Here is a 50575-nt window from a genome sequence, read left to right as displayed (position 1 = left end):
TATTTCCACATAACGAGACAATTTGTAATGAGTTCAACGTGCGCAAATGGCTAGAAGAAGAATTGAATCATATTGAGAGTTCAGAAATGCCAGATCATTTGAAGTTTGAGGAGGAACAAGCATGACAGTAGGCGAGTTGATAGAAGAACTTTCGAAGTATGACGACAATCAGGACGTAATTATTGTTGATTGTAATTTAGTTAAAATTGTAAATGTAGCAGGTATATATGAAACCCGTCTCGGTAGAGTCGTACTAAATACAGACAAGGGGGACGAAGATTTATGACACACAAATTTAAATGTGAAGCAGTTAGAGAAGATAGATTTATCGTTGAACTAGACGAACAGTATTTTGACGAAGCGTGGTTTGAGCATTTCAGAGAACATTTTTACAATCACAGCGATTTAGCAGAGATAGCAGAGTTTATCGCTAGCGTTATAACAAGATTAGGAACAGACACATATATTGACGGAATCGGTGTGCCGTTATTGAACGGAGAGACCCCGTACGGCGCGGACTCTAGGACTATCAACGCTCATGTGAATATCGTTGCAACACAAGAGATTGGCGACCAAGAATGCGGAGTTCTGGTTTGGGAGGTTTCACAATGACAGTAGGCGAACTAAAAGAATTATTGAATCGTTTTGAACAAGATTCCATCGTTAAAATTAATGACACTATGTTAGATGAACTAGTGAAAGTAGGTGGAGGATGTGAATTTGGAGTTGACGGAAGTCCGAAAGTAGTTATTTTAATAACTGACGAGGAGGATTACTTATGACCCAAAAATTTAACGTAGGAGATAGCGTGCAGTTTGTTTATAACAATGAACACTTTGTAGGAACGATTAAAGAATGCCCAATTAGAAAAGACTGGTACAAAGTTTTGAGGGATGACGGAGGGACTTTATCTATACTAGAACACAGTTTAGCCCCAGCACCAGCGTTAGTTAAAGTGCCTCAATTTGTCGCTGATTATATTGAAGATGCGAAAAAAGGAGTGTATAACACATTAGCTGCCGCATTTAATTGTCATACTAAAAATTGGGATGTTTCGTCATGGTTGCAAAATTTTGATGATTTAGATGGCTTGGATTATGACAAAGCTTATAAAAATCAAGAACTATTCGCAAGAGCTTGGTTAGACGGCTACACAGTCGAAAAGGAGCAGTTGTATTATGTTAAAATGCCTTTCTTAACTTGGAACGAAGATTCAGTGGACTTAGAAACGAATTGGGCGTATTTGCAACACGGTGCAAGAAGTGGCGAGACACGGATGGCTGCTACAAATAAAGAATTCCCTTCGAATGATTTTAAATCAAGATTAAGCGAAAAGACAATAAAAGCAATAGACGAACGGTACTGGGCGTTTGCCGTACCAGTTGAGGAGGAGAACAAAAAATGACTGAAAAAGAACAAAATCAATTAGCGTTTTACAATAGTTTTTACGGTTTAGTGTGGGAAAGTGGTTGGTTGAGTAGCGATACAGCATATGACTTATCAAAGCAAGCACAGCAAGAATCTGGATTTAATGCGTTCGGTGAAGAAGTCGAGCGCGAAATTGGAGCATGGCGTGTTAAATCTGGCGAAATGTACTGGACTGGATGGGGCGAAGACGGTACGCACCCAACTTTCGCTTTAGACACAGCGCCCGATTCGTTATCCGATGTGCCGACTTTCAATAGTAAACGGAAAGCGGAAGAAGTTGCTGAAATTTTTGGAGGCGAGGTTGAGAGAGTAGAGGAGGGCGAGCATGAGACCGATTGAGTTTAGAGTGCGTGACAAAATACGAAATAGATATGTTGAAAATGACGTGGCAGATTTAGCTTTAGATTTACGAAATGGAAATGTATTATTCGGAGATTTAGGGCATGATGACAGCATTGTGAACGTTACGGATGACGTTTTACTTGAACAGTACACAGGCTTAAAAGACAAAAACGGCAGCAAGATTTTTGAGGGGGATATTTTACGAATAACGGAAATGAGCGAGGGATACAAAAGCGCTGAACTGGAAGTTAAAGAATTTAAAGCGCCTGTTGTATTTGATGACTACGGATGGATTGTATACGACAAAGAAGATACTGGATACCCACTAGTTATTTTAGATAGAGCGTTCGATAGTATCGGCGCGGACACCGAAATCGAAATCCTCGGAAACATCTACGATAACCCCGAATTATTGAAAGAAGGTGCGGCGGAATGACAGGCGTAGAAAAAACTGGACGAACGTCAGCAAGCGATGCTGTGGTTCATGCGCGATAATTACAAAGACTATCGAGAAAGCAATGATTTCACAATGTCGCTGTATTGTATAATGGACAGCCTGATCGCATTAGACGGTTCACTATATCGCCCATACGGCGATTTTAACGAAAAAGAACGAGTACAAATCATACGAGCGTTCACAACATGGGCGCTTGAACAGGAGGAAAAGGAATGACACCACCGAAGCCTATTTGCGAGGAATGCGACGAAACATTCATTGAGTATGACGATATCATCATTTTTAACGACAGTGCTTATCACAAAGACTGTTTACACGAAGTAGCAGGAACAATTCTTTATTTCAGAAAAGGCGGCAGTGAAGAATTTGTAGGAGAAGATGAAAATGCTGATTTTGAAGGCGTGGCGTATGAAAAATTCGATGGGTTTGAGGAGGAAACGGAATGACTGAAAAAACAATGGTAGAAATTAATGGAATAAACTTTGAGGTCGACATGAGAACAGCAGTAAGAGTTGACGAGTTTAAAGTAGGGGACAACATCAAAATACTAGATAAGGGCAGTAAAAATTTAATGGAAGGTGTAATTGTTGATTTCCTTAATTTCAAAGACTTGCCTACGATTCAAGTTGCATACTACAAGCAAGATTACTTCGGGGCGGAAATTAAATTTTTGAACATAAATAGTGAAAGTGCAGACTATGATATATTGCCGTGTTCTCCGCACGAATTCGAGCTAGAGAAAAGCGCTGTAGTTGAAAAAATGACAGGTGAAATAAACTCTTACAAAGAAAAAGCAAATCAACTTCAAAAAAAATTAGATTGGTTTCTGAAATTTTATGGAAAGCATTTTGAGAAGAAGGAGGCGCAAGACTATGACGCAGAATGAGAAGGATAGAAAAATTGTTAATCAAGCGCTAGTCGTGTGTAAAATAGCCCTGGGAACAGGAGTAGATGAAGATGCTCCGATGATTCAAGCTATTAGAATTGCGGATAAACTCCTCACAGAGCGCGAGAATGCGGAAGAGGGTTATTTACACGATGCTAGCAAAGTTGGTTATCAAGATGCTTGTAGTACTCGTTTTATTAATAACAAAGAAAATTACAATGGAAACCCTGGCATTAAAGGCGTCTGGATTGCGATTAAGGATGGGGAGGAGGAGTAGTGGAATTAGCACTTTATGCAACGGTAGCGGCGGCCATAATGTTAGTCATGTTTTTGACGATACGAGATAAGAGGCCAAAACTAGATTTTAGAGTTGGCGATGTAGTTGTGTTCCCGGACGGAGACAGACATGTGCTTGGAACTGTCGAAGCTATTGCATCAGATGGAATGTTATTTATTATCGGTTTAGATGACCGTGAATATCACAAGAGGATAGCGAGCGGTTGTGGCTTAGTGCAAAGAGAGGCGGAGAAACTATGAAAATTGATTATAAAGAATTTGCTAATTTCATCAAAGGAAAAGGAATTGTAATTGTAGAATCAGAGTGCTACGACCATTCGAGCGGCTGGAAAGGTAAGAATATGTACGTACGTGATGATAACGGCTTTTTGAATGAAGACGGCAATTACTACGATAGTGCAAAATGGGGAACAATCGACTTATCCGGGAATGGTTATTGCTTTAACGCAGGTTTTATTGCAGGAAACTACGAAAAGATTAAAAAGTTTTATGCGATGAACAGCCTTAGCACGTTTGAAGATTTTTCAACTTTTATTCAGAGTGTGACGGTGGAGAAGGGGGCGGAGTAGATGGCGAAAGGTATTTCAGGCGAAGATTTCAACAAAGCGGATGATGCTAACAAGGCTAAACTAGTTCAAGTAGTTAGCGATTGGTCAATTATCAACGGATGGAACAAGGACTCGCTACACGAAATGATTAAGTGGTTAGTTCAGGAGAAAAAGGTGCTTGATATGCTTGGATATGAAAAGTTTGTATTGGGCGCGAAGAAAAAAGAATCAGACCGAAACTTTATGATTCAAGCACTTAGCAAATCAGAAAACAAGCCAATTACATTTTATGAGGACATGGAGGATGAAGAAATTGAAACAAGGTACGAGGCAATTGTCATCAACGAGGCGACCGACTACTCGAAATAAATACAACAATAAGAAAACCACCGTAGACGGATTTACATTCGATAGTCAGGCGGAAGCGACGTATTACGGTCACCTGAAACTACTTAAGAAGGCGGGCGAGGTTGAGAGCTTTAAACTCCAACCTCGGTATCTACTGCAAGAAGGATTCAGAAAAAACGGCAAGAGTCATCAAAAAAATAGAATACGTCGCTGATTTTGAAGTTCTATACGCAGACGGCCACACCGAAATTATCGACATCAAAGGCGTTAAAACCGAGGCGTTTAAGCTCAAACAAAAGCTTTTTGAACGGAAGTATATGGATTCGATTAAATGCCTTAAGCTTGAGGGCAGAGGATTTGTGGAGGTATGAGGATGGAAAATAACAATAGCAAAAGTGGCGGAATAGGATTTGTTGGATTGCTGACAATTTTATTTATCGCCTTAAAACTGACAGACGTTATTGATTGGTCTTGGGTTTGGGTGTTATCGCCAATTTGGATAATGCTCGTATTAGGAATAAGCTTATTTCTTTTCTTAACGATAATTTCGTTAACAATAACTATTGCGGCTATCATAATACCAATCATTGGGAGGCGTTCAAAATGGAAAAAGAATTAGGGAAGATTAGCAGTGCGTTGGATTTAGAATTTTGACAGAGGTTTTATAAAAAAGGAGGAAAAAGAATGAAAAAATTAATCTGGATTTGGTCTGGGGTTGTTTTCGGTTTGTTAGTACTACTATTGGTAATAGGTATCACGACAAATAACCGGGTTATCGGGTTAGAAGAGGAAATATCAAATTCTAAGTCGAATATCTCCAAAGAAGAACAGCGGCGCGTGGATTTATTTCACAATCTAGTCGACAGCATAGAGAGCTACAATAAATATGAACAATCAACTCTGGATAAGATAGTTCAAGCTAGATCACAAAGTTCTAAAGGTAATATTGAAGCGGCAGAAAAGACAATTAGTGTCATCGTAGAACAGTATCCGGACTTAAAATCACAAAAGAACTATCAAACGGCTATGCGTGAGTTCAGTATCACCGAGAATCGACTCGCAGAATACCGCGGAAATTACAATGCAATGGTGAAAACGTATAACCGATATATTCGGAGATTTCCCGCCAGCTTCATCCTGTCAATCATCGGGTACGATAAGCAGGATTATAAATATCTCGATTTCAAAGTAGACAACAGCCAAGCAACCGACTTGTTCGGAGGTAAATAGGATGGATATCGAGGTTACAAAGAGGGAGCTACTGATTGCTGTTGTGATTGTTATCCTGATGACGTGCCTCGGATTGTTCTTGTTCGGGCGCGTGACGGATAACCTACTATCCAAAGCGGAAAGGTATCAAACAGCGCTTAAGGTTCGAGGCAAAGAAGATTTCCTCTACGCCTTAGATACGCAACAGGGAAACATGGTTGTGCAGGCTAAGCTGAAAGTAAAAGAGCCCGTGAGTTTCCCCGAGTTAAAAGGTAGCTACGCTTACGTGGAAAAGAGCCGGGAAGAGTATACGATGCACACGGAGACCTACACAGACTCGAAAGGCAAGGTCCATACTCGGACGTACTGGTCTTGGGATTATGTAAGTGGCAAATCCGAGAAATCGGACGAGCTGATTTTGTATGGAAAAACATATAGTGCTGATAAATTTTCTCTAATAGAATCCGAAAGGCTACGAGCTAGCGATGTTTTGAAAGATAAGTATAAAAGTAGACTAACGGGTTATTACTATTACACTGGTAGCCACGTGCGCTATAGTTACCGCGCTGTGCCTATATCTTTCAAGGCTAGTTTTATCGCTAATGCGGGAGAAAAAGGACTCTCGTCCGTAAAAGGAGATTCAGAAATAAGTCTCGAAAACACAGATATAGAGGGACTAATTGAACATTTAGAAAAAGGTGCTATGTGGGTGAAAATAGGATTCTGGATTGGCTGGTTAGTACTTACAGGCATTGCGGTTTTTGGATATGTCAGTTTAGAAAATAGGTATTTAGAAGATTAGAGACAAATAAAAAAAACGAGGCTCGCGCCCCGCTAATTAATCGAACAAATTAATTATAACACAGGGGGCGCTATTATTGAGTTTATTTGACCTACCACGAGCGAATGATATTGATTATATCAATACCGTTCGCGCTTTAAAACAGTTTTTCAAGGATTATAAAATCTTGCGTGTGAAGGCCGGAGAGCGTAAATTTCCTACTCTAACTACAACATACACGATTACGCCTCCCGTATTTTCAAATCAGTTTAACAGTAAAGTCGAGGATGCAGCAATACACAATATTGATACAGTCCAGGTCGCGCAGGATGTCGTTAAAAAGTACGATGTGATCATCAATCAGCTAGAGCATTTTCAGCGCAAAATCATCATTGAGTGCTTCATACACGACTCGCGTGATATTGACGTCATGATTGATATGCCTTATGAAGAAGCGCAATACAAACGTGAAAAGCGTAAAGGTGTTATACAATTAGCTACGACGCTCGGCATTGAAGTGCTAAAACAAAAATGATACTTTCTTGATACTTTTAGAGCGAAAAACCATTGTATAATTGTAGTATGAGAGAAGTGGGATAAACCCAAAAAAAATTAGATAACTTCTTTTCCCGCTTCTCTCATTTTTATCAAGGAGTAGCCAAGCGGTAAGGCATGAGGTCGCGCTTCAATCGCTGGTTCGAATCCAGCCTCCTTGTAATAAGCTGACCCCCTGCAGGTCGCGTTTTATAACGTAACTGATTGTATGGTCGGCTTTACATACCGTCCTATTGATTTATGTTTCCAGAGCTATGCACGGCATAGTTTATCCTCGCCTACGGGTAGAATGAATGAAAAGAGGAGAACAAAAAACAAGTCGTTGACGAGCGGCACCGCAGAAGTTACCTGGTTTTATAACTGCGGATTTACATAACTGTCCTACGCTTACTGGACATTAAACACGCCGAGCAGGCACTACAACGCGTAGTGCTTTTTATTATGTGTGAGGAGTGGTGAAATGAAAGTATTTGTACTGTTTGAACCAGGGCATTACGTTGATGAACCAGGTATTGTATGGGGAGTATTCAGCACCAAAGAAGAAGCGCAAAAGTATGTAGACAATAAAAGTTACAGATATATGGTGATTGATGAATATACTATTGATAAGTATGGAACGAGCGAGGATTAAATAATATGAAACAATTCATACACGATATGATCCATATGACAGAAGGTGAAAAGCTCATAAATTATTGGTGGCTATGGTTAGGTATTGGGATTTTATGCGCGGTAGTAATCTATAAAAGGAGTGGGAAGCATGGAAAATAACCAAAAGTTCGAGGATAAGGCGCGTAAAGCGTTCGAGGAAATAGTTAAATTTATCAAGGAAATAGCTGTAGCAATCCTTGATTTTGTTGAAAGAATTAAGCGTGTATTAGCCAATCACCCTGAAGCTAAAAAACACATGCAAATAGCAAGCAACACGAACAACTCGCGGATTAAACGCAAAAATATCAAGAAATTGCGTTTGCTTTCTAAGGGAGGCAGGCTATTCAACTAATTAAAATCTATTCTAACAAAGGGAGGCGTGGTGATATGTAGTGACTAAAACGGAGAAGAAATATAGAGTATTTGCACTGGCTTATGTGTCAAACGGTTTTAACGCTACAGAAGCCGCGAAAACCGCAGGATATAGCGAAAAGACAGCAGAATCGCAAGCGTCTAGACTGTTAAAGAATGTTAAGGTGCTCGAATTTATAGATGAAGAAATGAAAACAGTGTCGCAACGAATGCAAGATGACGCGAAAAAGGTTTATAAACTCCTATGGAGTCGCATACTTGATTGCGGGGTTAAGCTAGCTGAAAGCAACGAGGCCAAAAAGGGATTAACTGCATTGAATGCGGAAATGGCCTCTTTGCGATTGAAAGACGTACCTCTTGCTGAACACGTCGACAACTTAGACGATGAATTAGAACGTATGATGTTCCAAACAACTAATGAGGCAGCGGCAAGGCGTGAAGAGATAGAGTATGAAATGACTGAATATAACAATAGTCGCAGAGCAATAAAAGCGAAAATGAAGTATGTAGAGGCTTTAATGAGCAACTTCTATTTGAACTATCTTAGTAACGTTGAATATGAGAAGTACGCAAGGCTTCAATCAGACCTCTTACAAGACCTATTTGATCGCAGTGGCTATAAAGATATATCTGTACTGAACAATAGGAGAATTGAAGCCCAAGTAAGCAAAGCCGAATCAGAAGCAGCTATCTTTGAAAATAGAGCTGGCAAGATTGCGATTAATGATGCTGAAAAAGCACAGGTTAACGATTTAATCGCGATTGGTAATAAGATTATCGGTATAGAAAGCGGTGCTGATGATGCTACTGAGTGAGAAGCAAACAGAAAATATTTATTCCTCATTACAGGGCATTGAGCTTGAAATGAATGAGGGTACAATCCGTTCTGGGAAAACATTCTCCGATGCGCAAAAAATGGCTATTATTTATGCAGCTAGCCCTGATATGAATCATTTAATATCGGCATACAATCAAGAACAAGCTTACAGAATGTTCATGGATTGCGAGGGCATGGGGTTAGTTAATATCTTTAAAAATGTCGGAGAATTAAGAAGCGATAGACACGGCGATCATCTTTGGCTTAACTTGCCAAATGGCGAAAAGAAGATTTATTACAAAGGTGGAGGTAAAGCCAACTCCGTAGGCGCTATCACAGGGGTGTCGTTCGGTACTGTAACCTTTTTGGAGTTTAATTTACTGCATAAGTCCTTTATTGAAGAATCATTCAGAAGAACATTAGCTGCTAAGTTCAGATACCATTTAGCAGAACAAAACCCGCCAGCTCCAAATCACGCTAACTTAGAAACGCTAGAGCCGTTTATAAAAACTGGCAAGTATCGATTTAGGCATTGGCGGCCGCATGATAACCCGATTTTAACGGGTTCTAGGTTAGCGGATTGGGAAGAACAATGTAAAGTGTCCGACTACCTCTACAAACGCGATTGGTTAGGTCAACGCGTTATGCCCGAGGGTGTTATTTACTCCATGTTTGACATAGAAAAGCACTCAACTAAGAATCTTAAAGGCGCTGTTATTGAGACGTTTTTTACTGCCGATGGAGGACAAGGAGACGCGACTACCTGCGCTTTCTGGGCAGTTACTTTTTATCAAGGGCAGTATTATCTATACCGTATGGCAAATTACTATCACAGCGGTACAGACACGGGCCTAGTGAAAGCAATGTCCATTTACGCTAAAGAGATAAAAGAATTCGTTGGCTGGTGTAGAACGAAGTGGGCGGAATTCCCGCACTATAATTACTTTTTTGTAGATCCAGCCTGTAAGTCATTACGAGAAGAATTACACTTACTAGGAATTGATACAGATAAGGCGGACAACAACACCAGAGATAAGATTTCAAGCAACGGATTAAAGATAGAAATCGGGATAGAGCGAATGCAAAATGCGCTTTCGAAAGGTGTGTTTTTTTTTGTATGAGCATGAGGCCCCTTACGATCATTACAATTTTGTGAAGGAAATCGGGATGTATGTGCGAAATGATAATGGCATTCCTGTTGATAAAAGCAATCACGCATTAGATGAAGCGCGCTACGGAGTCAACTACTTTACTAAAACATATTTGGGGGTGATTTGATTGCTAGAAAACATTAAAAAATTTGTTTAGGAAAGGTGGTGCTAAGTTAGGCATGGTTGAGTCTTTAGAGAATATAACGGATCACCCAAAAAATTAATATCCCGCAAAATGAGTTAGATAGGATATTCCAGAACAAAAAAGTTTTACGCAAACCCACAGACTTATGTCAGTTATAAAAACGTTGATGGGGATGACGTGGAGCGAGAATATCATGCGATTAATGTATCGAAAGTGGTATCGAAAAAGCTTTCCAAGCTCGTATTCAACGACGGCTGCAAAATATCAGTTGATAATAAAAAAGCGAATGATTTTTTACAAAAAACATTAGAAAAATCTAAGTTTAGAAAGAACTTTGGCGAAGAACTAGAAGGCGGCTATGCTATTAGCGGCTTGGTCCTTAGGCCATATTATGATGAGAATTCTAAAACCATAAAAATAGCGTATTGTTCCGCAGATAGTTTCTATCCGCTTGAGTCAAACACAAACGACGTTAGCGAAGCGGCAATCGCGACAAAGACCCAGCGGACAGAGAACAAGAAAACAATCACATACACACTATTAGAATTCCACGAATGGATAAACGGCTCATACGTCATTTCAAATGAATTGTACAGGTCCGAAACGGAAATGGAAATCGGTATTAAGGTTCCGTTATCAGCGCTGGATAAATACAAAAAACTACAAGAGTCTGTAACCCTCCAGGGATTTACCCGACCGCTTTTTATCTATATCAAACTCGCAGGAAAGAATAACATAAATTACGGAAGCCCCCTTGGCCTAGGCGTTATCGATAATGCCAAAAGGCAATTGCAAGATATTAATGACAAATACGATGAATTTATGTGGGAAATAGAAGAAGCGAAGACAAGAATTATTGCCTCGGACCATTTCTTTAAGACGAGATACAACTCAGAAGGTAAGTCAATCCAGAGATTCGACAAAAAAACGGGCGTCTATAACAAATTGAGTAGTGACGAACCATTTATTGATGAATTTGCGCCCGCTCTTAGAGCATCAGAGTTCATAGAATCCATTAATTTTATCTTACGAGTGATTGAACTAAATACCGGCTTTAGCTCTGGAACGTTCTCATTTGATGGTAAATCAGTCAAGACAGCAACTGAGGTTATTTCAGAAAACACGGAGACATACCAAACGCGGACCGATAATACATTGATTGTTGGTGAGGCCCTTACAGAATTAGTAATCACAATTTTTGAGCTTGCGGCAGCCTACGGGCTTTACAATAGCGAAATGGATTTTGGTATAAATGTAGACTTTGACGATGGCGTTTTCTCCAGCAAGGAAGCTAAGTTAGATTATCACGGCAAGGCCGTAACATTAGGAATGCTATCGAAAAGGACCGCGATAATGAGGCAATATGGCGTTACAGAAAAAGAGGCTATAGCAGAGCTTGAAAGAATAATCGAGGAACAATTAAAAGCTTCGCCAGATCAGCAACAAGCTTTAGCGGAAGTCAGTTTATTAGGTCGTGAGGAGTGATTTAGATGTCTATTACGCCGCATCAACTGGACCTTTATACAAGTCAAGTTGTCGACATGTATAGAGCGCTAGAAATAGATATTTTTAAACAAATCGCTCGACGCTTAAAAGCGAGCGGTAATGCAACACTCTTAGAATGGCAAATAGAAACGCTGGCACAACTAAATATGATAAACAACAACATTATCAAGGAGCTTTCTATTGTGTCTGGCCGATCATCGGAAGAGATAAAAAGGATAGTTTCAGATGCTGGTTATTCAGCGATAAAAGATGTTGACAGCCATTTAAAGAAAGTATTTGACCCTAAACCTCTCCCAAACGATTTAGATGTCATCTTAAGTGCCCATGTAGGGCAAGTGTTTTTGGAACTTGATAACTTAGTGAACCAAACCCTCATCACAACGAATTACGGTACTAGCTTAGTAGCTCAGATGTACCAACGAATCATCAATGAAACAACTGCTAAAGTTATTAGTGGCGTAAAAACGCTGGACAAGGCGTTAGAGGAGACGATATTACGCTGGGTCAATAAAGGTATCGATAGCGGGTTTGTAGACAAGGGCGGGCATACGTGGTCCTTAGAACGCTATGTTGACACGGTGATTCGTTCAACAGTAAATAACACCTATAATGAACTGAGTACATCCAGAATGGGAGAATACGACGTATATACCGTACTGATGACATCTATTTATGATGCGGCGCCAAGATGTGCTGGATGCCAAGGGCTTGTATTAGACATGCGCCCATTCGGTAAAAACGAATCGGGCTATCCCTCTATTTATGAATTCGGCTATGGCAAACCGGGCGGAACCTTGGGAATCAATTGTCGGCATCGTATTATACCGTTTGTACCGGGTGTAAATACAAACAACCAACCCGTGTATGACACCGAAGACATGGATGAGCGCTATAAATACCGCCAGATGCAACGAACGCTAGAAAGACGCATTAGGGCCACGAAGAAAAATATCATTATCACGCAAGAGCTAGGTTCAGACAAATTAGATCATTTCAAGCGGCTATTAAGCAGTCAACAAGCGCAGATGAGGGACCTTTTAAACGAATCAAACGCAAGTCATCTTAAACGGAACTACAAACGCGAGAAAGTCGTTACACCAAAAGAATTATTAACGAAAAACAAGTCCTAAGGGCTTATTTATTTTGTCTCGACCTGCTCGGATGTCGTAAAAAGACGGCCCTCGTGGTCGTACCACGTAAAAAATCGTAGGAGGAAATAATATGAAACGTGATTTTTTAGAAAGTTTAGGCTTGGACAAAGAAACGATTGATAAAGTAATGTCTGAACACGGTAAAAGCCTCACTGCCGAAAAGCAGAAAGTAACTGAATTGGAAGTTGAAAGAGATAGCTTTAAGGAGCAACTTTCACAACGAGATTCAGATATTGAAAACGTTGAAAAAAAGACTCGGGTACAAGCGAAGAATTAAAACAACAACTAGAAAAGTGGCAAGGGGATTACGATACGTTAAAAGCTGATTCGGAGGTCCAACTCGCAGAGACCAAAAAAAAATGCTGCAATTGATTTAGCGCTGACTAAAAGCGGAGCTAAAAATATCAAAGCGGCAAAGGCTTTGTTGGATTTAGATGGCTTAGAGGTAACGGAAAAAGGTGTTAATGGGCTAGACGAACAGCTGAAAGCTTTACAGGAAAATGAATCCTATCTGTTTGGTGAAAGCGAGAAAGCGACAACCCTACAGATTGTTACGGGAGGAAATCCGGGGCAAACAGTTGTTAAAGAAGGTCCGTTAGGCCAACAAATGAAAAGTGAAAAATTTAATCTAACTAAATTTTTGACGGATAAAGGAGAGAATAAATAATGGCAAATGAAATTACGCGTTTATTAGATGTTGTAACGCCAGAAGTGTTCAATACGTATATGAACAACTTTACAGAAGAAAAATCGGCTATCATCCAATCGGGTGTCGCTGTTGCGGATCAATCCGTATCACAAAATATCACAGCGGGCGGGTTGCTTGTCAATATGCCATTCTGGAATGATTTAGACGGTGAAGACGAGACACTCGGTGACGGGGACAAAGCGCTAGGCACAGGTAAAATCATTGCAGGTGCCGATATTTCTGCGGTAATGTATCGTGGCCGTGGATGGTCTGTCAACGAATTAGCGGCTGTTATCTCAGGTGACGATCCTATGGGTGCTTTGATGGGAAAAATCGCCTCATGGTGGATGCGTAGAGAGCAAACGGTCCTAATCTCTGTGTTAAATGGATTGTTTGCAAATAACGGCGCATTGGCAAGCACGCACCTTCTTGATAAACCAACGTCGGCAATCTCGGGAAATCTAGTGCTTGATGCAAAGCAGTTGCTAGGCGATTCAGCAGATAGACTAAGTTTAATCGTTATGCACTCTGCTGTTTATACTGAATTACAGAAACAGAATCTAATTGCGTTTATTCCTAACGCACGCGGTGAGGTCAATATTCCAACGTATTTAGGATACCGCGTTGTTCAAGATGACGGTGTTCCGGTTAAAGACTCTGTTTACACGTCTTATCTATTCGCTACAGGCTCCATTGGTCGTAACACAGGTAATCCAGCGAAACTAACAACGTATGAAACAGCACGCGATTCTGCCAAAGGCAACGATCAAGTGTTTACTCGTCGAGCATTCACGATGCACCCTTACGGCGTTAAATTTACAAACGCTGATCGTGAAGCGGGAGAGATTACTCCAACAAACAAAGACCTTGCTAAAGCCACTAACTGGGAAAAAGTTTACGAAGATAAGCAAATCGGCATTATCGGGATTAATCACGCACTAACTGAACAATCAGGTGGCTCGGGGGAGTAGCACCGCCGCAATCTCGTGCGGCGACAGTAGACTACAATAGCCTTACTGTTCCAGAAATTAAGTTACTACTGGACGACATGGGAATCGATTATAAAACAAATGACAATAAAGCAACTTTAATCTCTTATTTAGATAAGGAGGGGTAACGTGGAGAGTTATCTTACGTTGAGCGAATACAACGCTCAAGGTTTTGAGCGAATAGAGGACCAAGATCATTTTGACAAACTTTTATCCAAGGCGAGCGCCGTTCTGGACAACACGACTCGCCGTTTCTACGTGTTTGAAGAGCTTGAAAGCGACTACCCTTACCGCAAAGAAGCGTTCAAGAAGGCCCTAGGCTGCCAAATTGAATACTTCTTAGAAACGGGTGAGCTGACAACAGAAAGCCTTAATAATTCGCCTCAAAATGTCGCTATAGGTAGCACATCAATCTCGAATACGTCTAAATTTAATGCAGCCGGCAAGAATGAAAGTAAGTCTATAATTTCTGATGATATTTACATTTATCTTGAAGGTACAGGGCTGTTAAGTCGAGGTGTTTGTTGATGCGACTGCCTAAAATTCCTAAAAACATGCTTGTTGATACGTTTGTTTACGAAGAATTTATAGATGAGGACCGTTACGGCAAAGCGACATATAAAGCTCCAGTGCTAGTTAAGTATGTGCGGATTGACAGAACGCTAGCTTTTAGCCGAGACGCAAGCGAAACAAAAATTATGGCAAATGCAACTATCTATTGTTATGCGGATCATACGACGCCATTCCCGGCGTTTATAGAACGCTCTAAGATAACATATGACGAGAAAGAGGCGATTTTACAGAGTGCTTCTAGTTTTTCGCACCCTTATCGTGCAGAAACATGGTCCTATGAATTGAAGGTGATCTAATGGGCGTTAAAGTTAACATTAATCTAGATGGGGTTAAAAAAAAAGCTCGGCAAGAAAAACTTAGAAAAAGGAAAATACGCATTAGCCAATCAGGCTTTAGCTGATATGAATCAGTTTATACCCGCGGATAGTTACTTGTTAAGGCAAGTAGGAGCTGTTGCCGCTGACGGAAGCACATTAATTTGGAAGACACCCTATGCGAAACGCCTATTCTATAATCAATTTTCGAATTATACAACGCCAGGAACAGGTCCTAGATGGGACTTAGAAGCAAAAACTATGTTTATGAGTGATTGGCTGACAGCATTTAAGAAAGGATGCGGATTATGAGTTTAGATTTTCAAGACATGCTTATGAATGAAGTTGATACGCTCAAATTAGCTTATCCGATACGGGCTGGCGCTTTGGACGTTGAAGATTCCATCGCGCTTAACTCTATCGCTGGTGGTAAGACTATTAAGTCATATTACGATGGCACAGAGCAAAAAGCGCTAAACTATGAGTTCAGTATTAAGACCAAGGACCAGAAAAAAGCAATCGATTCATTAAATGCTATTTCGCTTCATCTAGAAGCCGCGAAGCACTTACCTAGCGGAAATAGCTCATATGATTTTGATGGTATTAAAACAACGAATGAATCTTTTTTTTGTCGGAGAAGACGAAAAAGGGTTCTTTTTCTTTCGCTTGATTATTCAAGCAACCATTACAGTTTATTAATTTTAGGAGGTAAATAATTATGCCAACACAAACAGGTTTTGTAGTAAATGCAAAGACAGAGTATGAAATAGCTGAACTGGTTGAAAGCATCGAAAGCGCGGAATGGTTACCACTGGCTGGCGGTATTCAAGAAATTAAACCTAGTTCAGAGGAAGAAGTAGATGAAACAGCCTATTACGACGGCGGAGGCTCAAAAACGAAAGATGTTACTGGTGTTTCGGAAAGTTACGATGTTTCCGGACATCGTAAATATGGGGACAAAGCGCAAGATTTGATTGCAGGAATGTTCCGTAAAACTGGAGATAATAGAAAGCTATATTTCAAAGTGAAACAAGTCGATGGGGTGACAGCTCAGGGTATTGCGACAGCTTCTGAAATTATACCATTTGGTGGCGCCGCAGAAACAAAAGGCGAATTCAGTGTAAAAATTAGTTTTGACGAAACGCCAGAAGAGGTAGCTGCGCCCTAAGCCCAAGCCGGTCAGCGTCACAGTGACCAATCAAACGGAACTATCAGCGTTGAAGCTTCAAGGCAGGGCTAAAATCAATATTGCTACTTCACCTGATGACGCTGACGATAGCGTTATTTATGAGACTAATAGCAATATTATAGAGGTTGATAGCCTAGGAAATATAAAAGCTATTGCCGGAGGAGACGTAACACTCACGGTAACGTCCAAAGTCGATAGTTCTATTAAAACGGATGTAGATGTTTCTGTTCAATTGCCTGAGATTAAGAGGGTTATTGAAAACGTCGACTCATTTACGAACTTGACGAGTTGGCAATTGCAATCAGGTGCAGGGACGTCACGTGTAGCGGATACAGTGAACACAGCTGATACCCAATCTATAAAATTAGTTGCTGATAAGGTGATTGCCTTCATGCGTAATGCAACGATTAATGTCGATTTGAAAGATAAGACTGGGTTAGAAGTATTGTTTTATGTTCCTGATATAACGGCGGTGAGTAAGCTGGTTATATACATTTCTAACACAACAGCACTAACGGTCAACGCCTCGAAAAATATTTTGCAGTCTGATCTGAAAAAAGGGTGGAACAAAGTCGCATTCTCGCTAGAAGGTATGACAAAAAGTGCGGGCTTTGATTTCGATGCGCCTATGTTAGCCATGCAGGTTCGTGTGGAGCCTGTCAGTGGTATAACAGCAGAGGTTAGCTTTGACAGTATTTCAAGTGTTAAAGCTAACAGTGCAAACGTCCTTTTCACGATGGATGATGGTTGGATTTCACAATATGATGACCATTACCCTATACTAAAAAGCCGTAATTTACGTGGCAACATAGGGCTTATTAAAAACAAGTTAAGCGCAATCGGATACATGACTAAAACACAATTTACAGAGCTTTACAACTTACGCTGGGATATATTCAACCACACAGAAACACATCCAGACCTTTCGGCATTAACCAAAGACCAGGTGAAAGCGGAATTGGGCAATTGCTACGATTGGTTAATTGCAAATGGCTTTGAGCGTGCGGCGGATATTACAGCTTATCCGCAAGGGAAATATAGCGATATTGTACTTTCGGCACTGGAAGAGCTTAATTTCACATGGGGGCGCTCACTAATTAATGGTATTGACCTAGAAAGTCAGCGCGATAATTATTTAGCTAAGGCATTCAATCTAACACCTAGCGTCACAGCGGATAATGCTATCAAGGCGGTAAATGAAGCCATTGCAATCGGTGGTACCATTACATTCTTGACGCACAAACTGATACCCGAGAGCGAGATTACGACAGATGCTATGTATTGGAGTAAAGAGCGATATATTGCCCTTGCTGATAAAGTGAAATCCGAAGTTGAAGCTGACAGGGTGATTGTGCCGACTGTTAGCGAATTAAGTAAATAAAATAAAGCCCTCCTTGCGGGGGCTATTTTGGAGGTACAACATGGCTAAAGTAACGAATATAAATAATAACAAGAACGTCATTCATATTGATTTAGAGGAGTCCTATCTCGATTTTAACATTGCTGGTAAGGTTTTTAAGGTTCCATTAGGTGATGATGCTCGTTTGGAAATAATTAAGGCTGGTGATGAATATCAAGAAGCAGTCGATAAATTAGAAGAAATTGAAATTCAGGATCCGGAAAATATAACAACAGATGAGTATATCCGGTTATTGGAACGAAGTGAAGAACTATTAAAATATGCCTTGAATAAATCATTAAATAGTGAAAAGGCATATGACTACATCTACGAGAACACAAAAGACATCCTTCGAGTTGTTAGGGTTTATCGTATGGTACAAAGCGAAGTTGAGGCATATTTTGGAGCCAATACAGCAGTAGATCCCGATTATCGAAGTCAGTACTTGCAAAAAGTCAATGCGAAAAAGAAGAAGTGATCTAGATGTTTAATTTAGCTTATTCACTTGAAAATGAGGTGCAAATTGGCGAGGACACGTATTCTATCAACATGGCGTATGATAATATTTTGCTGTTTATTGAGCTTTTGGGTGATAAAAGTGTTCCAGCTGACAAGAAGTTAGAAATCAGTATTGAGATTCTGCTTGGTGAACAACTAGAATATCCTATCGAAACCTTAGAAAAAATCTTTTCTAAATTGTTAGAGATTGTTTTCGAGACCGAGGAACAAGAACCAGAAGAGGTTGAGCTTGATTTAGCGGGTAATCCGCTGCCTGAACAGTTTCAAAAAAAAGAAAAAAAGAGAAAGTGCATTACAACCTCATGGAAGACGCACAGTACATCTTTTCTAGTTTCAAGCACTATTACGATATTGATTTGTTTGAGGTTCAAGGCGAGCTAGATTGGCGCAAATTCAAAGCGTATTTGTCTGACCTCGGCAGTAAAACAAAATTTAAAGAAGTCATGGAAATACGCATGATGAAAATACCAAAAGACGCAACGGAAGAAGAAAAAGAAAATATCAAACAGCTGAAAAAGTTATATCAACTTAAAGCGGATCATGGCGATATTGAGAATGACGCGATGGATTTAGCAGAAAGGCAAGCTTTGCTTAAAAAACAAATGGCAGAAGCGGAAGGAAAAGAGGTGGAATAAATGGCAGATGGGCAAGTAGTTATTGAAATTAGTTTGGATCCCGATGATATCGACAAAGGTATGGCTAAAGTGGAAAAAGATTTTATTGCGAAAGGTAAGAGCATGAGTAAGAGTTTTGATGAGGCTTATCGTGAAGCGACTAGAGCAGCGGTGAATAGCTTTGCGAAAATGAAAGAAACAATGATTCGCTCGATGCAAACAGTAGCTAACACAACTAAAAGCGCGATTAAAACAACGATTAGCACTGTACTGCAGTTACCGGCAAGGGTTCAATCGGCAGTTGGTGCAATGGTTAACTCACTGAAAAGCAGTCTGCAAAACTTTGTTAAATCAGGAGTTTCGAGCTTTAAAACCTTAGGTACTAACATTAAGCAGATGGCGACTAACTTACGAAGTGGATTCACAAGTGCCTTTAACTACGTTCAAACGAGTTCGCAACGTGCGATGTCTGTTGTAGCAAATACAATCAAGGCTCTACCAGCAAACACCAAGAGCGCAGTAGTGAATATGAAGAATTCATTTATTAGTGGGTTTGAGAACGTTAAAACAGCAAGCAAGAACATGACAACGCAATTAGTCACTTCATTCAAGAATATACCTAACATGGCGAAAACAGCCGCCACATCAGCAGGAAATGCGCTTAAAACTGGTTTAGTAGTTGCATACAAAGCGGCGGTTATAGGTGTACATCAAGGCACAAAACAAATCATTGCAGGTATACAAGATATTCCAGGTGTGGCAAGAACAGTTGGCTCGGCTACAAGTTCGGCATTGAAAACAGCATTTAACGCTAGCGTATCAGCGGCAAAAACAGCAGGGCAAGGGATAAAAACAGGTTTCCAAGTCTCTTTAGCAAGTGTGAAAAGTGTTGCTGTTGCATCAATGAATGGTGCGAAGAATGCTATTTTGAGTGTTGGCCGAGGGACGAAAAGTGTAGGCGTTAGTATTAAAAATGGCTTTGTTTCAGCGTTTAATGGTATCAAGAATTCCGCTAAAAATGCTGGGGCATCAGTCAACGCGGCATTTAAGAAATCGATGGAAGAGCCGGCGGAGCAGGCAAGGTTAAGTATATTACGACTTGTAGCCGCGTTTGGCATAGTGGCCTCAGTTAAAAACGGGTTTTCGAGTGCTTTTGAACGAATTGATGTTATGGAGAGATTCCAAAGAGTCATGACTGTACTTATTGGCGATGCTAAACAGGTAAATAAAGTACTGGAAGACACAAAGCAAATAGTTGTGGGTACCAGTTATGGGTTAGACGATGCAGCCAAAGCGGTTCAAAACTTCGTTACCAGAGGATTGAATCCCGATAAAGCCGTGGGCTATGTGAAGTCATTTGCCGACGCAGTTTCATTCTATGGGGATGGAAGTGCTGAGCAGTTTCAGACAGTTAGTTTTGCGTTATCGCAGATGCTAACTAAAGGCACTGTAGAAATGGATAAAATGAATATGCTATTTGATTCAGGAATCGACGGGGTTGGAATCTATGCAAAAGCCGTGAAACGTGATTCAGCAAGTGTGCAAAAAGACTTATCGGATGGAAAAATAAAATCAATTGATTTTATCGACACTGTTTCTAAGGCAATGATGGAGGGAACAAACGGAGTAACTAAAATTGCAGGTGCTGCGAAAAATGCCGGCGCTAGCTGGGCTGGAACTTTCAAAAATATGAAAGCAGCGGCTACTAGAGGGTTCATGGAAATTACACAAGCTATTGATAATTCATTGATAGAGAATGGTTTCCAAAGCTTACGAGATAGCATAGCAAGTGTAGGCGTTCATATTGAAACAGCACTAAAGAAATTTGCTTCATACATTCCGACAATAGTGTCAAAAATGATAGAGCTTTATAATGTTATTAAGCCATTCGCTCCTTTGATATTAAAAGTCGCGGCGGCTTTCTTTGCTTTACAAGCCGCTTCGGGAGTTCTTGGTTTGTTTGGCAAGATAGGGAAAACGTTTGTGCCTTTAAAAAAATCGTTGCTGATGATTACTAGTGGATTTATGGGGCTTGGTAAATTTATTTTAAAGCCTGCTGAAGCTATTGTACCGTTAATTGCAAGATTTAAAGGATTGATGGCAGTTGCTGGACCTGTTGGTATTGTTATCACAGCGCTAACAACGGTAGTTATCGGGATGTTCCAAGCATTCAAACAGAATACAGCTAATATCAAAGGCTTTATGTCCGGCGCGTTCGAGGGTATCAAAAAATCATTTGGTGAAATGGTTAAAGTTTTCAAGCAAATAGTCACCACGTTAAAACCTGTTACGAGCGGTTTTTCAGGACTACTAAAATACATTGGTGTGGGCGCTTTTGTCGCTCTAACAGTTGTTTTAGCTGGATTAGTGGACATTCTTCGTATATTAGCCACCGTCGCACTCTCTAGCATCAAGACCATGCAGGGCTTGTATTATGCTGCTAAAGCGGCGTATCAAGCTATGAGGCTAGACATAAAGGGCGCTGGCGAGAGTATGAAAAAATCCGGAGAATCTTTTGTAGAAGCCGGAAAAGTCATGGCAGGTGCGTTTGATCCAGCAAAATCGGCTGTGGTTCAGACGATAGGTTCCATGAAAGAACTTGGTAAAGAGACGGATAAATCAGCAGGAATAACAGCCGAAGCGATGCAAAAGAGCTCAAAAGCTGTACAAGAGAATGCTAAACAGACAGAAAAAGCTGTTTCAGACTCCAATAAGAGAATTGATGTGCTTCTAAAAGGCGGAATGGATCAATATGGTACGAAACATACAGCACAAACTACATCATTCCTAAAAGCCGCGAAGGATTTATATTCAAACTATCAAAAAGACGCGCAGACAGCGCAAAAAGAATACGCAGACGCAATGACGAAGGCGGAAAGCGCAAGTGGTAATGAACGCAAGAAAATTATTGAAACAGCAAACAAGAACCTCGCTGATACAACGAAACTTGGCAACAATATGCTTATTTCGCTAAATCTAGATTACGGGAAAATGCTAAAAGAAAACCGTTGGACTGATGGTAAAGCTCTAACTGCTCAACAAAAGGAATTCTTAACACAGCAAACAGAAGATATAAGGGTGGAGCTTGCTAAACAGAACCAAATGTATGCAGAAGCTAACCTCACTCGTATTAAAAATGGTAAGTCTGTTAGTCAAGAGGAACAGCAATTGACGCTATCCATTATCAAAGATTCCTATAATGATTGTAAAACAGCTGTTACAAAGGGTGAGCAAGAGCTTGCAAACTTGGAAAAAGCACAAAGAGAGGCTAAAACACAAGCAGAAAAAGACTCTTTGGGCATTAAAATAATTGACCAAAAGAAAACGAATGATGAAATACTGACAAACCTTAAAAGTTGGACTGGTGAAATGAATCTGGCTATGGGGAATGGTAGTAAGTTAACCGCTGAATCATTTGCTAGCGGCCTAAGCATGATGGGGAAAGTCACTGATGAGCAACTAGGTTTGTTATTCCAGAGTTTTGTTGTAACAAGTGGATCCATTGATAGTAGCTTAGGAGCTTTAGGTGTCATCATGGAGCAACGTGGTGGCCAGAATATTCAAGGGTTTGTAAATGCGCTGAAAAGTGGCGATTTCCCAGCTGCTGGAATGCAAATTACAGAGGGCGTTATTGATTCTATTAATAAATTACCACCTCAAATGTTTGTAGAAGGCGAAAAAGGAAGAGATGAATTCTTAAAAGCAATCAAGTCAAATCAGTATCAAGAAGCTGGTAAGTATCTGAATGATGGGGTTAAAACAGGTTTAGAACCATTTGATGCTATGATGGCCGGAAAAGGTAAAAGCGGTGGAAATCAGTTAAGCAACAACTTAAAAGGCAAGCAAAAAGATGCTGAAAATGCTGGTAAATCTTTAGCTTCGAAAGCCGAAGCGGGCGCGAAAACTGTTATTCCTAAGTTGTCAACAGTCGGCGGTACTGGTGGTCAAAACCTTGTAAATGGGTTAGACAATAAACAGTCCGCGGCATATAATGCAGGGGCGAACGTAAGTAATAGTGGTAAATCTGGCGCACAAAGCGTTGGTGGTTGGGAATCTGTCGGTTCGAACATGGGAGCTGGTATATCTGCCGGCCTTCGTTCGGCAGCTGAATCAGTAGGAACGGCCGCCGCAAATGTTGTAAGAAATGCAATGGCAGCGGCTCAAAATGCTGGACAAATTAAGTCACCATCTAGGCTAATGCGCGATCAAGTTGGTAAGTATTTAGCAGAGGGTGTTGCGGTCGGCATGGATCGTGATAAAACAGTCGTTAAATCCGCTAAAAATATGGCTCTTTCTGCAGTTACAACGACAAAACAAGCGTTAGATATTCATTCTCCATCAAGGGTTATGCAATCGCTCGGTGAATTTGTGGGTCAAGGTCTGGCGAACGGGATCGTTGGCACACAAAAACAAGTAGCGAAAACGGGAACTACATTGGCGAAAAAATTATCAGATGCGATAAATGCAGGTTTAACGACAAAAGCGGCTAAGAATAAGCAGATGAATGCGACTTTGAAAACGTTGAATAAGCAACAAACGCAGCTGAACGAGTTAGTTTCTAAGCGGTCACAAGCAACAAAGAAAATAAGCGCTCTGAATGCACAGCTGACTAAGGCACCAGCTAAGAAGAAATCAGGTTTTGCGAAACAAATCGAATCTGCTAAAAAACAAGTACAAAGTTACAACAAGAGCATTACGAATTTGCAGGATAAGATTAGTACAACAAAATCAAAAATTGGTGATATTGGTTTAGATCGTAAAACAGCAATACAAGCGGCTAGTTTGAAATCGATTCAAAGTTTTGTCAGAAACGAAACGAACAAGCTCAATGCTATTGCAAAACAGCGTGATACAGTCACCGCTAAACTGAAAGATGCGAATAAAAAACTTGCTGACCTGGTAAAAGATAGCCAGAAATATTCGCAGGATATCATGGAGAAAACACTGGATTATGCTTCTATTACAAACGTGGCCAAAACTGGTGTAACTGGTGACAAGATAAAACAAGCCCTAACTGACCGTTACAACAGCATCAAAGAATTTACAACAAACATAGCGAAGTTGCGCAAGATGGGCGTTCACAACACGATTATTCAGGATATTGTTGAGGCGGGTGTTGATGGTGGTGCGGCATATGCAAAAGCACTGGCCGTCACAGATAAAAAGACAATCAGTTCCATTAATGCGATGCAAAATAAAGTTGCAACAGCTAGCAAGTCACTTGGTAGCACATCGGCAGATCAGATGTACAAGGCAGGCATTGACGCGGCAAAAGGGCTAGTAAAAGGCTTGGATAGTCAGCAAAAAGCACTAGATGCGGCGGCTCGACGCGTAGCGAATACGATTACTAGCTCGGTACGAAAGGCGCTAAAAATACACTCTCCATCGCGGGTTATGCGGGATGATGTAGGGCGTTATATCCCGCAAGGTATCGCAGCAGGAATCGATGCTGATGCGCAATATGTTGAAAAAGCTATGCAAGACATCAAAATCGCAGGCGTTTCGTTGCCGAAAATTACAGCGGAGAGCGTGCTAGGGCTGAAAACAACAAAGGCGCAGACAAATACACCAATTCAGGTTAACGTGCCGAAATCAGAGCCACAGGCAGTTTACAACGATGCGCAAGTGATTGCTTTATTGAAACAGCTCGTTGAAAAAGACCCAACAATGGTTGTTAACGGAAAAGTGCTAGCAGAGGTCGTCAATAACGAGAGTGGTAGTACTCAAAGCTTACTAAATTTCATGGGAGGGATTAAATTTTGACTAAGTTTCATATGATTGTGGATGGTCAGATATTTGACCTCACAGAATTGTTCGATTTGAGGGTAGTGGAATTTAAGCGGCAGTCTCCCCAGATTGTAAATAATTACACGACAAGTCAAGGCATAGACGGCGGAGAGGATGAAGGTAGTACTTTTGAAAAGTTCACGTATGCTATTACATGCAAATTCATCACAGAGAACTCCGTAGATTATCATTTGAAAGTAAATGAACTGTATCGCTTCATTTACCGCCGCGAATCATATTTTATTCATATTGACAGGGAATACGGGAAAATGTTTGAAGTTCACCCGTTGCCGGTTGATATTGAACGTATCTCAGAGGGCAGAGGAAACATTACTCTGCTATTTGAAGTGTTTCGGGGTTATGGTAGGTCATTCACAACAACCTTAACCCCTCTTACTTTTGAAAGTAATACGTGGCAGTTTGCACAGGGCTTGGAGTTAGCAGATTATCAATATACACATCAATCGAACCGATTTAATATTTTCAATGCCTCGGATTTTCCGATAGATCCGCGCGTTCACGATTTGGAAATAATCATAAAAGGATCGAGCGAGGGTGAATTAAATTTCTATAATCGAACAAATGGGGATCGCTTTATTTATTATCCACCCATACGAACGATCGACACGTTGACGCTTGAAAAAGGCGCAAAAATGAATGGTATTGCGTGTGGCCGAGATACAAATTTCGGCTTAATCAGGCTAGAGAAAGGGATAAATGAATTTGAGGTATTCGGCGCAAGTCAGTTGGATATCTCTTTTAATTTCCCATTTATCTATGAGTAGGTGGTTGATTTGGACATACAAGTAAGTGACTTTGATAAGCAATACAAAGAGAATGTGATAGGGTTCGAGAAGGATTCTTTTGTTGAAACCTGGACAGAAAACCAAGCTTGGCAAATTGATTTTATTATCAAAGAAAAGCCTGGTGAAAATGATGTATCTTTTCGCTTAATTGATTATGAAAGTTCGATTTTTTACGACGGCCAAGAATTTGTTATTAAGAAAATGACGTCTGCAGGTGCTGGGGCGAAGCATATTAAATCAGTGACGGCAACACATGTTAGTTTCAATATGCAAGACCAATTTCGCTATGAGGTTTTAACGGGAAAACTAACTATTCAAGCCTGCTTGAAACATATCTTCGGCGTGGATCAAAATAAAGTGAACGCTGCAGGTTTCTCTTGGGAGGTTATCGGCAGTTTTATTTCGATTGAGCAAGAGAACTTTGGGGCGAACGATTGGCTAAATTTGCTGTTAGAGGTTCAAAAGGATTATATGGCCACGATGATTCCGGATAATAAACACCTAGCGTTCCGAGTAAGTGACTACGGAGAAAAGACAGAGAATGAAATACGCTACCGAGAAAACACAAACGAAATTCAATTTGATATCGATACGTTTAATTTACGAACACAAATTCGTGGATCGGGTAAAAAAGATGAAGATGGAAACGACTTATTCCCACCAGTCACGTACACCAGTCCAGAGGCGGATAGGTGGGGTATTCGAGTTGCTGATCCTGTCGAAGATGAACGATACACAGACGCGTCCAGCCTAACCGCTCGATTAAAAAACGACTTGCAAGATAAGCCAGAGGTCTCTGGTTCTGTTACATTATCTAAGTTATACAACGTGAATAAGTGTGATTATGTCATGATTATCTATGAACCATTAAATATCAAAATCGATGTGAAGATATGCGGTTTTAAAAAATATCCATTTGTAATTAAACCGCCGGACGTAACTATATCAAACAGAAAAAAAGACATGCAATCTATTATTGCTAATTTAGCAAGAAAAGTGATGAAAGGAGCGCGATAGTATGCAATTAGAGAAATGGGAAGACGGGAAGCTTGATAGCGATAAGAGAGACCGTTTCAATCGCAATGTAGACAAAATGAACGATGCTATGTTAGAAATGGATCGAAATTTTGCCGCATTGGAGAAGAAATTTCACAATGTAGTTGTTGAGGCATCAGGTGATGATAATTCAGAAGTGGTCGGAATGAGAACCAATTTTAACGGAACCTACTTTGATTCTGCAGACTTGCGTTTGACTGCTACTGAAAGAACAATTGCAAGCCAGTTAGCAGCGCAAAATATTGAAATGGATGTACTGAGAGCTGATAACATAGAGATGCGGCAACTTATTTCTGCTTTGTACGGCGCAACAGAGGGCAATTTAGAAATTTATGTAGATGCTGCGAAAGGCGACGATGTAGCAAATGACGGTAGCTTTGCTCAACCATATAAGACATTAACAAAAGCGGTGGCACAAATACCGCGCGCTATTAATGGTAACTCTGTTTATATCACGCTTGCCCCAGGCTATTATGATGAAGATGTATACATTAAAAATAAGCAAATTTCAGCAATCTATATTCGTGGTTCAAATCATGAAACAGTAGATCCTGCTAATAAGCAAACTGGCGTATTCCTAAGGCATTTGAACATTCAAGATTGTACTGGTTACCTGTTTATTAAAGGGATTAATCAGCTTAATGCTGACAAAGTGCCGGAAGGAAAAGGAACATTCATGTTTACGAGGTGTTCTTATGCCAGTGTGGGCTTTTGTCGTTTCGATGATGCGAAAGCAAAAACAAATAGCGTTCCAGCTGTTGTTATAGACGGTTCGCGAGGTGGTGCTCATAATAGTTATTTCGTGAATCAATATGCTGCGCAAGTAGATCAATACACATCTCATTCTAGCTTTCCTTACACTAACGGTGGAACTGGAAATATTTATGCAGTTATCTCCAATGCGTCAATTATACAAATATCCGGCACATTAAATGTAGCTGCTACCACACAGAAGTTAGAACAGAACGGAGGGAAGATATTCTAATGGCTGAAAATAATAAAGTGTATAAGGACTTAGGAACAGAGTTAGAAATATCTAGCTCACATCAGAGTTCAATCGATTTAAAAGGTAGTTTCTCAACCCAAGATATTCAGACGGCGCGTTTAATATTCCCTATTGAAAAAGATAAAATGCCCTTCCCACTGAGTTCTTTGACAGCATCTATTTACATGAAAGGGAACGACTTTGTTTTACAAGATACCTGCAGTATTAATAAAGATTTGAGCAAAGTAAGCTATATTTTGGATGATGATACGATTAAACATTTTGGTTCTGTTCAAGCAGAGCTATATTTGCGATATAACCAGGGACAGTCTTTATCTGTTCATAAATTCCATTTCAAAATTGACCAGGCGCTTGTAGATCAAGATTTAGATGTTATCTATCAAGTATACATTCGTGATTTGGAAGATGTGAAGGCGGAATATATCGCAAATTTTGAAAACCTGGACACAGAGTTACGACAGATGTTAGAAGGGCTACGAGTAGAAATTACAGGACTTGAAGGTGATTCGGATGCATTGAGTGCAAAACTAATAGCGTTGGAACAAACATTAATTGCGATGGATGCGCTGAAAAAGTCAGGGGATACAGCAACAGGAACAATAAATAATACGGCGGAAGTGGGATATACAGTTAGTTATGGATATTTACGGCATTATGTCGGAGTGCAAACGTCTGGCACTACGATTAGAATACAAATTGGTAGCTCAGCAACTAGTTGGGGTAAATATGTTGATATCGTAGTCGGAGGAACAGAAACGGTTGGCGATAATGAATTTTGCATTTTCCCGATTAGTCCGACAGCGGCATACGCGATAGGTATTGCCCCTGTGGGTACAAAATGGTCTAAATCTATAATAAATGGCGTAGAAAAAGTGGCATCAAACACAACAAATATGAAAAGTGTTGTTGAAATTGGTAGGAATAAGGATATTGGCTTTCTGGGGATTAACGGATCAAACGCTTTAACCGATGCAATCGTTTCATCTAACGATGACTTTAACAATGTCTTGGAATTTGGACGAAACTATTACATTTCGGCAAGTGCCAAGAATGCCCCTGTGGCGGTTGGAACGGATACGGCAGGGTCAGCGACGGCTTATGTACGCTCAGTAAGCTCTATTGGACAGGTTTATTATCATTATAACGGGCGCTTGTTCTATCGCTATATGCGTAACTCTCCACTAGCGCCATATGTAACCTCGAAAACAGACGCAAATGGCTGGGTAGAGTTTGAAACGGTCGTGGGCGCTCAAACGAAAGCAGACAAAGCGCTTTCTGATGCCAAAACAGATGCTACAACGAAAGCAAACACGGCGGAAACGAACTCAAAAGCGTATACTGACTCTTACTTTGCAAGTAAAACGATAGCATCAAACCTCGCGATTTATTTAAGTGATACACAAAGTTATACATGGAATCACGCGAACATGAAAAAGGGTATGTACATTGAAGTTGTACGGTACACTGTTGGAACTGGTTCAAACGACTATGGTTATTTTGAAATTTTTGTTTCGAAAGATTTCATTGAGCGCAGATTAGGAAAAGCATGTTGGTTGCCAATTCCGCAATCGGCAAGCGGTGAAAAGAAAGCTGTTAAGTTTGCAATAAGCGGAAATGTTGGTACGTTAACGGGTTATGCGAGTAATGCGACATCGCCTGATTCGGCGTGGGCAGTATCTAATTTGAGAATAGACTAGAATGGAGTGATAAAAATGGCTAAAGCGTTTGTAAAAATTGGTGCGGACGGCTATGTAAATGAGTGGGTTGCGCCTAAGGAAGAAGATGGCTATATGCTCATTGAATCGGATGATTCGCTGGTTACTAATATCGATTGTGTAAAAATCGTCAACGGCGTTGCGGTGTTGGATAAAGAAAAGCAGGAAGAACTACAAGAAGAAAATAAAGAAATGATAGAAATGCTTGAACAAGAAAAAGCAATGTATGAATAAACGCCGAATAGGCGTATTTTTTATGGAATGAAAGCGGGTGAAGGGATGAAGGCGAGAATTTATAAAAATGCGCTGGGGTTGATATTAGGAGGGCAAACACTTCTGTTTGGTCTTTTTTTTATTGTTTCATAAAGATTTTATGGAGACCAAAGGGGCATATGAGAGTTTTACAAATGTGATGGATGACAGTCATGCGGCGGCATTACTCATTCTGATTGGACTAATGTATATTTTGTGCGTTCTCTTTAACTGGAACAAGTTAAGAAGATGGGCAATTGTTGCGATGTCATTTATATGGCTAGTTTTTTTCACAGCATTCTTACTTCGTGAAATTGGCGGTTATCCCAATTCTGGTTGGATATTTACATCTGGTTTGAATGTGGCGATTATCTATGAGGCAGTGAAGGAGGACTTTGAATGATTGATTTTTTAAATTCAATTCCTCCAGCGGTTCTCGTAGCAATCATCGGAGCTATGGGAACTTATATTGCAACAAGAAAGAAAAGCAAAACTGATGTGGAATCTATATACACAAAAGAAATTCAAAACATTATTGATGAGTATAATCGCCAGCTAGGCGATCTGAAAGAAGAGATAGCCAAGCTAAAAAAAAGAAAATGCTGAATTAACTTCTATTGTGCAAGGTTTAAAAAATCAAGAGAAAGGAGGTGAATAAGATGGAATTTGGAAAAGAACTTTTAGTTTATATGACGTTCTTGGCTGTAGCAGTACCCTTAGTGGTGCAGGCGATTAAGAAGACTGATGTTATCCCTAAAAAATGGCTCCCAGTAGCATCTATCGCTTTAGGTGTGACTCTTGGGCTACTTGCGCTCGGATTACCTGGTGCCGGCAGCCCCTTTGTGATGGCATGGGCTGGTGGTCTAGCGGGGGCGGGAGGAACAGGAGTATTTGAGGTATTCACTAACCGAGCTAAAAAATATGGAGAGGATGATAAATAATGACATTAACATTAAATTGGCTTATCGAAAAAGCAAACTTACGTTTAAATGTAGCTGGAGTTGAAAAGGATTTAGCGGATCGCACGAGGTATGTTATTCAAAAAGCGCATGCGGAAGGTATCTATATTTGCGTCGTTAATCCTTGTTTCCGTTCAAAAGCGGAGCAAGATGCACTGTATGCACAAGGAAGAACTAAGCCTGGCCAAATTGTTACCAATGCAAAAGGCGGCCAGTCTAACCACAATTTCGGTGTAGCGGTTGACCTTTGTTTGTACACGAACGATGGTAAAAACGTTGTGTGGGAAACTAACACGAAACGCTGGTTACGTGTCGTTGCGATTGCTAAAAGTGTTGGATTTAAATGGGGTGGAGACTGGACAAGTTTTAAAGATTACCCGCATTTCGAGTTATACGATAAAGCAGGAGGAGCTAAAAAGCCAGTTTTGCCAGCTATACCAAATAGCGGTACCGACAAGCCAAAAGGCAAGAAAACGGTGTATGCAAAACATGATTTATATCTACTACCTGAGGGCGATTGGAAAGCAAAATCAACTAAAACAATCCATGAAGGATACGCAGCCGTATTGAATTTTGATGTAACCAGCAATGGTTTTGTGCAGGTCGAGTTTCAAGGGAAGAAATACTTTTACTCAGGAGCGATTGACCCGTACTGGTATACGAAAAATCCAAACGTTCGGTATAAAGCGATAAAGGATGTCCTTACACGTGCTGAAAACAAGTGGGGCGGAGCTGCTTCATTCCGCATGAAAAAGGGCGAAGAAGTGAATGTCGTTGCTATTGTAGGAAACTGGCTCAAATGTTCTAAATCGGGTGTTATTGGCTATCTTCCGAATGACGGTAAACACTTAATTAAAAAATAAAATGAAAGCCTTCGATTAATTTCGAGGGCTTTTTTCTTATGTTATTTTTTGATATACTGAACTTGTCTCAGCCCATAAGTGAGACAAAAAGACACCGATCCGTGTGCAGATCGGTGTCTCATACATATTCCATTTACGCCCCTAATTCGCCCCTAATAGTTCGTTTTTATACCTTGATATACCTTTGTGTTAATTATTTACAAATCTTATTCAGTCAAGCATTACCAACAATCTAACTTTACTAGTGACTACATAGCCTTTCATGTGCTATACTAACGGTTAGGAACAGAACGGAGTGAAAAAATGAACAAAAAAACAAGGTTTGATCAATTTCATTTTCAACCTTTTATTCAGCTTGCCATTGATAAATTAGGTTTTTATGAGCCAACAGAAGTACAACAGAAGTTAATTCCGGCAATTATGAAAGGTGAAAGCGTTGTGGGGCAATCTCAGACGGGAACTGGGAAGACGCATACTTTCTTACTGCCAATCATCCATAAAATTAGAGCGGATAAAGATAGTGTGCAAGCTGTTATTACTGCACCTAGTCGTGAGCTTGCTACACAAATCCATAACGAGATTAAGAAAATTACCAAATATAGTGATGACGAAATTCGTTCGTTGCTCGTTATTGGTGGAACGGATAAGCAAAGAACCATCGATCGCTTGAAGAAGCAACAACCTCATATTGTTGTTGGAACGCCTGGTCGAATCAATGATTTAATTCGTGAGACGGCGTTGCTTGTCCATACAACGCAGATTTTTGTGGTCGACGAGGCCGATATGACGCTTGATATGGGATTCTTAATGGATGTCGATCAAATCGCGAGTAAAATGCCTGAGAGCCTGCAAATGCTTGTTTTCTCAGCGACGATTCCGCAGAAACTAAAACCTTTCTTGAAAAAATATATGGAGAACCCGCGTTATGAGCATATTCAACCCCAAGCCGTTGCGAATACGGACGTAGCGCATCAATTGATTGCGCGTCGTAGCAAGGAGAAAATAGATGTTCTTAAAAATGCGCTCGTAGCTTACCAACCATATTTAGCGGTTGTTTTCACAAATACGAAAGCAATGGCGGATGAAGTGGCAAAAGGTTTGACAGAACGAGGTTTAAAAGTGGCGAAAATCCATGGTGGTGTCGAATCTCGTGAACGAAAGAGGACGATGAAGCAACTAGAAAGTTTGGAATACCAATATGTTGTAGCGACTGATTTAGCAGCACGCGGTATTGATATTCAAGGGATTAGCCATATTATTAACTACGAGTTGCCAAGTGATCTTGATTTTTACATTCATAGAACAGGTCGTACAGGGCGCGCGGGACATTCTGGTGTGGCGCTGACAATATACGAACCGTCGGATGAGGATGCACTAAATCAACTTGAAAAAATGAACATCGAGTTTCAACATGTAGATCTTAAAAATGGCGAGTTTATCGAAGCAGATGATCGTAATCGTCGTAAGAAACGGGAAGCAAAACGCGAAGCTGCAGATCCGCGCGAAATTGGTATGCGTAAAAAAAGCAAAAGAAAAAGGCAAACCAAACTATAAAAAGAAACTAAACTACAAAATGAATGAAATTAAACGTCGCGAGAGAAAAATGAACAAACGTGGGAGGTAAGTAAATGTTAAGATTAGGCTCACATGTTTCGATGAGTGGCAAAAGTATGATGTTAGCCGCAAGTCAGGAAGCAGCATCTTATGAATCGAATACATTCATGATTTATACAGGAGCGCCACAAAACACACGTCGCAAACCGATTGAAGACTTGAACATTGAAGCAGGACTTGCGCATATGAAAGAGCATGGTATCATGGATATTGTAGTGCATGCCCCATACATTATTAATATTGGAAATGCTGTGAAACCAGAAACGTTTGAAATCGGTGTAACATTTTTGCAATCTGAGGTGGAACGTACGGCGGCGCTAGGAGCGAAACAAATTGTGCTGCATCCTGGTGCGCACGTTGGTGAGGGCGCAGAAATCGGCATTAAGCAAATTATCAAAGGTTTAAATGAATCGCTGAAACCAGATCAAAATGTGCAAGTTGCGCTAGAAACTATGGCTGGAAAAGGCACAGAAATCGGTAGAACTTTTGAAGAAATCGCAGCAATTATGGATGGGGTTACGCATAACGAGTTGCTGTCGGTGACGTTTGATACATGTCATGTGCATGATGCAGGTTATGATATTGTGAATGATTTTGATGGTGTTCTGAATCAGTTTGATAAAATTATTGGTTTGGACCGTTTGAAAGTGCTACACATCAATGATAGCAAGAATGAGCGTGGTGCGCATAAAGATCGTCATGCGAACATCGGTTTTGGACATATTGGATTTGATGCACTGAACTATATTGTGCATCATCCGCAGCTAGAAGATATTTCTAAGATTTTAGAAACACCATATGTTGGTGAAGATAAGAAAAATAAAAAACCACCGTATAAGCATGAAATTGCAATGTTGCGTAGTCAAACATTTGACCCAGATTTATTAACGAAAATCATGGCGGCTGAGTAAAGCGTCAATAAAGGAGATAAAAAAATGACTAAATCACTCGTTTTTGGACATAAAAACCCAGATACAGACACGATTTGTTCTGCCATTGCGTACGCAGAATTAAAGAAAGCACAAGGTCAAGATATCGAAGCAGTTCGACTTGGTGAAATCAATAGCGAGACGGCATTTGTATTGGATTATTTTAAAACAAAAGCGCCACGCCTTGTTGAAACTGTTGCGAATGAAGTATCAACGGTTAGTTTAGTTGATCACAATGAAAAACAACAAAGTGTGACTGATATTGATGATGTTACCGTCGTAGAAGTCATTGACCATCATCGCATCGCTAATTTTGAGACGGCAGATCCGTTGTATTATCGTGCGGAGCCAGTTGGTTGCACAGCGACAATTCTTTTTAAAATGTTCCAGGAAAAAGGGATTGAAATTGCGAAAACGACGGCGGGGTTGATGCTCTCGGCGATTATTTCTGATACGCTATTGTACCAGTCACCAACTTGTACAACTGAGGATAAAGAAATCGCAGAGAAATTAGCGGCAATTGCAGGGATTGAAACAGCTGAATACGGCTTGGAAATGTTAAAAGCGGGTGCGGATGTTTCTACTAAAACAATTCCTGAGCTTCTACTTGACGCAAAAGAATTTGAAATGGGCGGTTCAAAAGTCGAAATCGCGCAAATCAATGTGGTAGATGAAAAAGATATTTTAGTTCGAAAAGTAGAAGTTGAAGCGGAAATGAGCAAGCGTATTGCGGATAAAGACCTTGATTTATACTTATTCGTCATCACCAATATTTTGACGAACGATTCAGTAGGTATTGCTTTGGGAAGTAAAACAGACAGAGTAGAAACTGCATATGGCATTGCGTTTACAGCCAATGTGGCACCATTAGCTGGTGTTGTATCGCGTAAAAAGCAAGTGGTGCCAATTTTGACGGAAGTTTTTTCGAAATAATAAGAGATTGAGACAGTTGCTGATTCAAGCGCTGTTTCTTTTTCTGTAAGGGAGCGATTAATTTGGAGATATATCCATTAGAAAGCATATTGTTAAGACAGCAGGTAGCCCTTTGGAATGAAGCATTTTCCGATTATCTTGTGCCAGCCGCTATGACCGAAGCGAGTTTCACAGCGCGAATGGAAAAATTACATCTATCAGCGCAGGAGTCACTCGTCGCAAAAGTTGATGGCGAGGCTGCAGCTGTTATATTGACTGGAACAAGAAATTTTAAAACAGGAATAATAGCATGGATCGGTGGTCTGGCTGTTGTACCGAAATTTAGAAAGAAAGGGATATCCCGCCAACTTTTAGAGCAGTTATTTGTGAGGTATCAAGAGCAGGGCGTGAAAGAGTCGCGTTTGGAGGTTATTTCGGAAAATGTTCCAGCGCTAAAACTCTATGAGAAGGTTGGTTACAAGCCGATTAATGAGCTTATTTATCTTACTGGGAATTTGCAGAATTATGGAGTCGTGTGCTTTCGGTTAGAGGATGTAAGTAATACGGCTGAATATGTAGCCTTAGAAAACGAAGATTTACCGTGGCAAAATAGGATTACAGCGCATCATAAAATTGCGACTATTTGGCAAGATGAGGAGCAGCTAGGCTATATTGTATACAGTCTCTCTGATGACAACTTGATTCTTTTGCAAGTACGTTTGAACCATGCATCGACTCAGATTCTTAGCGTTCTTCAGGCATTTTATGAGATTTATGGAAATATCTCATGTGCCGTATTTAATGAAATCATAACGAGCGATTATCTTCCGGTGTTACTGAATAAAGAATTCAAGAAAGTAGCGACACAAATCCAGATGTGTAAAGAAATCCAGTAAAAAGCGCTTTCTCTAATGGAAAACGCATTTTTAGGTTGATTATGTTTTTTGGCGAACGGGAATGAAATTTGCAAAGAATAAGACGATAGCTAGGATTAAAGCTGTATAAGAGACAATAGTATTCCAATCCATCACACGAATGTATATCCCAACGAATGCCCAGACAAAGACAAGTGGCGCAATCCAGTCGTTTTCACGAATACGGAATGCATAGCCAATCAAGGTAGCTATTATCAGCAATGTAATTGTCCAAACTGTGGTATTAAGTCCTAATAAGCTGGTAACTTCTATCCAAGTGAGATAATAGCAAATGTTTGCAATCGTTGCTACACTGACCCAACCAAGGTAGAGACTGATTGGAGCCCGCCAAACAAATGATTTTGTTATGTTTTTCTGTGCGATATACAATGCAATAAGTCCAATTAAAAGCAGCAACATTACAATAACGGAGCCTAAGAAATAGCCGTAATGCCAAGATACAATCCATAATCCATTTAATAAAGATGTGATGGAGAACAAAAATGCTAGCGCTTTCGTCACATTTTTTCGGTTAAAGGTTTGTGCAATGAGCCATAGGAATAAGCTTACATAAATAACGCCCCAAATAATAAACACGTAGCCTGCTGGTGTAAATAAAACATGGAGCCGATTCGATATTTCTCCCGTTGTTATCCCATTTAGCGGTAAAATATTGGCCAGTGCATTCATGCCGACCATCAAAATAAAGCACAGGTACATCCAGACTAATTTCATTTCAGACACCTCCATATTTGTTGTTTTCCCACTATAGCTGCTTATTAATCATCTGATAAATGATAAATAAGAGTCATTACGATTTACACGACTACTTTTTTTATGTATACTAGGTTAGGTAATGATTTTTAAGCATAGAAGGAGTTTTTCCGCTGTATGGATGAGATTTTAAAGGTAGCGAATGTTTCCTACCATTATGATAAAGAAGAAGTACTCCAAAGAATTAACTTAACAATCAAAAAAAGGCAGTTTCACAGGAATTATTGGGCCTAATGGTTCAGGGAAATCGACGCTGTTGAAATTAATTTTAGGGCTTTTGAAAATACAGCAAGGTGAAATTACCTTGTTTGGTAAGCCACATGCTGAATTTAAAGACTGGTCAAAAATTGGTTTCGTCTCGCAAAAATCAAACGCGTTTAATGGTGCGTTTCCAGCCACAGTAAAAGAAGTCGTTTCTAGCGGTTTGGTGAAGAAAAAAGGGATGTTTCGGCGGTTGAATCGTCGGGATTTTGAAGCAGTCTATGAGGCGCTTGACATTGTGGATATGAGGCGGTTTGCTGGGCGAAATATTGGAGAGCTTTCTGGTGGACAACAGCAACGTGTTTTTATTGCACGCGCGCTTGTAAGTAAGCCAGAGGTACTGATTCTGGATGAGCCTACTGTGGGGATTGATGCGCAGAACGTGACGTCTTTTTATGAGTTATTGAAGGAATTGAACGCGAAAGAGGCAATTACGATGTTGCTTGTGACACATGACATTTTGGCAGTGAATTCGTATGTGGATCATATTGTTAGCCTGAATACGAAGGTGTTGTTTGATGGTACGGCTGTGGATTACCAAATTTACTTAGAGGAACGAGAGCTAGAAGCCCTTGAAGTGAGCAGGATGGGGGTGACACATTGTGATTGCGAACCTGTTTGAATATGATTTTATTAGAAATACGTTTATTGTCGGGATTGTCATCGGGATTGTTGCTCCACTCTTGGGTAGTTTTATTGTAGTAAGACGACTTTCTTTGATGGCGGATGCGCTGAGTCATGTCAGTTTGGCAGGGATTGCAGTTAGCTTATACTTAAGTAAGATGTATTTACCGCTTGTCGCGCTGAATCCGCTGTATTTGGGATTCGGATTTGCGGTTGGTGGCTCTTTACTCATGGAAAAATTGCGCAATGTTTACAAACAATTTCAAGAACTAGCGATTCCGATTATTATGTCAGCTGGAATGGGGTTCAGCGTTATTTTTATCTCGCTTGCTAATGGCTTTAATACGGATTTGTTCAGCTATTTATTTGGTAGTGTTAGCGCGGTCAGTAAATCGGATATGTGGACAATTTTGGCAATCGCTTTTATAGTATTGTTAACTGTATTTTTTTTGTATAAAGAACTGTTTTTGTTATCATTCGATGAAGAATATGCGAATGCATCTGGAATTCCCGCTAAAATAGTGGATGTGATTTTCATGTTATTAGTAGCGCTTGTCATTGCATCTAGTATGCGCATTGTTGGTATTCTACTCGTGTCGTCATTGATGACATTGCCTGTAGCAGCAGCTATACGTATCGCTAAAGGCTTTAAACAAACGATTGCTTATGCGATTCTATTTGGTGAAATATCAGTGATAGGTGGTCTTGTGAGCGCCTTTTATCTCGATCTTGCACCAGGTGGTTCGATTGTTATTATTTCTGTCTTTATTTTAGTTTTAACGATTAGTGTTCAAAAAGTGAAACAAAAACTGGCGATAGCCGAAAGAAGTGATTCGAATGTCTCTAACAGCTAACGAAGCTCTGCAATTGATGAAACGAAAAGGTTATAAACACACGGATAAGCGCGAATTTCTAATCAATCTCTTTGCTCGAAAAAATCGTTATATGACGGCAAAAGAAGTTTTAGAGAGTATGAAGGAAGATTTTCCGGGAATTAGTTTTGATACAATCTACAGGAATTTATCACTATTTGTCGAATTAGAATTGTTTGAGGAGACAGAACTTTCTAGTGAGAAGCATTTTCGATTATCATGTGCTCACGAGGAACACCATCATCATTTTATTTGTATGGAATGTGGAAAAACGCGTGAGATTCGGATGTGCCCAATGGATTTCTTGGAAGAAGCATTGCCAGGTTATCAAGTAGAAGGGCATAAGTTCGAAGTGTATGGTAAATGCCCAGATTGTTTAGCGAAAGTGGGGTAGCAGATGATAATCAAGATATTAGAGCATGATTCGAATTGGGCTAAGATGTACAGTGATGAAAAAGTCGCGATACAGCAGATTTTGCAAACAGAATTAGTTGCTAGTTTCCATATTGGAAGTACATCTGTCCCAAACTTAAAAGCAAAGCCAATTATTGATATACTACTCGTTGTGGAGGATATTGTTAGACTAGATACTTTTGCTGAACGTTTTAAGGAGCTGAACTACGAGGTGATGGGGGAGTTTGGAATGGTTGGGAGGCGTTACTATCGCAAAGGTGGAGATCAGCGTACCCATCAAATCCACGCCTTCCAAGCAGATAACTTAACAGAAATTGGCCGGCATTTATTATTTCGTGATTTTCTAAGAGCACATCCAACAATAAGGCATAAATATGGTGAATTGAAGAGTAGCCTAGCTGATGCATATCCTAATGATATAGATGCTTATTGCGATGGTAAAGATCAATTCGTGAAAGAAACGGAACAAAAAGCGATTCATTGGCATTGGAAAAATCGTTAAAAAACGCGCCCATCAACGGGAACGCGTTTTTTTCTTCGTTACAAAATTAGTACCATTTATTTGCCCAAACTGATAACCAATCGAATCAACTAACTCGGCAATTGTATTTACTTGCTGGATGTTAGCCAATTCGCGTACAATATCAGCTGCAACCTCAGAGTCTTCTAAAGCATGATGATGTTCAAAATGCATGCCGAAATAATCTGCGACAAGGTTTAATTTATGTGAGCGTAGCGGTAATATTTTTTGAGATAACACGCAAGAACAAAAATACAGATTCGCAGGTAATGGCAAATCGTACTTCTCTGTTGTCGCACGGAATACATTAATATCAAACGTCGCAAAGTGAGCAGCCACTGGTAAGTCATCGATGAAATTAATAATACTCGGATAAACTTCTAGCCAATTCGGGGAGTCCCAAACGTCTTCCGGATGAATACCATGAACACGAATATTAGAAGCGTAGAAATCTTCCTCAGGATTGATTAATTGATAGTATTCGGAATGCTTGTTCCCATTCAAATATTTGACCATACCAATGGAGCAGGGACTTGTTCGTGAACCATTAGCAGTTTCAAAATCAAGAACGACATAGTTTAAATCTTTCATCTTGTTTTCACTCCTTCACATCCATCATACCTTTAAGAATTCGGCTTGCGCAAGGATTTTGGTTTGATGTAGAGGCCAAGATCACGTCGTTCTTTTCGTAAGGCTATGGAAAGCGAAATCATCATCAGGAGCATAATAAATGAAAATGGCAAAGCAACAATGATAAGCATATTTTGCAAGCCTTCTAAACCACCACTGAAAAGTAGAATAGAAGCGATTAATGACTGGATGATACCCCATATAAATTTGACACGGTTGGCTGGGTTCATCACGCCATTCATCGTTTGCATGCCTAGTACATAGGTGGCTGAGTCAGCGGATGTAATGAAGAATACGCCAATCAAGAAAATTGCAATTATCGAAAGTAGTGACCCTAGTGGCATGTGATTGAACGTGCCAAACAGAACTTCTTCGGTTTTTAGTTGGGTTAAATCAAATCCAGCGCGTTGTACAGAGGTAGATGCTGTCCCAAAAACGGCGAACCAGACCACACTAAGCAACGTGGGCAGCAAAATAACACCAGCTAAAAACTCGCGGATTCGGCGGCCTTTGGAAACCCGCGCGATAAAAATTCCGACAAACGGTGACCAAGAAATAAACCAAGCCCAATAGAAAATTGTCCAACTATTAATCCACTCACGACCAGCTGCATCCACTGGTGATGTCCGGAAACTCATGCCGATAAAATTTTGCATATAAGCACCAGTTGCATCAGTCATCATATTTAGCGTTAGCAATGTTGGGCCAACGATAATAACAATAATCATCAGCAGAACGGCTAAAACCATGTTCGTATTACTGAGCCACTTCATACCACGACCAAGTCCACTCATCGCGGAAGTTAAGAACAGAACGGTAACGACTGCAATAATAATAATCTGTATCTTAAAACTAACTGGGATGTCGAATAAAAAGGATAGCCCCCCATTTATTTGCGTAGCACCGAAGCCAAGTGTTGTCGCAACACCGACAATTGTCGCGAATACGGCAATAACATCGATTGTCACACGGACAGAAGGCTTCATAAATCTCCCAAGAAGCGGATCGAGTGTTGCGCTAATCAAACCAGGTTTATCCTGTCTAAATTGGAAATAGGCCAGCGTTAGGCCAACAAAGGCATATATCGCCCACGCATGAATGCCCCAGTGGAAAAAGGAGAAGCGAAAAGCATCCATTAAAGCTTGGTTTGTTCCAGGCTCGGCCTCTGGACTTGAGATTGCATAATGGGACAACGGTTCTGTCGCCCCCCAAAAAACGAGTCCAACACCCATTCCAGCACTGAATAACATACCAAACCAAGAAATAGTTGAATATTTCGGCTTTTCACCTGCTTTTCCTAGTTTAATTGAACCAATTGGACTGATGATTAAATAGAAGCAGAAAATCACGAGTACTGAAACAAAAATCAAATAGTACCAACCAAATGTTGTCGTAATAAAATTTTGAATGTTTGCAGTTACGCTGGCAAGCCCTGTTGGGGTCAGAATTCCGATTGTAACAAAGACTAATGTGATAGCCAGTGTAATCCAAAATACATTTGTAATTTTGTGCGAAGTTTCTTTTTTTTGTTCCCATAATTCCTCACTTTCATTGCTAGACAGGTTTCTGTGTAAAAGTCTAGCAAACTAATAGGAACGAAATACTGAACCGCCCCTTGACCTTAACTATGTTAACAAAGATTAGCAGTGAAAGCAAATGGGTGACAATAGCGCATGTTTCAATTCCTTATTTGTGGATAAAGTTACATAACAAAGTACCACATATACGAGGAGGAATTACTATGAAAAAAGAGGATGGATTTTTGGCTGGATTTATTATTATCGTTGTTTTAATAACATTTAAGATTTGGATAAAATTCACGTTTGAGTTGCAATTAGCATGCCTCGTTCTGCTAGTAGCAGCATCGTGGACGTTGAAATATTTCATTTTTAAAAAATTAAAATCTAAGAAAAAAGGGGCTTAACATAATTAAAAACGTCGACGTGCAAAAATGCGTATCGACGTTTTTAAACTTATTTTGCAGCTTCTGCTTCCTCTGCTGCTTTTTTAGCGAAATATTCTTCGGCTAGGATATCGATTTCTTTCTTCAATTCCTCGACCATTGTTTCTTCGGGTACTTTACGAACAATTTTACCATGACGGAAAAGAAGTCCTTCGCCACGAGCACCAGCTATTCCGATATCGGCTTCACGAGCTTCACCTGGACCGTTTACAGCGCAACCGAGTACTGCAACTTTAATTGGAGCTTTGATGGTGGAGATGTATTCTTCCACTTCATTAGCAATACTGATAAGGTCGATTTCAATACGACCACAAGTTGGACAAGATATAAGTGTTGCAGCATTGGATGACAGGCCGAACGACTTTAATACTTCACGGGCAACTTTAATTTCTTCTACAGGATCGGCAGAAAGGGAGACACGAAGCGTGTTTCCAATGCCTTTACTAAGGATTGCACCAAGTCCGGCGGCGCTTTTGATACCACCAGCAAACTGTGTTCCTGATTCAGTTATTCCCAGATGTAGTGGATAGCTGAATGCCTTGGATGCTAAATCGTAGGCTTCAATTGCCAAGTTGACATCAGATGCTTTTAGTGACACGATGATATCATGAAAATCAAGATCTTCTAGAATCTTGATGTGATCTAGCGCGCTTTCGACCATTCCTTCTGCAGTAGGGTAACCATATTTTTCGATAAACTTCTTCTCCAAGCTACCAGCGTTAACTCCGATACGAATCGGAATACCTTTTGCTTTGGCCGCGTTCACGACTTTAACAACGCGATCGCGACGACCGATATTACCTGGATTAATACGAATTTTGTCCACACCAGCATCGATTGCTTTTAAAGCTAGGCGATAATCGAAATGAATATCGGCTACGAGCGGAATTGAAATTTTGCTTTTTATTTCAGCAAGGGCATCTGCAGCGCGCTCATCAGGGACGGCGACACGAACAATTTGGCACCCAGCTTCTTCTAGACGATGAATTTCAGCAACAGTTGCCTCTACATCATGCGTTTTTGTTGTGGCCATACTTTGAATAAATAATTCATTACTTCCGCCTATGGTCAAATTACCAACCTTTACAGGGCGGGTATTTGCTCTATGTGTTCTTTCTGTCAAAGCGATTCGCTCCTTATAATCCCGATTTGCAGGATTTGTTATTATTAATGCATTACCAATCATACCATTATTCGTGTGAAAAATCATCCATATTGTTTATTAGAATTTAGTGAGAATAGGGCTGTTATCCAAATGAAAACTCCCAAAACCACCTTGGTTTGAGGAGGACTTGGGAGCTTTTATAACTTATTTTACAGGCTGCTTCATGTCTGTTGGCGGAATTTGCCGAATGACTAAGAAAATAATAAAGAAGCTTACTGCCATATTGATAGTTGAGAGGTATGGAACCGTTATTTGGAGCCAGTACATCACCATCGTGAACACTGCTGCAAGCGTCATACTGTATGCTGCAATATTCCAGTTGTTGAAATAACTGATACCCATACGACCGAAGCCACTCATAATAAATCCGAATAGAGCATATAGCGCAACTTTGAAGAATGAAATCAGAATCATCGCAATTAAAATGATGCCAAGTAAAATTGGAATGAAATATTTTGACAAATCTTCCATGGATTGATAAAAGCTTACGAGGTCACTTTTGGATTTGATTCCAGCAGTTGTATAGCTTACAGATTGATCTACGCCAGGAGCTTTGATGTAAATTTTGTCTGATAAGAAAGCGATCGCACTATCAGCAGAACCGATTTGATTGTCGATTTGGTCCGTTGTCAAGCTGTTAGTCGAGTCAAAGTAGAAAAAGACACTGCCTTGATCGATAGTTATTGGTTTATCTGAGTCAGAAACGAGTTTTCCATCCTCTATAGTAAAATCAGGGATGTCGTTTTTGATGGTATCTGCTCCAACCTTTAACGCATCATTGGCAGCGTTAGCCGTGTGAAAGCCGATTGGTAAAAAAATCAGAATCGAAATGAGAATTATGTAAAGAATCGATTTCCATATTTTATCCGCTCGAAACGTTGCGATATCCTCAGGAGAGTAGATACTTTTTACAAAACGTTTGAAAATATTCATTTGGTTGTGATGCACCTCATTCTTGGTTTATTTATATAGTAGAAACGTAAATCTTAGTTGCTAATTGCTTTCTTTATAATAGCTTGAAATTGAAGGGATTGCAAGGATAGGAAAACAAAGCAAGTTTTTTGTGATTTTGAAATAAAGTCAGTTGTCCAGCTTTCAAATCCAGCTTCGGGGCTAGCTCTGCAAAAAAAAAAGGTAGATTCAAAGCATTTTTTGCGGAGCTGACAAACCTCCTTAGCTTTTTAGTCAAGCATTTAAATTGCAACGGTCGCCTTGTAGTGATAACCTTGTAGTTGTAGGGAAAAGTGGACTAAGTATCTCATTTGGAAATGCTTGCTTTTTCGAATAAAGATAATCAAGGAGGAGTTTTTATTATGACATATGAATTACCTAAATTAGCTTACACATACGATGCTTTGGAGCCTAATTTTGATAAAGAAACAATGGAGATTCACTATTCAAAACATCATCAAACGTATGTAACGAAACTAAATGATGCATTAAAAGGACATGACGATTTAGCTGCTAAATCTATCGAGGACTTGGTTGCTGATTTAAATAGTGTTCCTGAAAACATTCGTACTGCTGTTCGTAATAATGGTGGCGGACATGCCAACCATAAATTCTTCTGGACCATCCTTAGCCCTCAAGGCGGTGGCGAGCCCTCTGGCGCTTTAGCAGACGCAATCAACGCTACATTCGGAAGTTTCGAGGAATTCAAAACGAAATTTGCTGATTCAAGCGTTGCACGTTTCGGTTCTGGTTGGGCGTGGTTAGTAGTGAAAGATGGCAAATTGTCTATCATTTCTACTCCAAACCAAGATTCACCGTTAACAGATGGCTACACACCAGTTATCGGTCTTGATGTTTGGGAGCACGCTTACTATTTGAAATTCCAAAATGTTCGTCCAGAATACATCAAAACTTTCTGGAACGTAGTAGATTGGAATAAAGCTGGCGAAAATTTTGACGCAGCTAAATAATTAAAAATGAAAGTCGTGTGCGTGAAAATGCATGCGGCTTTTTTGTGTAATCAGAGTGCATGCAGACTTTTAAAGAGGTCTTTAACTTTTCTTAATGATTTTCTAATCAAACTCTAGTGGTAATCTCGCCAAAATTCAGCTACAATAGAATTAGATGAGTGCTGAAAAAGGAAGGATTGTGACAAGTGAAAAATAGATTTATTAAAAAGGCTGACAAACCAAAGAAGAAAAGGCAAGTAATTCCGCTACGCTTGAACATCCTATTTTTCGTTATTTTTATATTATTCTCAGCTCTAATTTTGCGCCTTGGTGTGGTTCAAATCGTTCAAGGAGAAACGTATAAGCGGCAATTGGAAGAAACCGATGATGTTAGTGTGACGAAAAACGTGCCACGTGGTGTTATTTATGACCGGAATTATAATCTATTAGTAGGTAATTCAGCGGTTAAATCAATCACATATGCACGTAGTCAGAAAACACAGGCAACAGAGATGATTGCGGTTGCGAAGAAATTGGATAAATTAGTCGCGATTACGCCTGAGAAATTGACCGAGCGTGATTTGCAAGATTATTGGATTTTGATAAATGAGAAAGAATCACTAGCGCGTCTTAGCAAAGCTGACCGTAATTTAGACGGTGGGAAAGTGTATAAAAAGCAGATTGCAGGTGTGACGCAAGCTGATTTGGATAGTTTAACCGAAGATGATAAACGTATTGCTACAATTTACAAGAAGATGACAGCTGGTTATGCGCTATCGCAAGTGGCGATTAAGAGTAAGGGCGTGACGGATGAGGAAATCGCGAGGGTAAGCGAGAATTTGGAAAGCTTGCCTGGTGTAGATACAACGACAGACTGGAATCGTTTTTATACGTATGATGAAACGTTGCGTTCGATATTAGGAAGCGTGTCGACCGAGAAACAAGGGATTCCGAGTGACAAGGTGGATTATTACTTAGCACAAGGCTATAGCCGAAATGACCGTGTTGGCCGAAGTTATTTAGAAGCGCAGTATGAATCCGTGTTAGCCGGACAGAAATCGAAGTCGAATAGTGTTCTGGATAGCAGCGGGAATATTATTGAGACGGTTGAGAAGTATGAAGGTTCTAAAGGTAAGGATTTGGTCTTATCTGTGGATGTTGAGTTCCAGAAGAAGATTGAGGAAATTTTGAGAAAAAATATGGACATCAATAAAGGTTATAGTGGAACTGATTTGTTTGACCGAGCATTTGTAGTTGCAACCGATCCGTATTCTGGCCAAGTTCTTGCACTTGCAGGCCAGAAATTTGATGGAAAGGGTGGATTTGAAGATTTTTCACTAGGCAACTTTACCACTGCTTACAATATGGGATCAGCTGTTAAAGGGGCAACTGTGCTAGGTGGAATTATGGACGGTGCGATTTCTGAAAACCAAACTTTCTTTGATCAGCCAATTAAGTTTAAAGGAACGAAAGCGAAAAGCTCATGGTTTAATAGAAGTGGAGAAGGTGGACGTACTTTAGATCCTGTTGGAGCCCTAGAAATATCTTCAAACTCCTATATGTATCAAGTTTCGATGAAAATGGCTGGAGCGAAATATGTTCCTGATGGCCCATTCCGAGCTTCGCCAGAAACATTTGATACAATGCGTTATTATTATAATCAATTTGGATTAGGTGTTAAGACGGGTATCGATTTGCCAGGAGAACAAATTGGTTATAAAGGTCCTGATGATACAGTTGGTAAAATACTCGATTTTGCAATTGGACAATATGACTCGTATACACCACTGCAACTAGCTCAGTATGGCGGTACTATTGCCAATGGCGGTTATCGGATTGAACCAACAATGCTAAAAGAAATACGCGATCCAAGTACGAATGGTGATGCAGTTGGTAAAGTAGCAACTGAGGTTGAACCTAAAGTCTTAAATCGTATTGGTGCATCAAGCTCAGCGATTAAAGAAGTACAGGAAGGTTTCTACGCAGTAACTCATGGAGGAAATGGAACAGGAAGACATTATTTCAATGATTTGGGTGTAGAAGTTGCAGGTAAGACTGGTACAGCTGAAGCATTTTATGATGGCCCTAAAAAGGATAGTGCTATGACGGAGGTTTGGAATACAACTTTTGTAGGTTATGCACCAGCTGAAAAACCAGAGATCTCTATTTCCGTAGTTGTTCCTTGGGGGTATCGCAAATATGGCGGAACAGATTCAAAAATTAACCTGAAAATATCAGAAGAAGTATTCAAAGCTTATTTTGATTTGAAAAAAGAACGAGCAGAAGCTGGAAAAGATACTTCTAAAGTAGATCAGCCAATTAATAATAAAGCAGCTGCAGCAGCGGCACAAGCAAAATTGAATGACTAAGAGTATGATGAACATCCTAAATTTAGATATATATTCTAATTTTAGGATGTTTTTGCACAGGAAAAATGCAAACAGGTTTTCTGCAATGATAAAAATTTTCAATTTCTCCTCAAAATCCCATGCAAAAACCTGATAATTAGCCGATATTATGGTATGATAAGTTAAATGTGAAAAAACGAAGTCCGATTAAGGAACTCTGTTTTTCTTTTTCGACAAAATATACCAAAATCAAGGGGGAAATAGAATGACAAAAAGCTATCACGTAGCTGTTGTTGGCGCGACTGGTGCTGTTGGAACGCAAATGATTCAATTATTGGAAGATGTGACGTTTTCTATAAAAGAAGTGTCGTTTTTATCTTCGGCTCGTTCAGCTGGTAAGAAATTGACGTTCCGCGGGGAAGAAGTAATAATTAAAGAAGCAACACCTGAAAGTTTTGCGGGTGTGGATATTGCTTTGTTCAGTGCTGGTGGTTCGATTTCTGAGCGTTTTGCGAAAGATGCAGTGGCACATGGCGCGATTGTAATCGATAATACGAGTGCGTTCCGGATGCATCCAGATGTACCGCTTGTTGTTCCTGAGGTGAATCCTGAGGCGTTGCGTGATCACAAAGGCATTATTGCGAATCCGAACTGTTCGACAATTCAAATGGTCGCAGCACTGCAACCGATTCGCGCAGCTTTCGGCTTAAACCGGATTATTGTTTCGACATACCAAGCTGTTTCTGGTTCTGGTATTCAAGCAATTGAAGAGCTGCAAACGCAATCTCAAGCCATTTTGAATGGAGAAGATTTTACGCCTGCTGTGATGCCAGTGAAGGGTGATAAAAAGCATTTCCAAATTGCGTTTAATGCGTTGCCACAGATTGATGTTTTCACGGATAATGACTATACATACGAAGAGATGAAGATGGTCAATGAAACGAAGAAAATCATGAGCGATACGTCAATGAAAGTTGCGGCAACATGTGTACGTATTCCAGTTATCACGGGACATTCGGAGTCGGTTTACATTGAAGTGGATCAGGATAATGTCAAAGTTTCTGAGATTCAAGAACTCCTGCGCAATGCACCTGGTGTTGTTTTGGAAGATGATACGGCGAATCAAGTGTATCCGCATGCGGCGAGTTCTGCTGGTAAAAAAGAGGTTTTCGTTGGGCGAGTTCGTCATGATTTAGACGATTCGAAAGGATTCCATATGTGGATTGTATCGGATAATTTACTAAAAGGCGCTGCTTGGAATTCGATTCAAATTGCTGAATCTTTAATCGAACAAGAAATCATCTGAAAAACGCGAAATAATTGAGGTGTAACGAATGAAAATTATCGTGCAAAAATTTGGTGGGACTTCCGTTCAAAACGAGGAGTCCCGCCAGCTTGCATTTAACCATTTACAAAGTTCAATCGATCAAGGCTATAAAGTTGTTGTTGTTGTTTCGGCAATTGGTCGATTAGGTGATCCTTACGCGACGGATACGTTGCTGGAACTCATTGGGGCGAAAGAAACGCGGTTGTCATTACGTGAACAAGATATGTTGCTTTCTGTTGGTGAAACGATTTCTACAGCGGTTTTCACGAACATGCTTTTAGAGGCTGATATCAAGGCTACGGGATTTTCGGGGGCCCAAGCTGGAATCAGGACATCAGGTGAATACACGGCGGGCAAAATTTTCTGAGGTCGACGTGACACGATTACGTGAGACACTGGAAACTGTCGATATTGTTGTTGTTGCTGGTTTTCAAGGTAGTGCGCCAAATGGTGATGTCACAACGCTTGGTCGTGGAGGTAGCGATACTTCTGCCGCAGCGCTTGGCGTCGCACTTGCCGCCGAAAGGATTGATATCTTTACGGATGTTGATGGAATGTACACAGCCGATCCGAGAATTGTTAAAAATGCGCGTTCTTTGCCGACTGTGAGTTATAATGAAGTTAGCAACATGGCTTATCAAGGTGCCAAAGTGATTCATCCACGTGCTGTTGAGATTGCGATGCAGGCTAAGATTCCGTTGCGCATTCGTTCGACATATTTAAAGGGAGAGGGAACACTTGTTACGTCGCAAACCGATGTCAGCGGTCATTTTGATGTGAAGGAACGCCTTGTTACGGGGATTGCGCATGTGACGAATTTGACGCAGCTTCGTGTTAAGACAGATTATGTCCATACCCAGCAGGAAGCTTTCGCAATTTTGGCGGAAGCGAATATTAGTTTAGATTTTATTAATATATCAACAAACGAGATTGTGTTCACCGTACCAGAACAAAAGCGTGAACACGTGTTGGCACTTTTGAAGGAAGCATCCTATGAGGCCGAAACGACTGAGAATTGCGCAAAAGTTTCCATCGTTGGGGCGGGAATCGCTGGTGTACCAGGAGTTACCGCTAAGATCGTATCTGCTTTATCCAGGAAAAACATCGCTATTTTGCAGTCAGCAGATAGTCATACCACAGTTTGGATTCTAGTTGAAGAAACGGATTTAATCGCCGCAGTAAATGCACTTCATGATGAGTTTTGCATTGAAAATGAATTGGAGGAGGAATAACATAATGGATTTCGGAAAAGTAGTGACAGCCATGGTGACGCCGTACAATTCTGAGAAAGATAAAGTATGCAAAAAAAGGATTCACCGTTTAGTCAACCACCTCATTGAAAATGGTTCAGATGGCCTAGTAGTAGCGGGTACAACAGGTGAGTCCCCAACGATTTCGCACGACGAAAAGATTAAGTTGTTCAAGCAAGTTGTAGAAACAAACCAAGGGCGCGCTAAAATCATTGCGGGAACGGGTTCGAATAATACGGCGGAAACAATCGCTTTTACGAAAGAAGTGGAAGAAATCGGTGGTATTGATGCTGTTCTAATCGTAGCACCGTACTATAATAAACCAAACCAAGCTGGTCTATACGCTCATTTTGCGGCAATTGCAGAGGCGACGACGTTACCAGTGGTCATTTATAACATTCCGAGTCGATCGATTGTGAATATAGAACCAGAAACGATTATTGAACTGTCCAAAATCGAGAATATTGTCGCGGTAAAAGAATCTAGTGGTAATTTTGATAATATCACAAAAATTATTGCAGAAACTAGTGATAATTTTGCGGTTTACAGTGGCGATGATAGTTTTACATTACCAATTTATGCACTTGGTGGAGCGGGTGTTATTTCGGTTGCGAGTCACATTATCGGCCCTGAAATGCAGACGATGCTTCGCGCCTTTGATGAAGGTGATACGAAGAAAGCAGCGGAAATTCATGGTAAGCTGGTGCCGTTAATGAACACACTATTCATCGCTCCGAATCCAGCTCCGGTGAAACATATGGTTAATAAATTAGGTATTGATGTT

At 40.3% G+C, this 50575-nt stretch carries 62 protein-coding genes, 1 tRNA gene and 4 pseudogenes (1 of these 67 running past the window's edge); 62 read left to right on the top strand and 5 right to left on the bottom strand.

What is annotated here, in order from left to right; translation table 11 throughout:
• The first annotated feature begins 121 nt into the window (after positions 1–121).
• From PROCOU_RS17655 to PROCOU_RS16220, 52 genes and pseudogenes are all read left to right on the top strand, one after another.
• Positions 122–286, top strand: a complete 165-nt coding sequence (locus PROCOU_RS17655) for a hypothetical protein (RefSeq protein WP_159101169.1) — start codon at positions 122–124, stop codon at positions 284–286.
• Complete coding sequence (locus tag PROCOU_RS01415) at positions 283–612, top strand: hypothetical protein (protein ID WP_051994072.1); 330 nt, start codon at positions 283–285, stop codon at positions 610–612. The genes PROCOU_RS17655 and PROCOU_RS01415 overlap by 4 nt, the downstream gene beginning before the upstream one ends.
• A complete protein-coding gene (locus PROCOU_RS17650; RefSeq protein ID WP_159101168.1) occupies positions 609–782 on the top strand; it encodes a hypothetical protein in 174 nt (57 codons plus the stop codon). Before PROCOU_RS01415 ends, PROCOU_RS17650 begins: the two co-directional genes overlap by 4 nt.
• A complete protein-coding gene (locus PROCOU_RS01410) occupies positions 779–1405 on the top strand; it encodes a DUF1642 domain-containing protein (protein WP_051994070.1) in 627 nt (208 codons plus the stop codon). Before PROCOU_RS17650 ends, PROCOU_RS01410 begins: the two co-directional genes overlap by 4 nt.
• On the top strand, positions 1402–1767 hold the full coding sequence (locus PROCOU_RS01405; RefSeq protein ID WP_036069180.1) for a hypothetical protein: 366 nt from the start codon (positions 1402–1404) through the stop codon (positions 1765–1767). Before PROCOU_RS01410 ends, PROCOU_RS01405 begins: the two co-directional genes overlap by 4 nt.
• On the top strand, positions 1754–2206 hold the full coding sequence (locus PROCOU_RS01395) for a YopX family protein (RefSeq protein WP_051994066.1): 453 nt from the start codon (positions 1754–1756) through the stop codon (positions 2204–2206). The genes PROCOU_RS01405 and PROCOU_RS01395 overlap by 14 nt, the downstream gene beginning before the upstream one ends.
• A gap of 36 nt (positions 2207–2242) precedes the next feature.
• Positions 2243–2443 (top strand): hypothetical protein, encoded by a 201-nt coding sequence (locus PROCOU_RS17645; RefSeq protein WP_036069178.1) that lies wholly within the window; start codon positions 2243–2245, stop codon positions 2441–2443.
• On the top strand, positions 2440–2673 hold the full coding sequence (locus PROCOU_RS01385; RefSeq protein WP_036069176.1) for a hypothetical protein: 234 nt from the start codon (positions 2440–2442) through the stop codon (positions 2671–2673). The genes PROCOU_RS17645 and PROCOU_RS01385 overlap by 4 nt, the downstream gene beginning before the upstream one ends.
• Positions 2670–3113 (top strand): hypothetical protein, encoded by a 444-nt coding sequence (locus PROCOU_RS01380; protein WP_036069175.1) that lies wholly within the window; start codon positions 2670–2672, stop codon positions 3111–3113. Before PROCOU_RS01385 ends, PROCOU_RS01380 begins: the two co-directional genes overlap by 4 nt.
• Positions 3100–3390 (top strand): hypothetical protein, encoded by a 291-nt coding sequence (locus tag PROCOU_RS01375; RefSeq protein ID WP_036069173.1) that lies wholly within the window; start codon positions 3100–3102, stop codon positions 3388–3390. The genes PROCOU_RS01380 and PROCOU_RS01375 overlap by 14 nt, the downstream gene beginning before the upstream one ends.
• Positions 3390–3650, top strand: a complete 261-nt coding sequence (locus tag PROCOU_RS01370; RefSeq protein WP_036069171.1) for a hypothetical protein — start codon at positions 3390–3392, stop codon at positions 3648–3650. Before PROCOU_RS01375 ends, PROCOU_RS01370 begins: the two co-directional genes overlap by 1 nt.
• Positions 3647–3979: a hypothetical protein gene (locus PROCOU_RS01365; RefSeq protein WP_036069170.1), complete on the top strand. Its 333-nt coding sequence runs from the start codon at positions 3647–3649 to the stop codon at positions 3977–3979. The genes PROCOU_RS01370 and PROCOU_RS01365 overlap by 4 nt, the downstream gene beginning before the upstream one ends.
• Positions 3980–4327, top strand: a complete 348-nt coding sequence (locus PROCOU_RS01360; RefSeq protein ID WP_036069168.1) for a hypothetical protein — start codon at positions 3980–3982, stop codon at positions 4325–4327.
• Positions 4248–4520, top strand: a complete 273-nt coding sequence (locus PROCOU_RS19175; protein ID WP_425268380.1) for a DUF1064 domain-containing protein — start codon at positions 4248–4250, stop codon at positions 4518–4520. Before PROCOU_RS01360 ends, PROCOU_RS19175 begins: the two co-directional genes overlap by 80 nt.
• Positions 4429–4677 (top strand): DUF1064 domain-containing protein, encoded by a 249-nt coding sequence (locus PROCOU_RS19170; protein WP_425268379.1) that lies wholly within the window; start codon positions 4429–4431, stop codon positions 4675–4677. The genes PROCOU_RS19175 and PROCOU_RS19170 overlap by 92 nt, the downstream gene beginning before the upstream one ends.
• Positions 4678–4679: 2 nt before the next feature.
• Entirely contained in the window at positions 4680–4925 is a 246-nt protein-coding gene (locus PROCOU_RS01350) for a hypothetical protein (RefSeq protein ID WP_036069167.1), read from the top strand.
• Between the two features lie 65 nt (positions 4926–4990).
• A complete protein-coding gene (locus PROCOU_RS01345) occupies positions 4991–5536 on the top strand; it encodes a LemA family protein (protein ID WP_036069166.1) in 546 nt (181 codons plus the stop codon).
• Position 5537: 1 nt separating this feature from the next.
• Complete coding sequence (locus PROCOU_RS01340; RefSeq protein ID WP_036069165.1) at positions 5538–6317, top strand: hypothetical protein; 780 nt, start codon at positions 5538–5540, stop codon at positions 6315–6317.
• Between the two features lie 76 nt (positions 6318–6393).
• Entirely contained in the window at positions 6394–6831 is a 438-nt protein-coding gene (locus PROCOU_RS01335; RefSeq protein ID WP_036069164.1) for an ArpU family phage packaging/lysis transcriptional regulator, read from the top strand.
• 113 nt (positions 6832–6944) lie between these two features.
• A tRNA-Ala gene (locus tag PROCOU_RS01330) sits at positions 6945–7012 on the top strand.
• Positions 7013–7311: 299 nt separating this feature from the next.
• Complete coding sequence (locus PROCOU_RS17640; RefSeq protein WP_159101167.1) at positions 7312–7482, top strand: DUF7336 domain-containing protein; 171 nt, start codon at positions 7312–7314, stop codon at positions 7480–7482.
• Positions 7483–7611: 129 nt separating this feature from the next.
• Complete coding sequence (locus PROCOU_RS01325) at positions 7612–7854, top strand: hypothetical protein (RefSeq protein ID WP_036069163.1); 243 nt, start codon at positions 7612–7614, stop codon at positions 7852–7854.
• Between the two features lie 40 nt (positions 7855–7894).
• Positions 7895–8689, top strand: coding sequence for a terminase small subunit (locus tag PROCOU_RS16235; RefSeq protein ID WP_051994064.1), 795 nt, complete (start codon positions 7895–7897; stop codon positions 8687–8689).
• Positions 8673–9812 (top strand): PBSX family phage terminase large subunit, encoded by a 1140-nt coding sequence (locus PROCOU_RS01315; protein WP_341871237.1) that lies wholly within the window; start codon positions 8673–8675, stop codon positions 9810–9812. The genes PROCOU_RS16235 and PROCOU_RS01315 overlap by 17 nt, the downstream gene beginning before the upstream one ends.
• Positions 9805–9969 carry a hypothetical protein gene (locus tag PROCOU_RS19005; protein ID WP_341871236.1) on the top strand — a complete coding sequence of 55 codons (165 nt, stop codon included), beginning with the start codon at positions 9805–9807 and terminating at the stop codon, positions 9967–9969. The genes PROCOU_RS01315 and PROCOU_RS19005 overlap by 8 nt, the downstream gene beginning before the upstream one ends.
• Before the next feature lie 117 nt (positions 9970–10086).
• The gene (locus PROCOU_RS01310; protein WP_244266203.1) at positions 10087–11472 is read left to right on the top strand and encodes a phage portal protein; all 1386 of its coding nucleotides are present in this window, start codon (positions 10087–10089) and stop codon (positions 11470–11472) included.
• Positions 11473–11477: 5 nt separating this feature from the next.
• On the top strand, positions 11478–12623 hold the full coding sequence (locus PROCOU_RS01305; RefSeq protein ID WP_036069161.1) for a phage minor capsid protein: 1146 nt from the start codon (positions 11478–11480) through the stop codon (positions 12621–12623).
• A gap of 91 nt (positions 12624–12714) precedes the next feature.
• Positions 12715–13311, top strand: a pseudogene (locus tag PROCOU_RS01300) (phage scaffolding protein).
• The gene (locus tag PROCOU_RS01295) at positions 13311–14303 is read left to right on the top strand and encodes a major capsid protein (protein WP_036069159.1); all 993 of its coding nucleotides are present in this window, start codon (positions 13311–13313) and stop codon (positions 14301–14303) included. Before PROCOU_RS01300 ends, PROCOU_RS01295 begins: the two are co-directional and overlap by 1 nt.
• Before the next feature lie 147 nt (positions 14304–14450).
• On the top strand, positions 14451–14849 hold the full coding sequence (locus tag PROCOU_RS01290) for a head-tail connector protein (RefSeq protein WP_243832109.1): 399 nt from the start codon (positions 14451–14453) through the stop codon (positions 14847–14849).
• On the top strand, positions 14849–15190 hold the full coding sequence (locus PROCOU_RS01285; protein WP_051994060.1) for a putative minor capsid protein: 342 nt from the start codon (positions 14849–14851) through the stop codon (positions 15188–15190). Before PROCOU_RS01290 ends, PROCOU_RS01285 begins: the two co-directional genes overlap by 1 nt.
• Positions 15191–15217: 27 nt before the next feature.
• Positions 15218–15520, top strand: a complete 303-nt coding sequence (locus PROCOU_RS01280; RefSeq protein WP_036069158.1) for a minor capsid protein — start codon at positions 15218–15220, stop codon at positions 15518–15520.
• Positions 15517–15924, top strand: coding sequence for a hypothetical protein (locus PROCOU_RS01275; RefSeq protein WP_036069157.1), 408 nt, complete (start codon positions 15517–15519; stop codon positions 15922–15924). Before PROCOU_RS01280 ends, PROCOU_RS01275 begins: the two co-directional genes overlap by 4 nt.
• A gap of 2 nt (positions 15925–15926) precedes the next feature.
• Positions 15927–16376 (top strand): phage tail tube protein, encoded by a 450-nt coding sequence (locus tag PROCOU_RS01270; protein WP_036069156.1) that lies wholly within the window; start codon positions 15927–15929, stop codon positions 16374–16376.
• A 22-nt stretch (positions 16377–16398) separates the two neighbouring features.
• Entirely contained in the window at positions 16399–17778 is a 1380-nt protein-coding gene (locus tag PROCOU_RS01265; protein WP_036069155.1) for a polysaccharide deacetylase family protein, read from the top strand.
• Positions 17779–17818: 40 nt separating this feature from the next.
• Positions 17819–18274 carry a phage tail assembly chaperone gene (locus tag PROCOU_RS01260; protein WP_036069154.1) on the top strand — a complete coding sequence of 152 codons (456 nt, stop codon included), beginning with the start codon at positions 17819–17821 and terminating at the stop codon, positions 18272–18274.
• A 5-nt stretch (positions 18275–18279) separates the two neighbouring features.
• The gene (locus PROCOU_RS16230) at positions 18280–18696 is read left to right on the top strand and encodes a Gp15 family bacteriophage protein (RefSeq protein ID WP_051994057.1); all 417 of its coding nucleotides are present in this window, start codon (positions 18280–18282) and stop codon (positions 18694–18696) included.
• Positions 18618–18950 carry a Gp15 family bacteriophage protein gene (locus PROCOU_RS16960; protein WP_077913280.1) on the top strand — a complete coding sequence of 111 codons (333 nt, stop codon included), beginning with the start codon at positions 18618–18620 and terminating at the stop codon, positions 18948–18950. Before PROCOU_RS16230 ends, PROCOU_RS16960 begins: the two co-directional genes overlap by 79 nt.
• Positions 18951–24692, top strand: a complete 5742-nt coding sequence (locus tag PROCOU_RS16225) for a tape measure protein (protein ID WP_051994054.1) — start codon at positions 18951–18953, stop codon at positions 24690–24692. It abuts the gene before it with no gap.
• Positions 24689–25501 carry a phage tail domain-containing protein gene (locus PROCOU_RS01245; protein ID WP_051994051.1) on the top strand — a complete coding sequence of 271 codons (813 nt, stop codon included), beginning with the start codon at positions 24689–24691 and terminating at the stop codon, positions 25499–25501. Before PROCOU_RS16225 ends, PROCOU_RS01245 begins: the two co-directional genes overlap by 4 nt.
• On the top strand, positions 25502–26539 hold the full coding sequence (locus PROCOU_RS01240) for a phage tail protein (RefSeq protein ID WP_036069153.1): 1038 nt from the start codon (positions 25502–25504) through the stop codon (positions 26537–26539).
• A gap of 1 nt (position 26540) precedes the next feature.
• Positions 26541–27563, top strand: coding sequence for a DUF1565 domain-containing protein (locus PROCOU_RS01235; protein WP_036069151.1), 1023 nt, complete (start codon positions 26541–26543; stop codon positions 27561–27563).
• Positions 27563–29281, top strand: a complete 1719-nt coding sequence (locus tag PROCOU_RS01230) for a BppU family phage baseplate upper protein (RefSeq protein WP_036069149.1) — start codon at positions 27563–27565, stop codon at positions 29279–29281. The genes PROCOU_RS01235 and PROCOU_RS01230 overlap by 1 nt, the downstream gene beginning before the upstream one ends.
• A gap of 15 nt (positions 29282–29296) precedes the next feature.
• A complete protein-coding gene (locus PROCOU_RS01225) occupies positions 29297–29533 on the top strand; it encodes a hypothetical protein (protein WP_051994046.1) in 237 nt (78 codons plus the stop codon).
• Between the two features lie 106 nt (positions 29534–29639).
• On the top strand, positions 29640–29954 hold the full coding sequence (locus PROCOU_RS01220) for a hypothetical protein (protein WP_149023598.1): 315 nt from the start codon (positions 29640–29642) through the stop codon (positions 29952–29954).
• On the top strand, positions 29951–30157 hold the full coding sequence (locus PROCOU_RS01215) for a hypothetical protein (protein ID WP_036069146.1): 207 nt from the start codon (positions 29951–29953) through the stop codon (positions 30155–30157). Before PROCOU_RS01220 ends, PROCOU_RS01215 begins: the two co-directional genes overlap by 4 nt.
• Positions 30158–30210: 53 nt before the next feature.
• The gene (locus tag PROCOU_RS01210; protein ID WP_036069144.1) at positions 30211–30492 is read left to right on the top strand and encodes a holin; all 282 of its coding nucleotides are present in this window, start codon (positions 30211–30213) and stop codon (positions 30490–30492) included.
• The gene (locus tag PROCOU_RS16955) at positions 30492–31373 is read left to right on the top strand and encodes a M15 family metallopeptidase (RefSeq protein WP_077913279.1); all 882 of its coding nucleotides are present in this window, start codon (positions 30492–30494) and stop codon (positions 31371–31373) included. The genes PROCOU_RS01210 and PROCOU_RS16955 overlap by 1 nt, the downstream gene beginning before the upstream one ends.
• Positions 31374–31676: 303 nt before the next feature.
• A pseudogene (locus PROCOU_RS01200) lies at positions 31677–32997 on the top strand (DEAD/DEAH box helicase).
• 4 nt (positions 32998–33001) lie between these two features.
• A complete protein-coding gene (locus PROCOU_RS01195) occupies positions 33002–33898 on the top strand; it encodes a deoxyribonuclease IV (RefSeq protein WP_036069140.1) in 897 nt (298 codons plus the stop codon).
• 24 nt (positions 33899–33922) lie between these two features.
• A complete protein-coding gene (locus PROCOU_RS01190) occupies positions 33923–34849 on the top strand; it encodes a manganese-dependent inorganic pyrophosphatase (protein WP_036069139.1) in 927 nt (308 codons plus the stop codon).
• 62 nt (positions 34850–34911) lie between these two features.
• Positions 34912–35724 carry a GNAT family N-acetyltransferase gene (locus PROCOU_RS16220; RefSeq protein WP_051994043.1) on the top strand — a complete coding sequence of 271 codons (813 nt, stop codon included), beginning with the start codon at positions 34912–34914 and terminating at the stop codon, positions 35722–35724.
• A 39-nt stretch (positions 35725–35763) separates the two neighbouring features.
• On the opposite strand, the gene PROCOU_RS01180 is transcribed toward PROCOU_RS16220, so the two are convergent.
• A complete protein-coding gene (locus PROCOU_RS01180; protein WP_036069137.1) occupies positions 35764–36477 on the bottom strand; it encodes a tryptophan-rich sensory protein in 714 nt (237 codons plus the stop codon).
• Between the two features lie 156 nt (positions 36478–36633).
• On the opposite strand from PROCOU_RS01180, the pseudogene PROCOU_RS01175 reads away from it, so the two are divergent.
• The 4 genes and pseudogenes from PROCOU_RS01175 to PROCOU_RS01160 all read left to right on the top strand — a co-directional run bounded on the left by PROCOU_RS01175 (position 36634) and on the right by PROCOU_RS01160 (position 39189).
• Positions 36634–37399, top strand: a pseudogene (locus tag PROCOU_RS01175) (metal ABC transporter ATP-binding protein).
• The gene (locus PROCOU_RS01170; protein ID WP_036069136.1) at positions 37380–38255 is read left to right on the top strand and encodes a metal ABC transporter permease; all 876 of its coding nucleotides are present in this window, start codon (positions 37380–37382) and stop codon (positions 38253–38255) included. Before PROCOU_RS01175 ends, PROCOU_RS01170 begins: the two are co-directional and overlap by 20 nt.
• Positions 38239–38667, top strand: coding sequence for a Fur family transcriptional regulator (locus PROCOU_RS01165; RefSeq protein ID WP_036069135.1), 429 nt, complete (start codon positions 38239–38241; stop codon positions 38665–38667). Before PROCOU_RS01170 ends, PROCOU_RS01165 begins: the two co-directional genes overlap by 17 nt.
• A gap of 3 nt (positions 38668–38670) precedes the next feature.
• Positions 38671–39189 (top strand): GrpB family protein, encoded by a 519-nt coding sequence (locus tag PROCOU_RS01160; protein ID WP_036069133.1) that lies wholly within the window; start codon positions 38671–38673, stop codon positions 39187–39189.
• Between the two features lie 12 nt (positions 39190–39201).
• Here the strand turns inward: PROCOU_RS01160 and PROCOU_RS01155 are convergent, their stop codons facing one another.
• Positions 39202–39798 (bottom strand): 3'-5' exonuclease, encoded by a 597-nt coding sequence (locus tag PROCOU_RS01155; RefSeq protein ID WP_036069132.1) that lies wholly within the window; start codon positions 39796–39798, stop codon positions 39202–39204.
• 32 nt (positions 39799–39830) lie between these two features.
• Entirely contained in the window at positions 39831–41399 is a 1569-nt protein-coding gene (locus tag PROCOU_RS01150; RefSeq protein WP_077913277.1) for a glycine betaine uptake BCCT transporter, read from the bottom strand.
• A 179-nt stretch (positions 41400–41578) separates the two neighbouring features.
• On the opposite strand from PROCOU_RS01150, the gene PROCOU_RS01145 reads away from it, so the two are divergent.
• The gene (locus PROCOU_RS01145; protein ID WP_036069130.1) at positions 41579–41761 is read left to right on the top strand and encodes a hypothetical protein; all 183 of its coding nucleotides are present in this window, start codon (positions 41579–41581) and stop codon (positions 41759–41761) included.
• Positions 41762–41810: 49 nt separating this feature from the next.
• Here the strand turns inward: PROCOU_RS01145 and ispG are convergent, their stop codons facing one another.
• Positions 41811–42923 carry a flavodoxin-dependent (E)-4-hydroxy-3-methylbut-2-enyl-diphosphate synthase gene (gene ispG / locus PROCOU_RS01140; RefSeq protein WP_036069189.1) on the bottom strand — a complete coding sequence of 371 codons (1113 nt, stop codon included), beginning with the start codon at positions 42921–42923 and terminating at the stop codon, positions 41811–41813.
• A 186-nt stretch (positions 42924–43109) separates the two neighbouring features.
• The gene (locus tag PROCOU_RS01135) at positions 43110–43898 is read right to left on the bottom strand and encodes a DUF1189 domain-containing protein (protein WP_036069129.1); all 789 of its coding nucleotides are present in this window, start codon (positions 43896–43898) and stop codon (positions 43110–43112) included.
• Positions 43899–44278: 380 nt separating this feature from the next.
• Here PROCOU_RS01135 and PROCOU_RS01130 point away from each other — a divergent pair, with 380 nt between their 5' ends.
• The 5 genes and pseudogenes from PROCOU_RS01130 to dapA form a co-directional block, all read left to right on the top strand.
• Positions 44279–44887 carry a superoxide dismutase gene (locus PROCOU_RS01130; RefSeq protein WP_036069128.1) on the top strand — a complete coding sequence of 203 codons (609 nt, stop codon included), beginning with the start codon at positions 44279–44281 and terminating at the stop codon, positions 44885–44887.
• A 185-nt stretch (positions 44888–45072) separates the two neighbouring features.
• Positions 45073–47235 carry a peptidoglycan D,D-transpeptidase FtsI family protein gene (locus tag PROCOU_RS01125; protein ID WP_036069127.1) on the top strand — a complete coding sequence of 721 codons (2163 nt, stop codon included), beginning with the start codon at positions 45073–45075 and terminating at the stop codon, positions 47233–47235.
• Positions 47236–47479: 244 nt separating this feature from the next.
• Complete coding sequence (locus tag PROCOU_RS01120; RefSeq protein WP_036069126.1) at positions 47480–48520, top strand: aspartate-semialdehyde dehydrogenase; 1041 nt, start codon at positions 47480–47482, stop codon at positions 48518–48520.
• 28 nt (positions 48521–48548) lie between these two features.
• A pseudogene (dapG, locus tag PROCOU_RS01115) lies at positions 48549–49773 on the top strand (aspartate kinase).
• A gap of 4 nt (positions 49774–49777) precedes the next feature.
• A protein-coding gene (dapA, locus tag PROCOU_RS01110) for a 4-hydroxy-tetrahydrodipicolinate synthase (RefSeq protein ID WP_036069125.1) crosses the window boundary here: on the top strand, positions 49778–50575 show its 5' portion. It continues 84 nt past the right edge of the window; only the first 798 of its 882 coding nucleotides appear in the window; the start codon lies at positions 49778–49780; its stop codon lies beyond the right edge, outside the window.

It is taken from the genome of Listeria rocourtiae FSL F6-920, assembly GCF_000525975.1.
Lineage (GTDB): Bacteria > Bacillota > Bacilli > Lactobacillales > Listeriaceae > Listeria_A > Listeria_A rocourtiae.
The sequence above is the reverse complement of the archived record's forward strand: the minus strand, read 5'-3'. Positions and strand labels throughout refer to the sequence as shown.

What these genes read in the sequence shown, in the direction of transcription:
- PROCOU_RS01180 (WP_036069137.1), bottom strand. Translation starts at nt 36,477, where the DNA reads ATGAAATTAGTCTGGATGTACCTGTGCTTTATTTTGATGGTCGGCATG.
- PROCOU_RS01210 (WP_036069144.1), top strand. Translation starts at nt 30,211, where the DNA reads ATGGAATTTGGAAAAGAACTTTTAGTTTATATGACGTTCTTGGCTGTA.
- PROCOU_RS01340 (WP_036069165.1), top strand. Translation starts at nt 5,538, where the DNA reads ATGGATATCGAGGTTACAAAGAGGGAGCTACTGATTGCTGTTGTGATT.
- PROCOU_RS01295 (WP_036069159.1), top strand. Translation starts at nt 13,311, where the DNA reads ATGGCAAATGAAATTACGCGTTTATTAGATGTTGTAACGCCAGAAGTG.
- PROCOU_RS01160 (WP_036069133.1), top strand. Translation starts at nt 38,671, where the DNA reads ATGATAATCAAGATATTAGAGCATGATTCGAATTGGGCTAAGATGTAC.
- PROCOU_RS01155 (WP_036069132.1), bottom strand. Translation starts at nt 39,798, where the DNA reads ATGAAAGATTTAAACTATGTCGTTCTTGATTTTGAAACTGCTAATGGT.
- PROCOU_RS01415 (WP_051994072.1), top strand. Translation starts at nt 283, where the DNA reads ATGACACACAAATTTAAATGTGAAGCAGTTAGAGAAGATAGATTTATC.
- PROCOU_RS01350 (WP_036069167.1), top strand. Translation starts at nt 4,680, where the DNA reads ATGGAAAATAACAATAGCAAAAGTGGCGGAATAGGATTTGTTGGATTG.
- PROCOU_RS01270 (WP_036069156.1), top strand. Translation starts at nt 15,927, where the DNA reads ATGCCAACACAAACAGGTTTTGTAGTAAATGCAAAGACAGAGTATGAA.
- PROCOU_RS17640 (WP_159101167.1), top strand. Translation starts at nt 7,312, where the DNA reads ATGAAAGTATTTGTACTGTTTGAACCAGGGCATTACGTTGATGAACCA.
- PROCOU_RS01385 (WP_036069176.1), top strand. Translation starts at nt 2,440, where the DNA reads ATGACACCACCGAAGCCTATTTGCGAGGAATGCGACGAAACATTCATT.
- PROCOU_RS19175 (WP_425268380.1), top strand. Translation starts at nt 4,248, where the DNA reads ATGAGGACATGGAGGATGAAGAAATTGAAACAAGGTACGAGGCAATTG.
- PROCOU_RS01145 (WP_036069130.1), top strand. Translation starts at nt 41,579, where the DNA reads ATGAAAAAAGAGGATGGATTTTTGGCTGGATTTATTATTATCGTTGTT.
- PROCOU_RS01130 (WP_036069128.1), top strand. Translation starts at nt 44,279, where the DNA reads ATGACATATGAATTACCTAAATTAGCTTACACATACGATGCTTTGGAG.
- PROCOU_RS01135 (WP_036069129.1), bottom strand. Translation starts at nt 43,898, where the DNA reads ATGAATATTTTCAAACGTTTTGTAAAAAGTATCTACTCTCCTGAGGAT.
- PROCOU_RS01325 (WP_036069163.1), top strand. Translation starts at nt 7,612, where the DNA reads ATGGAAAATAACCAAAAGTTCGAGGATAAGGCGCGTAAAGCGTTCGAG.
- PROCOU_RS16230 (WP_051994057.1), top strand. Translation starts at nt 18,280, where the DNA reads ATGTTTAATTTAGCTTATTCACTTGAAAATGAGGTGCAAATTGGCGAG.
- PROCOU_RS01375 (WP_036069173.1), top strand. Translation starts at nt 3,100, where the DNA reads ATGACGCAGAATGAGAAGGATAGAAAAATTGTTAATCAAGCGCTAGTC.
- PROCOU_RS01230 (WP_036069149.1), top strand. Translation starts at nt 27,563, where the DNA reads ATGGCTGAAAATAATAAAGTGTATAAGGACTTAGGAACAGAGTTAGAA.
- PROCOU_RS01365 (WP_036069170.1), top strand. Translation starts at nt 3,647, where the DNA reads ATGAAAATTGATTATAAAGAATTTGCTAATTTCATCAAAGGAAAAGGA.
- PROCOU_RS01235 (WP_036069151.1), top strand. Translation starts at nt 26,541, where the DNA reads ATGCAATTAGAGAAATGGGAAGACGGGAAGCTTGATAGCGATAAGAGA.
- PROCOU_RS01195 (WP_036069140.1), top strand. Translation starts at nt 33,002, where the DNA reads ATGTTAAGATTAGGCTCACATGTTTCGATGAGTGGCAAAAGTATGATG.
- PROCOU_RS01315 (WP_341871237.1), top strand. Translation starts at nt 8,673, where the DNA reads ATGATGCTACTGAGTGAGAAGCAAACAGAAAATATTTATTCCTCATTA.
- PROCOU_RS01190 (WP_036069139.1), top strand. Translation starts at nt 33,923, where the DNA reads ATGACTAAATCACTCGTTTTTGGACATAAAAACCCAGATACAGACACG.
- PROCOU_RS01215 (WP_036069146.1), top strand. Translation starts at nt 29,951, where the DNA reads ATGATTGATTTTTTAAATTCAATTCCTCCAGCGGTTCTCGTAGCAATC.
- PROCOU_RS16225 (WP_051994054.1), top strand. Translation starts at nt 18,951, where the DNA reads ATGGCAGATGGGCAAGTAGTTATTGAAATTAGTTTGGATCCCGATGAT.
- PROCOU_RS01165 (WP_036069135.1), top strand. Translation starts at nt 38,239, where the DNA reads ATGTCTCTAACAGCTAACGAAGCTCTGCAATTGATGAAACGAAAAGGT.
- PROCOU_RS01360 (WP_036069168.1), top strand. Translation starts at nt 3,980, where the DNA reads ATGGCGAAAGGTATTTCAGGCGAAGATTTCAACAAAGCGGATGATGCT.
- PROCOU_RS17650 (WP_159101168.1), top strand. Translation starts at nt 609, where the DNA reads ATGACAGTAGGCGAACTAAAAGAATTATTGAATCGTTTTGAACAAGAT.
- PROCOU_RS01380 (WP_036069175.1), top strand. Translation starts at nt 2,670, where the DNA reads ATGACTGAAAAAACAATGGTAGAAATTAATGGAATAAACTTTGAGGTC.
- PROCOU_RS01260 (WP_036069154.1), top strand. Translation starts at nt 17,819, where the DNA reads ATGGCTAAAGTAACGAATATAAATAATAACAAGAACGTCATTCATATT.
- PROCOU_RS01405 (WP_036069180.1), top strand. Translation starts at nt 1,402, where the DNA reads ATGACTGAAAAAGAACAAAATCAATTAGCGTTTTACAATAGTTTTTAC.
- PROCOU_RS01395 (WP_051994066.1), top strand. Translation starts at nt 1,754, where the DNA reads ATGAGACCGATTGAGTTTAGAGTGCGTGACAAAATACGAAATAGATAT.
- PROCOU_RS01410 (WP_051994070.1), top strand. Translation starts at nt 779, where the DNA reads ATGACCCAAAAATTTAACGTAGGAGATAGCGTGCAGTTTGTTTATAAC.
- PROCOU_RS01225 (WP_051994046.1), top strand. Translation starts at nt 29,297, where the DNA reads ATGGCTAAAGCGTTTGTAAAAATTGGTGCGGACGGCTATGTAAATGAG.
- PROCOU_RS16960 (WP_077913280.1), top strand. Translation starts at nt 18,618, where the DNA reads ATGGAAGACGCACAGTACATCTTTTCTAGTTTCAAGCACTATTACGAT.
- PROCOU_RS01285 (WP_051994060.1), top strand. Translation starts at nt 14,849, where the DNA reads ATGCGACTGCCTAAAATTCCTAAAAACATGCTTGTTGATACGTTTGTT.
- PROCOU_RS17655 (WP_159101169.1), top strand. Translation starts at nt 122, where the DNA reads ATGACAGTAGGCGAGTTGATAGAAGAACTTTCGAAGTATGACGACAAT.
- PROCOU_RS17645 (WP_036069178.1), top strand. Translation starts at nt 2,243, where the DNA reads ATGCTGTGGTTCATGCGCGATAATTACAAAGACTATCGAGAAAGCAAT.
- PROCOU_RS01305 (WP_036069161.1), top strand. Translation starts at nt 11,478, where the DNA reads ATGTCTATTACGCCGCATCAACTGGACCTTTATACAAGTCAAGTTGTC.
- PROCOU_RS01345 (WP_036069166.1), top strand. Translation starts at nt 4,991, where the DNA reads ATGAAAAAATTAATCTGGATTTGGTCTGGGGTTGTTTTCGGTTTGTTA.
- PROCOU_RS16955 (WP_077913279.1), top strand. Translation starts at nt 30,492, where the DNA reads ATGACATTAACATTAAATTGGCTTATCGAAAAAGCAAACTTACGTTTA.
- PROCOU_RS01275 (WP_036069157.1), top strand. Translation starts at nt 15,517, where the DNA reads ATGAGTTTAGATTTTCAAGACATGCTTATGAATGAAGTTGATACGCTC.
- PROCOU_RS01280 (WP_036069158.1), top strand. Translation starts at nt 15,218, where the DNA reads ATGGGGTTAAAAAAAAAGCTCGGCAAGAAAAACTTAGAAAAAGGAAAA.
- PROCOU_RS01120 (WP_036069126.1), top strand. Translation starts at nt 47,480, where the DNA reads ATGACAAAAAGCTATCACGTAGCTGTTGTTGGCGCGACTGGTGCTGTT.